The organism is Bacillus sp. FJAT-27231, from assembly GCF_001183975.1.
Classification (GTDB): Bacteria; Bacillota; Bacilli; order Bacillales; family Domibacillaceae; genus Pseudobacillus; species Pseudobacillus wudalianchiensis.
In genome coordinates, this window is record NZ_LFZU01000001.1 from 2,729,195 (window position 1) to 2,786,865 (window position 57,671).

The window sequence follows — 57,671 nt, forward strand, 5'->3', positions numbered from 1 at the left end:
TTAATCCTGTTGAATACGTTACGCCGGCTTTTTCATTCACTTGTACTTGCAGCCATTGATCGTTTTGTTTTTCGACAGGGTCTTCGAGGGTAATCACATTTCGGCCGTGCTGGCTGGCACTATGCTGAATAAGCGAATACAGAGTCGTCGTTTTACCACTTCCAGTCGGACCTGTGAAAATAATTAATCCGTGAGAATGGGATAAAAGCGCGAGCAGTTTTTTAGCGGAGCTTGGAAACAAGGAAAGCTGCAGCAAGTCTGGTACGCCTTGTTGAGGAAGAAGACGAATGACGAGACTTTCTTTCGAGAGGGCCGTGGGCAATGTGGAGATTCGTAAAGAAATCAAAAAGCTGGATACTTCAAGTTGAAATGATCCGCTTTGCGGCTTTCGTTTCTCGCCGATATCCATCGAAGCCATAAACTTAAAATGAGAAATCAGTCTTTCACCTTCACGCAATGAAAACTGTCTATGGGGAATCAATTGACCTTGAGAGCGGATTTGAACAGCATAGCTATGTGTTCGGGGAATAAAGTGGATATCTGTCGAATTAAGAGTGAGGGCTTCTTGCAAAAGTTCTTCGACAGCTTTTTCAACCATCATTGTTCTTTATTTCACCACCTTTCATTTTGGCTCATTAACTTTATTCGACAGTAAACTAAAAACTCCTTCTTCTTTCTTTAAGTTTCTACAACAAGTTTTTAATCGTTCCTGCTAGGGGCTAGGGGAGAAAGTATATAAAAATCCACCATTTTACCTTATACATGCATTCATGGAGAGAGCATGATACTATGGAAATATCACGCAATCTTCACAAAGTGCGTGAAAGTTATGTTTACAATACTATTGTCGTTCCATTATAATAAGATACTGATGGAGTGACGAATAAAGGAGGGATACATAATGGATCGCATGTTCCGCGTATTAGCATTCTGGACTGGAATCTTTGCTGTCATGTTCTATCTTGGCGATATGCACAAAACAGCTTTGCTATTCCTCGGCCAGACCGGATTCTTCTTAATTGTAGGATATTTAAATTTAACTGAACGTATGTACGTGTACCTGTTTGCAGCATACTTAACTGTATTCTTCTGTGGATACAGCTACTGGACTACCTTTATGGTAACTCCTGGAGCAGGCCATTAATAAATGGTTCTGTCAGCCGGTCTATAATGGCCGGCTTTTTTATTTAGTTAACAATATAAGAAGGCTGTCTCAAAACAGAACCCGACCTTTTTCGCTCGATAAGAGAAGAAGATCTAACCGGTATGAGACAGCCTTTATTTTTTAAAATCCGTTTAAAAACGGATTACGCTCCATTTCATCGCCAATCATCGTAGCTGGTCCATGTCCAGGCAGAACAATCACTTCTTCCGGCAATGTCAATAAATGATCGTGAATGCTTCTAATCAATTGCTCATGGTTGCCACCTGGCAAATCTGTACGGCCGATGCTTCCCATGAATAACGTGTCACCGGCAAATACAGCATTCCCTTCTTCAAAGAAATAAGATATACTGCCTGGAGAATGGCCTGGCATATGAAATAACCGAAGAGAAAAACTGCCTATTGTTAAGGAATCCTCGTTTCCTAAAAGATGGTCAGCTGGCCGACCGCTGATTTCACCAAGCTGAAAACGAGCAGACCCATTTAAAGCCGGATTCGTGAGCCATTCTGACTCTTCTTTATGTATGTACACCGGGATGTCAAAAGCTTCTCTAACTTGTTCAACAGCCCCAATATGATCGAAATGAGCGTGTGTTAGTAAAATAGCAAGCGGTCGTAAATGATTTTCATTTAACCAGCTAACGAGCTTTTCTCCCTCTGCTCCCGGGTCAAATACGATGCACTCCCCCTTTTCATTAGAGAGAATATAACAATTGGTTTGCAGTGGGCCTAGCGGCAATTGTGTCCAATTCATATGATCTTCGTCCACCTTTCTTTTTAACTCTCTTTATCGTACCAGCCAATCCTATCTTTTTAAAGAACAATGATTTTTCAACTCGACAAACATTAAAAAAAACTATAGAATAGTGATGAATATGTACTAATTTTACATAATTGTCTTTAGTTGATGATTATCGAGTGATCTTAGAAAGGAGTTTGACTTATGAACGGCTTAGTAATTATCTTCGCTCTAATAGCTCTTCTTGCCTTGTTCAGTACGGTAAACGCTTTAAAAAACAAAAATATTCTAGGCATTATTTTTGGACTCGGCACGTTAGGAGTATTTGGATGGTTTACAATTATGACTGTGATCCATCAAGGATACCCTGCTGCCTGATCCACTTTTCAGACAAAACCCTCTCCAGCAGAGGGTTTTTTATTTTCCCTTCAACTTGATGGAACGACGAAAAAACCCTGCCGATTGCAGCAGGGTTTTACACATCTTATTTTTTGGCAGCATTCGGGTCATAGAAGCGAAGTAAATCACCGTAAATAATCCGATCAGAATAATTTAATTCTGTTGCTGCTTTTTCTATAGAAGGGGCACAGTAATTCTTTTCGATTGGCTGCTCTGTTGCTTTGTCCCAACACTTATTGTCCGCATACACATAATCTTTTGTTACAAAACGGCCGTCACGGAATACAGCTAAATCCTCATGATCTTTTGACAACAAATCTTGTCCGAACTGAAGATCATCTTTTGTTTCAATGCCAAGCAAGTGAAGGAGCGTTGGGCGAACGTCTATTTGTCCACCGACTTTATCAATCACTCTTCCTTTTACACCAGGTATGTGAATCATAAATGGAACTTTTTGCAGCTGAGTTGAAACAAATGGCGTAACTTCCTTACCTAGGTACTGGCTCATCGCTTCATTATGGTTTTCTGAAATACCGTAATGATCTCCATAAAGAACAATGACGGAGTTTTCATAAAGCCCGGCAGCTTTCAAGTCCTCGACGAATTTTTTCAATGCCTCATCCGTATAGCGTACTGTGACAAAATAACGGTTCAATGTCCCGCTGTTTGAAGTAAATTCATCAATAAATTGATCTTCCTCATCGTAATAAAACGGGTGATGATTCGTTAAAGTGATAAGCTTTGAATAAAATGGTTTTGGCATGTCTTTCATATGCTGCACCGATTGCTCAAAAAACGGGATATCCTTCATTCCCCAGTTAACACTATTATCCGCATTAATGTCATAGTCGCCTGCCTCATAAAAGCGCTCATACCCTAAAGACTTATACATGATGTCCCGGTTCCAAAAGCTTTTGTTATTTGCATGCATCGCATTAGAAAAGTACCCGTTCTCCCTTAACTTTTCTGCCATAGAATTAAATTCATTGCCAGAATGAGTGAAGAAGACGGCTCCACGGCTTAACGGATAAAGTGAATTCTCAGTCAAAAACTCTGCATCAGACGTTTTTCCTTGCCCTGTTTGATGATAAAAGTTGTTGAAATACAAGCTTTGTTTAGCAAATTGGTTCATAAACGGAGTAATTTCTTGACCATTCACTTTATTATTTATGACAAACTCTTGTGTGGACTCAACAGATACCATAATTAAGTTTTTTCCTTTTGCCACACCAAACAATTCATCATTCGGTTTAGCATAATTGGTATCAGAGTAGTTTTCAATATCTGCCAGCTCACTGCCATCCGCAAGCGCTCTTTGTGCAGATGACTTTGATTGTAAAATTACATCATAGATATGATAATTAAACGTTCCTATATTTTTCACGAGCATTTCACGGTCAAATGTTCTCGTTAAAAGCTGTGGGCGTTCAATTTCAGAAAGGCCTAGGTTTAAAAAGAACATCGCAGCCGCCGCTAAAAAGTAGGCCCGGCGGTTCATTTTTGTCATGGAATGAAAGCTGATAAGCTTGGGCTTCACTTTTAAAATAACCATGATCACAATAAGATCAGCAAAGTAAAACATATCATACCATTTAAATTCTTCGGTCACACTGTTTCCTAAATCGGCAAAGTTACTAGTCTGAAATAAGAGCGGCATCGTGATAAAGTCGTTAAAGAAACGATAGAAAACGACGTTTGCATAAAGCAAGAACGTAAGCAAGAAGCTGGTAATGATCAGATAGCGATTTCTAGCTTTTTCACTTTTAAAGAACATACTAATCCCCATAATAAGCATAATAAAACTCAATGGGTTAATAAAAAGTATAAATGCCTGCAATGTATTTTCGATTTCAATGTTAAAACTCGTTTGATAGATAATATACGTTTTAATCCATAAGAACAAAACGACAACAGCGATTAAAGATACATTGTTGCGTAAGGTTCCTTTCATTCAATAACCTCCTTAATACAAAGCGCACAGGTTCCCCTGTGCCATATAAAGCCGTTCATATGTAAAAACATCATAGCTAATCTTAATACTTTTTTTACAAAAAAGCAAACGAGAGAAAATAGAGATTTTGTAGAATAATAGTTTACACACCTGCTTTCTTCACCTTTTGTCATACGTATCAACAAGGAAAAAAGTTTCATTTTTATAAAAAAAAGGGACCGTTTGAAATGGTCCCTTCCCTCATGCCCGATTAACAGCCGCGCTTTTCTTTTTCTATTCTGCGCTCCTGTCTTAAAATGAGCACCGCCTGCTGAAAATCTTTCACTTCTAACAATTTCGAATCATACAAGTCCTTTATTTCGGCTTCCATCAAGTCCAAATCCGCTAGACGGTCGCCTACATAAACAAAAATGCCATACCGCTTTAAAAGCTGTTGCACATCCCACATCGTTTTCAACTTGTTCAACGGCCCCCTTACTAAATTTCTCCACTCGACCTTCACCCATTGTTAAATGATGCTTGTCATTCCGAAAAGCCTAAGTACAGCCCCCCCGCTGATAATAAAAACGCTGCCATCAGAAAAGCAAATTGCATCAACGGCTTTTTCTTGGCAGGAAAATGAACAGCTCCTGTTGCTAAAAAGCCCCCTATTAAGCCGCCTATATGTCCCGCGTTATCAATTCCTGATACCGAAAATCCAAAAACAAGATTAATCAAAATAACGACAATAATATTCATGCCCATTGTTCGGAAAAAAAGCCTAGGATAAATCACTCCAAAGTAAAGCAAAGCACCAAAACAACCAAAGATCGCCCCGCTTGCGCCAGCTGATAAGCTAGAGTTCATGACAAAACTTGCTAACGCCCCCATAAAGCCTGAAAATAAATAAATGAAGAGAAAGCGGAATCGTCCATATATCTGCTCTACAGCAGTTCCAAGGAAATACAAGGCGAAAGTATTCATCAGCAAATGCAAAAAGCCTATGTGTAAAAAGATAGGGGTAAAGAAACGCCACCACTCTCCTTCAAGAATAAGCGGGTTAAATTTTGCCCCGAAGCGGATTAAATTTTCCGAGTTGGTACTGCCTCCAGTCAGTTCTAACAATAAGAACATCACTACTTGAACAGCGATAAACAGATAGGAGAAAAAAGGGGTGGAAGAATGGAATACTTTTTGATCCTCTTCACTCCGTTTAACTGAATGAACAAGCGCAGCCCGTCTATAAGCCGCTGTTTCTTCTTCCGAACCCGCCTCAAAAAAAGACAGCTCGATCCCTCCTCGAAACAATCGGCCAAAAGATTCTGCTGCTTCTTTCATATGTCCATGCGTAAATAAGATAGACGTTACCTTCGTCCGTTCCCCCTTTGGAAAATAAACGGGTTCTTTTATGTAAGCTTCGTATTCATCAATCGGGGGATAAGGGGACAAATATAAATTGATGACCATCAATTCCCGCTTGCCTAGCTGCTTCCTAATGCTTTCCCCCATAGCGGCTGCTTGCTCGATATCACGGCGCATTTTGTTGCCCCAATCGAGTTCGCTGTATATCATGCGAATAATCTGCGCAGACTTGTTTGATAAGTTTTCGAACAATATTTCCTGGCGATTCTCATCCATTTGAACAATTTGGTAATCCTGCTCTACAACTAAAAAATACGCCAGCTTCCAAAACAAGTTATGTTCATAAGAACCCATTTCATCACTGCCTTTATTCGTTTTCTGTTTACAGTAACTATAACGAATGGAAAAAGCGAATGTAAAGCGAGGACTATTCACATGATGGTGTACAGAGAATCACTTCTTCTTCTGTAAGGATCTTCTTCACCGGCAAATCATGAGGCTCCTTCGGCAATTCCTCTACCAATTGTTGTGAAAAAGCAAGCGCTGCTGTTTTCCCATTGTAGCTTGCCAAAAAACGATCATAATATCCGCCACCAAAGCCGAGACGGCTGCCAGAGCGGCTAAAGGCTAATCCTGGCACAAGGATGAGGTCCATCCGAGAGCGGTCTACGATAGAAGTACATGAAGGGACTGGTTCATATAAGCCAGAATAAACCGTTTCTAATTCGGTAAATGCCGTAAGCTCATGAAAGTTCATCCCTCTCTCTGCCGGTATACACTTTGGTACTACAATCCTTTTTCCTTCTATCCAGCCTTGCCGGATGATCTGCCACGTATCAACTTCCGGCATATTGGAAACAGTTATAGCTACCGTTTGTGCTTCCTGCCATTCTTTTAAAGCAAAAAGACGACGGGCAATTTGAAAAGAATACTGCTCGTATGTAAGTCTATCTAATATTGACAACTCCGCTTTTATCCTTTGCCGCATACTTTGTTTATCCATAAAACCCCCCTGTTCTTTGTTTAGTTTTTATGTATTAAAAAAACAGCAGGAAATAAATCCCCGCTGCTTACTTTGTTTCACGGTGTGCAGTAACACGCTTTTCTCTAGAACAGTATTTTTTCAGTTCAAGACGATCAGGATTGTTACGCTTGTTTTTAGTAGAGATATAATTACGATCACCGCACTCAGTGCATGCTAAAGTGATATTTACGCGCATCTTTTTTTTCCCTCCAAACTTTTCAATACATTTGTATCTTCTTTACGACTTTTCTATAATAGCACTTTTCTTCTATAAATGCTAGTCTGACTTTACTATTCAATTACTTGACGGAAAATTCTGTCTTTATCTCTCCTCTTAGCATCCTGTAAAAGAAATAACCGGTTTGAATGTCCTTTAAATCACGCTATAATAAGCAGTGAGGTGAATAAAAATGAATGGACTCATTATTGGACTGGCCGTGGCAGGGGTTGTTTTTCTTTTATTATCTTTCTTTTTAAAGGACCGTTCCCGCCAGCTTGAAAAAGAAGTAGAAGAATTGTCTTTGCAATTCTTGCAAGAGACTTATCAACTAAAGAAAAAAATAAAGGTTCTTGAAGAAGAGTTGTTAATCGGACCTCCTGTCACCTCTCTGCAGGAAACAGCTGTTGCTAGTGAAACAACGGCTGGTATCAATGAAATCCTTAAAAACCAAGTGATCTCCCTCTATTATCAAGGAACAAGGATAGAGGACATCGCCAAGCAATCCTCTCTTTCTCTTTCACAAGTTCGGCATATTTTAACACCCTATTTGAATGAAGGAAAAGGATGATAGTATGAATAAACAATCAGTAAGAGCCTTTGCATTCGGCCTGCTTGCAGCTTCCTTAGCTCTTTTTGTTTATCAAGAAGCAGCCGGCGCAAACTCTACGTCATTATCCAAGTCAGCTATGATTCAAAAGCTAGAAAAAGAGCATTATGTCGTCTTAACCGCCAAGGAGGACATACAACAGAAGCAGGAGAAAGAGCAGCTGCAACAGAAACTAAACCGTTTTACTGCTAAAAACGACCAAAACGGTTCACCAAAAAAAGAAAAGACACGACAAAAAAACTCCTACACTTTGCGCATCGAATCAGGCATGTCTTCCTCTGAAGTTGGACGGCTCCTTGAAAAAGCCGGTGTTATAGAGGACAGCGAAAAATTCAACACCTATTTAACGGACAACGGCTATGCCGAAAAACTCCAAGTTGGCGAACATACCGTTCATCCATCTATGTCTATGAAGGAAATGGCTGTTGTTTTAACAACCAAATAGAGGCTGCCCTCGAAAGGGCAGCCTCTATTTTCTTTCGTACTTCCAAAAATAGTGTATTAGCCGAATCGTCCTGTAATATAGTCTTCTGTACGATGATCTCTTGGATTATTAAAAATCGTGTACGTATCATCATACTCCACAACCTCTCCATTAAGGAAAAAAGCCGTCTTGTCTGAAATACGGGAAGCCTGCTGCATATTATGCGTAACAATAATAATAGAATACTTTTCTTTTAAGTCTTGAATCAGCTCTTCTACTTTTAATGTGGATACCGGATCAAGCGCAGAAGTCGGCTCATCCATTAATAATACATCCGGCTCTAAAGCAAGACTGCGCGCAATACAGAGGCGCTGCTGCTGCCCGCCTGATAATCCATATGCTGAATCATGAAGTCTGTCCTTCACTTCATCCCAAATAGCTGCTTGGCGCAGGCTCTTCTCTACTGTTTCATGAATCAGTTTCTTATTTTTAATTCCATGGATTCGTAATCCAAAAGCAATGTTTTCAAAAATTGATTTCGGGAATGGATTTGGTTTTTGAAATACCATGCCGACTCTTGTACGCAATTCCTCTACATGAAAGTCTTTGCTGAAAATGTTTCTCCCCCGATACTCAATGGCACCGGATGTTTTAACATTTGGCACAAGATCGACCATACGATTCAGCGTCTTAATATAAGTAGACTTTCCGCAACCCGAAGGGCCAATGATCGCAGTTACTTCTCTTTCTTTCATGTCAAGATTAATATTTTTTAAAGCATGATGATTGCCATACCAGAGATTGCATTTTTTTGTGCTATACACGGTTTGACGCTCAACAGGTGCTTGTTCATTGATTTTCTTTTCTTTCGTTTTAAAGGCGACTAATGCCATTTTATTTCCTCCTCGTTGGCTTTCGACTATCCTCAGTATTTATTCTCATAGCGATTACGAATCCATACGGCGACCGAATTCATTAAGATTAAAATGACAAGCAGAACGATGATGCCTGCCGCTGCAAGAAAGTGAAACTCCTCCTGTGGTCTGCTCGTCCAGTTATAAATCTGCATAGGCAGAGCGGTAAACGAGTCAAATACACTTTTAGGCAGGAAAGCGACAAATGCTGGAATACCGATGACCACTAACGGAGCTGTCTCTCCTATAGCTCGGGAAAAAGCAAGGATGCTTCCTGTTAAGATACCTGCTATAGCGGAAGGCAGCACAACTCGTAGAATCATTTGCCATTTTGTAGCTCCAAGTCCGTACGCCGCTTCTCTCAATTCTTTTGGTACCGCTCGGATTGCTTCCTGAGAAGCCACAATGATCACTGGAAGAATGAGTAAGCTCATCGTCAAACCAGCTGATAGAATACTGTTTCCAAGAAAAAGAACCCGGACGAAAAGAGTTAATCCTAATAAACCGAAAACAACAGACGGAACACCAGCCAAATTAGAAATGTTCATTTGGATAAAACGAGTCATTCGATTTTTACCCGCATATTCTTCGAGATAAACGGCTGTCCCAACCCCTAATAGTAACGAGACTGGCACAACGACAGCCATCATCCACAATGTACCTATAACAGCCGCTTTAATTCCAGCCTGTTCAGGTCGTCTTGAAGCAAAGTTTTGTAAGAAATCCCACGAAAGATGAGAGGCACCTTGCGAAAAAATTCGCGCAAGAAGCACTACGAGCAGGATAAAAGTGAAAAGAGCAGCGAGTAAAAACAATCCTTTGTATATCTTGTTCTTTAAAAGACGAACGGGGATTTTGTTAATCATTTCGTCTGTATGAATGTTTTTTTGTACGTTCTCCATCAATATTCCTCCCTGAACCTTCTGGAAATTCTCTGTGCCAGCATGTTCATAGCGAGTGTGAAAAGAAACAGGGTAAAGCCAACTGCGTAAATACTATAGTAAATAGTAGTTCCAAACCCGGCATCACCTGTGCTGACTTGAACAATGTAAGAAGTCATAGTCTGCAATGACGTAGTCAAATCTAATGAAGCAGTCGGAGTTGATCCTCCGGCAATAGAAACAATCATTGTTTCACCAATGGCCCGGGAAATAGCCAGTACGATAGAAGCCATAATACCTGACAATGCAGCCGGAAAAGCAACCCGCCAAGTCATTTCCCATTTAGTCGCTCCCAGTGCTAAAGCTCCTTGACGAACCGAGTCAGGCACAGAAGAAAGTGCATCTTCTGAAAGTGAGACAATCATCGGAATGATCATCATGCCGACCACTATGCCCGGGCTGACCGCATTAAACATTTCCAATGAAGGAAATATAGCACGAAGCAATGGAGTAACAAATGTTAAGGCAAAGAATCCATATACGATGGTCGGGACCCCTGCCAGCACTTCTAATATTGGCTTCATGAGTTTTCTAACTCTTTCCGATGCATACTCACTTAAATAAATCGCAACAGCAAGACCGATCGGAACAGCCGTGATTGAAGCAATTAAGGTGATCTTTAATGTACCTACCAATAAAGGCAACACCCCATAGGAAGCGTCCGTCTTAGAAAATGGATACCATTCTTTTTTTGTTAAAAATTCAGCTATTGATATTTGTTTAAAGAAGGTAAAGGTCTCCACAATTAAAGTTAAAACAATTCCAATTGTTGTGACAACAGACACAGCTGCCATTAAAAAGAGAAGGACCGGAATCACTTTTTCTCCCCTGCTGAGAAAGCCGTTTTGATATTTTTTCTCAAGCAGGCTCTGGACCTGATTTTGACCATCGTTCGTTTTCAAAATGAAAACTCCTTTCAACCTTGTACAAGCGGGTAGATGTTCCCCCACCCGCTTGTACGTTTATCTGTTTTTCAGATTATTTCTTTAATCCTTCTAGTGTTTCCAAATCTTTTTTATACTCTTCTTCCGGAAGCTTTACATAACCAACTTCCTCTGATAGAGAGCCAGCATTTTCAATCGTAAATTTCAAGTAATCATAAACAGCTTCATCTTCTGCTACTGCCTTGTTAGCAGCATATGTGAATAGCGGTCTTGATAATGGAGCATACTCGCCGCTCTCAATTGTTTCGTTCGTTGGTTCTACTGCACCTTTTCCAGCGTCAATTGGAACTACTTTCAACTTATCTTTATTTTCTAGGTAATAAGCATAGCCAAAGTAACCAATTCCACTCTTTTCTCCTGTTACACCTTGTACAAGGACATTGTCATCTTCAGATAATACAGCTGACTTGTCGATCTGCCCGCCTTCAAGGATTACTTCATCAAAGTAATCATACGTACCTGAGTCAGTACCTGGTGAGTAAAGCTTAATTTCTTCTTCAGGCCATCCTTTACGAATATCAGACCATTTTTTTGATTTCCCGTTATCAAGCCAAATCTTCTGCAATTCTTCCACTGTTAGGCTGTCCACCCAATCATTATCTTTGTTCACCACAACGGAAAGACCGTCGTACGCTAGTTTAAATTCAGTAAAATCGATTCCTTTTTCCTCTAATGCTGCTTTTTCTTCATCCTTAATCGGACGGGATGCATTGCTCATTTGTGTTTCGCCAGCAATAAATTTCTCAAAGCCGCCGCCTGTTCCTGAGTAACCAACTGTTACTTTTACGTTCGGCTGTTCCATCATGTATTCTTCAGAAACAGCTTCCATGATTGGAAAAACAGTAGAGGAGCCATCGATCTGTATATTTCCTTGCATTTGTTTATTTTCTTCTGCTGATTGTTCAGCGTTTCCCTCACCGCTCGTGTTATTACATGCCCCCAACACTAACGCAGTGCTCATCATTGCTAAACCCGTCAACACCTTTATCTTTTTCATTCTGTTCTCCCCCTGCCAACTTGTAAGTTTTTGTTGTTCTTTACAGTAATCAGATTAAGGGAAAACTATTAAATAGGTTTTAATAGAATGTTAATGTTTTGTAAATCTCCATCTTTCAACAAAAAAAGCAGCAGGCTCAAAAGCCTGCTGCTTATTCTTCCTCTGTAGTTTCCTCATTATTTTCGCTATTTGTACTTTTCTCTTCATCTTCCACACTATCCTTTGAGCGAATGTCTTTTTCAATGACAACGTCTGGTGTTTCTTCTTTCGCTCGTTGTGCTTTTAATTCAAAATATTTGTCGAGCACTTTTCGCCCAACGTTATTATTAAGGGGAGCCGAATTGGCACTATGCTGATAGGCCCAAGGAACAACAACCGCAAATGCTACCTCGGGATTGTCATAAGGAGCGTAGCCAACAAGGTTTACGTTCCAAGTCATTGGCAGCTGCTCGCCTCTTTTTAAATAGTCCTCACGCTTGGGGCCATCATACAAGCCTTCCGCTGTCCCAGTCTTGCCTGCTGGATTATAGTCGACACCAGCGAAGTACTTTTTAGCTGTACCTTGCGAGCCATGCATAACCGCGTAGAAACCTTCCTGTACATGCTTAATCTCACTTGAAGTAGCATCTAGACGATTTAACACTTGAGGTTCGACTTCTTCTACTACTGGTCCAATTTTTCCTGTTTCAGCAATTGGCTGACGGATCTCCTTGACGATATGAGGCTTCATTCGATAGCCGCCATTAGCAATTGTTGATACGTATTGTGCGAGCTGTAACGGTGTATACGTATCGAACTGCCCAATGGCGAAGTCAAGTGCCAAACCTGGCTGAGTAAGTTCTCCCTGGAAACCAACTTGCTCATTCGGTAAATCAATCCCAGTACGAACACCGAGACCAAATTGGCTAAAGTAGCGTCGCATCGTCGGCATCGTTTCCGGGGAAATTCTTAATGGTCCATTCGGGCGATATTTCGCTTTTCCGATTTTCATTGCTGTTTTAAACATATAAACGTTAGAAGAGCGCATGAGAGCATATTGATCACTGATGCCCATTGCGCCGCCCCGGTTAAACCAAGAACTTTTTGTCTTGCCTCCTGAACCTGCAAATTTCAGAGGCTCATCGACGAGATATTCACCTGGATGAATCGCCCCGGTCATATAACCCGTTAAGACGGTCGCTCCTTTCACAACAGATCCCATCGTGTAAGAAGTGGTCAGGTTACCGAGCGCGAAGTCCCGCATCTCTGCTTTCCCATCTTTTACGACATATTGCTTGCCGGCAAGCGTTAAAATTTCACCTGTATTAGGGTCCATGACTGTCACAAATATCCGGTCAAGAAGCGGATGGCCTCCTTGGCGTTTTGCTTGTCCAAGTTCTTCTTCAATAATCTTTTCAACTGCCAGTTGCAGATCCATATCAATGGTTAAAACTAAATCGTTTCCGCGCTGTCCTTCACGGACTACTTCAGAATCAAGAATATTCCCCGACTTGTCGGTAACATTTTTCACCTTTGTTTTCTGACCGCGCAGTACTTCCTCATATTGATACTCAATATAACTTTTGCCGACACGGTCATTGCGGCTGTAATCTCTAGAAAGATAGAAGTCAACCATCTCTTTTGGCAAACCTTCACGAGAGGAGGAAATATTGCCGAGTACCGTTTTTAGCGTATTATCATAAGCATACGCTCGATCCCAGTCAGTCGTCGTGTTCACGCCTGGAAGGGAGGCTAAGTTCTCACTGACCACTGCATACTCTTCTTCTGATACATTTTTGTTTTTAACGACTTGCGGTGTCATCGCGTAACCAGAAGTAAATTCACGATAAATCGCAAGCACTTCTAAATCTTGTTTCGTTAACGTTTTTAAATCTTTCTCCGTAATGCGGTCAAGCTGCATTTGATATAATTCTTTTGAAGAAATTTCATTCTCGTTAGCCTTTTCCCATTCCTTATCCGTAATTTTTTTCTTCGCTTTTTCCTCATTTTTAATAAGCCAGTAATCTTTTTTATCTCGTTCAGTCACCTGATCTGTTTCTTTATTAATCAGCTTTGCGAGCTTTTCTGCTGTCTCCAGCATTTCTTCCTGCGTAGCTCCTTTTTTGCGCGTATAAGTGATAGCATTCTGCGGAACATTATCCACTACAATTTGGCCGTTGCGATCAAAGATCTTCCCACGCGGTACACTTGCATTTACTGTTACGTCTTCTGTTCGCTCAATTTTCCGCTGATAATCTTCCCCCTGGACAATTTGCACAATTCCCAGTCTGAAAATTAAGATCGAAAAAAGCAAAAAGACAACAAAAAACATCATGTTCATCCGAAAAGGAACATGTGTCTTCTTCTTTCTCTTTGTTTTTTTCACCATTCATTATCCTCTCTGTTCAAAATCTATTAATCTCTATTCCCCATTTTAAACAACTTCCTGTTTTTTTTCTACATTCAAGCCTAAAAAGAGACTTGGATTAATTGACCAAGTCTCAGAACATACATAAAATTCACTTTAAACACTTCAAAGCACGAGATGACCAACAGAGTTATAAGCATCAAGGGAGTTTGTCAACAACGAGAGACTCGGCTTAATTGGCCAAGTCTCTAACAGACTGCCCGTTCACTTTTCGAATGCATAAATAAATAAAACTGTGTCCCGCTCCCAGAATCACGAGCAGAAATGGGATGCTTTCTTTTTCGTCAAATAAGGTAATCGCTACAATAAAAGACAAGATCGAGACAACCCGGCCAATATTAATAAATATCTCTCTGACAACGATGTATTCTACCCTTCTTTCCGCCGCTTCCCTGCTTCTGCCGATCACATCATATGTCATCGATAAGTAAGGTACAAGCAAAAATGGATAAGCCACCGCAATGATCGCCGCATAAATGAGGAGCTTTGTGAACGTTAAATCCACTATAATTAAGAAGAGCGACAGGAACAGTGTCATACCGCCTGCAAGAATGACTCTTTTTCGGTACTGCTCCTTCACTAGTTTCACGGCAAGTGAATAACTAAAAAAAGAAACACCCGAGTAAACAAGCCCATACGTGCCAAGGGCCAGCTCACTCCCAGTTGTGACAAAGACAAAAACTGAAATAACAAAAACAAAAACGCCTTCTCTTAACCCTTGGAAAAAGTGAGCGTTTAAGATTCGTTTCCAATCCGGATGACGATCTCTTTCCTTCCAAACTTCCAAAAGCTGAAAGCGGCCGCTAGAAGGGCGCCTTTTTAACATCAGACTTAATAAAACAGCAACTACGAAACAGCCGAGCGAAATGCCGAAAATAATAAAATAACCCGTATTAGACGTAAAACGGCTAATAATAAAGCCAGCTGCGATCGGTCCGATCATGCCGCCCATTGAAAGCAAGGAGCCGAAAAAACCGTTAAAGAAATCTCTCGTTTCCGGTTCCGTAATTTCAAAAGTCAACACATTGTAAGCCAGCCAGTAAAACCCATAACCGATACCGAGCAGTGCACCAAGAAATACGATCCATTCTGACGCCTGACTGCCGATCAATAGAACCGCTATATAAAAACAGCCAAGGAATAAAACGCCCATCCTTAATACGATAATACGGTCTACCTTTTTGGCACATTGGCCTGCAGCCACATAAGCAAATAATTCAAAGACAACAGCTGTCAAATTATAAATGGCCAAATCAATGAATTGGCCGGACTGTCTCCACAAAAAAATATTTACAAACGTATTGGACAACGCCACACTCAGGGAGTATAAGCCGCCAATAAACAGCAGCAGTCCAAGATCCTTCGACAGCGCTAAGTGGCGGAATCTCTTTCGAATGATCGACAAGATGTATCCCCCTTTCTCCTATAGCGTTTGGAGAAAAGGAGAAAGTTATTCAAAAAAGCGAACCGATTTCTCGGTTCGCTTCATCAATTATTTTCCTTCTTGATAACGTTTCGCTACTTCGTCCCAGTTGACAACATTCCAGAAAGCGTTAACGTAGTCAGGGCGACGGTTTTGGTAATTTAAGTAGTAAGCATGCTCCCAAACGTCTAAACCAAGGATTGGTGTTTTGCCTTCCATGATCGGAGAATCTTGGTTTGGTGTGCTTGTGATTTCTAATTCACCGTTATTCACAACAAGCCATGCCCATCCAGAACCAAAGCGGCCTGCAGCTGCAGCAGCGAATTCTTCTTTAAACTTATCAAAGCTGCCAAATTTACTGCTGATAGCATCAGCTAATTCGCCAGTTGGTGCTCCACCGCCGTTTGGAGAAAGAAGCTGCCAGAATAAAGAGTGGTTCGCATGGCCGCCGCCATTATTACGTACAGCTGTGCGCACGCTTTCTGGAACAGCGTCTAAGTTAGCAATTACTTCTTCTACTGACTTGTTTGCCAGCTCATCTTGCCCTTCAAGCGCTTTGTTTAAGTTTGTTACGTATGTGTTATGGTGCTTTGTGTGGTGGATATTCATTGTTTCCTTGTCGATATGAGGCTCCAGTGCGTCATATGCGTAAGGTAATTCAGGTAATTGGAATGCCATAATAAATTCCTCCCTATGTAATATTTGTTTCACGAACTTCAACTATAAGAGTAACAAAACTGAAAGCGCTAATCAATAATAAAGCTTATAGCATTTAAAGAAAAAGCAGCCGTTCTCTCCGGTTCAATCTGATCAGGAGAACAGCTGCTCTTTTCTCTAGTGAGTCTGCCGACAAGGATTCGCTCTTTTCTTTACTCGCCAGATAAGCGTTTTTAATTAAATCTAGAGCAGTGAGGTCTTTGACCGCCTTCTCTATGTTTAATCATTTTTATACATGTCTAAGCCCTAAAATAGCCTCGGCAATATTAACAGCATGATCACCCATTCGCTCAAGGTTGCTAATAATGTCAACGTATACAATGCCGGCCTGTCCTGTACAAAGACCTTCGTTCATACGCAGAATATGCTGTTTGCGCAGCTTTCTTTCCATTTTATCAATTAACTCTTCTTTTTGAGTTACTTCTTTGGCTAAGTTTAAGTCGTTTTCATCAAGTGCCTTGATGGCCTCATTAACAGCTGCGATTGTTAAAGCAAACATTTCTTCTAAGTCCGCCATTGCCTGATCGGTAATTTTCACTTTATTCGCCTGCTGATAATCAATAAGCTCAATAATATTTTCACAATGGTCACCGATACGCTCAATATCGCGAACGGCATCGATTAGCGTATTGTGTTTCTCCAGTTCTATTTCTGAAAGTGAGGTTCCCGACAGATGAACTAAATAGTCTGTAATTTTTTTATCCAGATTATTTAGGGCCTCTTCTATTTGAGTCGCCATGTCCGCATGCTTTTGATGCTTTGTTTTTAAATAGGTGTGCACTTCTTCCATCCCTCTGACGGCAAACTCCCCCATACGGATCACTTCTTCTTTTGCTTGTCCAAGCGCAATGGAAGGCGATTGTTCAATAAAAATCGGATCGAGATGCTTCGCTTTATATTCAATAACCGCATCTTCTCCCGGAATAAGTTTCGTTACAACCATAGCGAGTACACCGACAAAAGGAAGCTGGATTAATGTATTTGTGACATTAAATGTTCCATGTGCAAAGGCTATTACCATTTTTGGCTCCAGATTTAGAGCACCTGATAAGTAAAGGATAAACTGGGTAAACAAAGGAAGAATAATCAAAAAGATCACTGTTCCAATTACATTAAACAATACGTGAGTGGCAGCTGCTCGTCTCGCCGCTACGGAAGCGCCAATAGAGGCTAAAACAGCTGTAATGGTCGTCCCGATGTTATCTCCGAAAAGAACCGGCAATGCAGCATTTAAATCTAACAAATTCTCTGCAAACAAACCTTGCAAAATTCCGATTGTAGCACTGGAACTTTGAACGATAACAGTGAAAATCGTTCCAACTACTACCCCTAGGATCGGGCTCGAACTCATATTGACAGTTAAATCATGGAATGTCTCTAATGAACGCAACGGCTTCATGCCATCACCCATTAACTCTAAACCAAAGAAAAGAGAGCCGAACCCGAAAAGAATCATTCCTAAGTTGTGCATTTTCTTGCTTTTGAAAAAGAAAATAAATACGGCACCGAGCGCCAAAATAGGCAAAGCGTAAGCGCCGACGTCAATCCCAATGATAAAGGCGGTTACGGTTGTCCCGATGTTAGCTCCCATAATGACCCCGATAGCCTGCCTTAACTTCATAAATCCAGCGCTAACTAAGCCGACTGTGATAACAGTGGTAGCAGAACTGCTTTGAATTAAGACCGTAACAAGAATTCCCGCTAATACTCCCATCAAGGGATTAGTCGTAAACCGGTCTAAAATGTCACGCAATCGGTCTCCTGCCGATTGTTGCAGCCCGTCCCCCATTAGCTTTATTCCATACAAAAATATACCAAGACCACCCAAAAACTGGAAGATCATTTCTTGGACGTTGATCTCCATCTTTTCAACTCCTAATCAAATGAATTCGACAAAACTTGCAAACCCTCTACAATTATTAATAAAACGCAATGGATAAGTAAATGCTCTTAATAAAAAATTTACAATTCATTAACATTGAGAGGCTTACATTACACTTATGTTACAAAACAAACAGAGAACTATTCACTAAGCTTGAAAAAACAAGAGAAATCGGAATAGAATAACGAGAAGGAGGATTTACAATATGAACATTTTTCACCAGTTATGGAAGAGCCTCTATTCTCCAAAAACGATTTCTTTTTTTCGCTTTCAAGGAATAGGCAAAACCATTTCTTACATTTTTTTATTAATGCTGCTCTCATCTCTGCCTTTTATCATCCAATTTAGTCTGCTGGCAACGGGCGGTCTCTCCTCATTTAAAGAAGCAGTGAAGAAAGATCTGCCATCTTTTACGATTAAGAACGGCCAACTTACTTCTCCTGAAACAAAAACGAAATGGTTGAAAAACGGAGTCACTGACATTGTTTTTGATCCGACAGGTACCGTTTTGGCTAGCGATTTATCTAACAAAGATCAGGCTATTGGGCTTTTAAAAGAAGAGCTTGTTTTATCAGCAGGAGGACAGCTGCAGACGATCTCTTATGATTTTCCAGGCATCACAGCGATAAACAAGGAGACAGTGATTCAGTATACTCATTCGCTCCAAGCTTATTCAGCCATCATTTTACCGGTTCTTTTTATTCTTTATTATCTTTTCACCTCTTGTATGGGTTTTATAAAAGTCTCTGTTTTGGCTGCTATCGGTATGCTTTTTAAACAGGCAACAGGCAGAAAATTGTTCTACCGGCAAAGCTGGCGTCTTGCTGCCTACGCTATGACACCGGCCATTATACTTTTTTCTCTGCTGCGTTTAGCAGGCATTACATTGCCTTTCAGCTTCTTTATAGACTGGCTGATAACGGCTCTTATGCTCTTTTTAGCTGTCCGTTCTATTCCACTGCCGAAGTCTAAAAAGCAGAAAGCAGCGAATTAACCGCTGAGACTGTAGATAAAGCCTCTTTTATACATGATAGCCCTTCAATATGCAAAACATAATTACAAGCGCCGGCAGACGAACAACGAAGAAATTGAGCGTTTATCAACAGCCGGCCTCCTTTTTTCTCTTTTGCTGGTCTATTTTTTTAGGACAAGCATATAGTAGGAAAAAGAGGTGGAATTATGAAAAATTTTTTAATTTTTATCACTCTTATCGTCATCGCTGCCGGCCTCTGGAACGACTTCACCAATGGCTCACTGCCTCGTATAGATCGCATAGAAGAAAATGAAAAGAAGGCTGTAAAAGCGGAAAGCAAAAGTCTGCCTTCTGCCCCCTATGAAGAAATAGAAGTAAAAGCTGGTGACACGGTTCTTTCTATACTGGCTTCCTTGCACGGCGGCCAACTTCCTGCGGATCTTGAAACAGCAATGGCTGACTTTCAAAAATTAAATAATGGTGTTTCCCCGGACAATATTCGGCTGGGTGCACGCTATAAATTTCCGCTATATGAGGATGAGTAAAAATCGGATTCTCCGTAGCTGTACTTATTAGGATAAGGCACGAACAATAAAACGCTTTACGGCAAGGTTCTCGACGCCCGCCTATACGAAAGAAACCTTTTTCCGTTGTCATTTTCTTGTCAGATCTGCCCGATTACTGTTACAATTGATGATTGAAGCAGCTTTTTATCAGAATGAAAAGGGGCGAGTCACCATTGAGTGAAATTATCCACCGTTCAAATACACGCCCGGTGAAAGTCGGAAACTTAACCATCGGCGGAAGCAATGAACTATTTATTCAAAGTATGACAACAACCAAAACTCATGATGTCGAAGCGACGGTTCAACAGATCCATCGTCTTGAAGAAGCTGGGTGCCAAATTGTTCGTGTTGCTTGTCCGGATGAGCGTGCTGCTAATGCCATCGCAGCAATTAAAAAACAAATTAATATCCCACTAGTCGTGGATATACATTTTGACTATAAGCTCGCTCTCAAAGCGATTGAAGGCGGAGCAGACAAAATACGGATCAATCCAGGGAACATCGGCCGAAGGGAAAAGGTAGAAGCCGTTGTCAATGCTGCTAAAGCGAAAGGCATTCCGATTCGTATCGGTGTCAACGCGGGAAGTCTTGAACGCCGTATTTTAGAAAAGTACGGTTATCCTACAGCAGATGGCATGGTAGAAAGTGCTCTACACCATATCAAAATTTTGGAAGATCTCGATTTCCATGATATTATCGTTTCGATGAAAGCATCGGATGTTAATTTAGCCATTGAAGCATATGAAAAAGCTGCACGAGCATTTGATTATCCGCTTCACCTTGGCATTACCGAATCCGGTACTTTGTTTGCTGGTACAGTAAAAAGCGCTGCCGGTCTGGGGGCGATCCTAAGCAAAGGCATCGGAAATACGTTACGTATTTCCTTAAGTGCCGATCCTGTTGAAGAAATAAAAGTCGCAAGAGAGCTATTAAAAGATTTTGGTCTTTCTTCCAATGCTGCTACCTTAATCTCCTGCCCAACGTGCGGCCGCATTGAGATTGATTTAATCAGCATTGCCAATGAAGTGGAAGAGTACATCCAAAAAATCAAAGCACCTATTAAAGTAGCTGTGCTCGGCTGTGCTGTAAACGGACCGGGAGAAGCACGCGAAGCAGATATTGGCATCGCCGGCGCGCGCGGTGAAGGCTTGCTATTCCGAAAAGGACAGATTGTTCGTAAAGTACCAGAGGAAACGATGGTAGAAGAATTGAAAAAAGAAATTGATAAAATTGCTGAAGAATACTACCGTCAGCAAGAAGCAGAAGCACAAAACGTATAAAAGCCTGGCATTCGCCAGGCTTTTATTATTATCTAAAAAAAGGGTAAAACAAACAGCCCCATGATCACAGCAGCGGCTCCTATACCAATTGCCCAAGCGCCAAGACTCTGTTCTCCTCTGCTTCTTGCGAAGAAGCCAAGAACAATGCCAACGATCCCTAGCAGCACCGGCATAATGAATAACGCAATAACAGAAACGATTAGACCGGCATATCCCATTCCACGGCCGCCTGTCGTTGCTTTATTCTTTTGGTTGTTATCCGGCTGCTCCTGCTGGCGTGAGGGAATTGGCTCAGTCAGTTCAGCAGCTGTTTCTTCCTTGTACAATCCTGTTTTCTCATACATTCCCGTTTCGCCTGTTGGCATTGGGTCTTTATCGAACTTATTGTCCATTGTATTATCTCTATTGTCCATTACTGCTCATCCCCTCGCTTTTATCATTTAAGGAGCTTTTATAGTATTTGCTTTTCCATTAAAATTATTCAGGTGATCTTTCATAACACTCTTCGTCAAAATATGATACACTTTGATAAAGATTTTACAACGTAAGGAGCAAAAAATGATGAAAGCGAAACGTTTTGGCATCGACATTGATGGAACCGTTACGTGTCCAACAAGTTTGATTCCATTCATTAATCAAGATTTTTCCTTAAACATTACGCTCGATGATATAAAAAAATACGATTTATCTGAGGCCCTAGATATTCCGGCTGAGCGCTTCAGCGACTGGTTTAACAAAAGAGAACCGGCTATTTATGCAAGCTCTCCGCTTGCTGAAGGAGCAAAAGAAGTCTTGTTGAAGTGGAAAGAACAATTCCAGTTATTTTTTATTAGTGCCCGCAGAAATCATCTGATGGACATAACAGAGCGATGGTTTGATGAGCAGGATATTTTATACGATCGGATAGAACTCATCGGTTCACACGATAAAATCAAAGCAGCAAAACAGTATAAAGTAGACATTTTTCTTGAAGATAAACACGATAACGCGGTAAGCATTCATGAAGAATTGCGTATTCCTGTTCTCTTATTCAATACACCATACAACCAGGATCCTATTCCCGATGGAGTCATTCGAGTCGATAACTGGACTCAAGCAGAACAATGGGTGAACCGATGGGTTCATTCAACAAAAGCCGTTTCTATTAGTGAAAATTCATATTAAAAAGGATGCGATAAAAACGACGTTCCGTTTTTATCGCATCCTTTTTTACATAATGTATCCGTTTTACTGTGCTTCTGCTGGCAAGCAGGCTGGGCACGTTCCGTATATTTCAAACTTGTGGCCTGACACTTCATACCCTGGCAGCTCATGAACGTGATCCATCGGGCATAGATCAATTTCTCGTGTCTTTCCACAAGCTAAACAAATAAAATGGTGATGATGCTCCTTATGTGAACAAGTGAATCGGTAATGTCGTTCACCAGATAATTCCGTCTCCTCTAAAATACCCATTTCCACGAACAAGGCTAAATTTCGATAGATCGTATCAAAGCTGAGCCCTGGATAATTCCCTTTCATTTCTTCGAGCACATCTTTCGCAGTTAAATACTTGTCCTTCCGCGCAAATAGCTCAAGCATGTCCTCCCTTTTGCCTGTCTGCTTATATCCCCGCTTTTTTAAAAGTTCGACCGCTTCCGTTAAATTCATGTTTTTCACCTCGCCTTTACGAATTTTTTAGCTGCAATGACGAGCAGTAAAATCAGGATGGAAGCTACCACGATGGTCCCACCCGGAGCCAAGTCTAAATAAAAGGCACTAATTAGCCCTGTAATCACAGCTATTTCGCCAAATAGCACAGAATAAGCGATAGTCTGTTTAAACCCTTTTGCCATCCGCATAGAGGCCGCCACCGGTAACGTCATAAGCGCTGATACGAGCAGCACACCAACAATCCGCATAGAAGCTGCAATGACTAAAGCAACGAGAATAATAAAGATAAAGTGGATGGACTTAGCCGGTATTCCAGAAGCTTTCGCGTGCTCTTCATCAAATGACAATAGGAATAGCTCTTTATACAATAAATATACCGTCGCAATTACGACGACGCTGACAATGCAGATTAGCCAGAGATCCTCACGGCTGACAGCACTAACACTTCCAAATAAATAGCTGAATAGATCCGTATTAAACCCATCTGCTAGTGAAATAAAAATAACCCCTATTCCTATTCCACCTGACAAAATAATCGGAATGGCCAGCTCCTGATAGTGCTTATACACTGTTCTTAGCCGTTCAATAAACAAAGAGCCGATTACCGAAAAAACCATTCCTGAATACATCGGATTCAGCCAGGCAAGAAAAGTAAACGTCTGGCCAAAGTACAATCCAGCAGCAATCCCCGCAAGTGTTACGTGACTGAGAGCATCCGCAATGAGCGATAACCTTCTTACAACGATAAAAGCACCAAGCAATGGTGCAATAACTCCAATAATCATGCCGGTTAAAAAAGCATTTTGAAGAAATTCATATTGGCCTATTGCTTCAATCATATATCTGCCTCCTGATGATCATGATGATGATCAAGCAGATGGATGCCATGCCCGTATAAGTCGGACAAATCATCTTCATTCAGTGTTTCAAATTGTTTCATGCTGCCATGAAAATGTAAATATTTATTAAGGCAGGCTACGTGAGTCACTTTATCACTAATAATGCCGATATCATGTGTGACTAACAAAAGGGTAATTCCCATTTTCTTATTTAAATAAGAAAGCATTTCGTAAAATGATTCAACATTTTTGCTGTCTACCCCGACAGTAGGCTCGTCAAGAATCAGAATATCAGGCTTGGACACAATCGCCCTGGCAATAAATACACGCTGCTGCTGCCCTCCGGAAAGCTCTCCAATATTTCTTGTCAAGAATTGCTCCATTCCTACTGCTGCTACTGCTGCTTTAATAGCCTGTTTCTCTTTACTGCCAGGCAGCCGAAAGAGTCCCAGCTTCTTTGTTAGACCACTTGCTACTACTTCATAGACGGTAGCAGGGAAACCCGTATTGAAGGAATTGGCTTTTTGTGAAACAAACCCAATTCGATCCCAATTTTTAAAATTCCTCTGAGGGGTGCCAAAGAGAAGAATTTCCCCCTCTTTTACTTTCAATAAACCCAGAATAAGTTTGAGCAAAGTTGATTTTCCTGAGCCATTTGGACCTACTAAACCTAAAAAAGCCCCTTTAGGGACAGATAATTGAATGTTTTCTAACACATTATCCCGGTCGTAACGGTAGGACACGTTTTTAATTTCAATGACAGATGATGGATTCATTGAAGTGTCTCCTTTATAAGAATGATTACGATTTATGAACCAAATGAAGTATACAACATTTAACGGAAAAAGTAAATTGGAACTGTCCTTAGATAGACAGCTCCAATTTTATTAGTGAATAGCCGCCTTAAAGCGGCCCCCTCTTGTTTCATGTGTGTTCATGATCGTTAAAAAGGCATCCGGATCCACATCATTAATAATGGTTTTTAATTTTGTCACTTCTAAACGTGTGACGACAACGTAAATAACTTCCTTATCCGAGTCAGTAAATCCACCTTTTCCTTTTAACTTCGTTGTTCCCCGTCCAAGACGATGAAGAATCACGTCAGACATTTCTTCATAGAAATCAGAGATAATAATACATGCCTTTGTTTCTTCAAGTCCCTGGATGACCGTGTCAATCGCTTTAAAGGCTATATAGTAAGTCATCACAGAGTACATGGCATTCTCCGCACCTAGAACAAAAGCAGCCCATCCAAAAATAAAAATATTAATAAACATGACAAATTCTCCAACTGAGAAAGGCAGCTTTTTCGTCATTAGAATTCCAAGTATTTCAGTGCCATCTAGTGTTCCGCCATGGCGAATGACAAGCCCCACCCCTATACCGAGGAGCAGACCGCCAAATACTGCCGCTAGGACTGGCTGATCCGTAAAGGGACCAAATCGGTGGAAGCTATTTTCTACTACGGCAAGACACACAATGCCAAACAAAGAAGAAAACATAAACGTTTTTCCAATCTGTTTGTAACCAAAATATAAAAATGGAATATTTAACAAGATAACAAATGTAGAGAAATTCAGCAGCGGATGCTCAAATAAATAACTTAAAATTAATGAAATTCCGATAATTCCACCATCAATAATATTGTTGGGAACAAGAAACAGCTCAATCGCGGCCGCCGCAAAAGCCGCCCCCATGAAAATCATAAGAAGCCGGTATAGAGCATGAGATTTCTTTTCTTTTTTATGTTGTTTGGGCATAACATCATTCCTTTTATTTAAAGTATTCTTTCTGCTTTCTTTTGTCTCTGAATCACCTTCTTTTCTTTCCCTCATACATTAAACATAGAAGAAAAGGAGTGATTGCCAGTGAAATTCTTACAAAACATAATTAATCAAAAGGCACAAATGATGACAGGTGATGAACTGTTAAAGTATGCGAAAGGGCTTGATATCCCACTGAAGCGAGAGGAAGCCGAAAGAGTCGCCAGCTTGTTGCGCAGCCGGAGAATTGATTTATTTAATGAGCAGGAGAGGGCTAATTTATTGAGGGAAATTGCCGCCATTACAAATAAACAAACCGCAGATAAGCTTAATAAATTGCTTAAAACATTTTTACAATAAGAAAGTCTGAGCAACTGATTGCCCAAAGGATGGAATTTATAATCTAAAATCGAATATTTATGCAAACAATAACAAACTGCCCGTCTGGATTGGAAAGCAACGCTCTTTTCCTGCTAAAAGGCCACTCCCTAGTTTTTAGCAGGAAAAGACAATTAATGAAACTTATAAAACTAAACATTCCCTTAACGTTGCTTCACTTTGTTGCTATCCACTACATAAATATTAATACGTTAATGAATGGCTGCTATTTTTCCAAGAACCGCTTCATCAAATGTTTTTTGTCTGAACATCTCAATTTCAAATTTGTAAGGCGGTTTTCGTGAGTTTTTGTCTTCGCCAACATAAGGTGTTTCTAGTATTTTCGGCACCTCTATCAATTGAGGGTGATGGACAATATAGTTAAGAGCTTCAAAGCCAATGTGGCCAAAGCCAATATTTTCGTGACGGTCTTTTCGGGCTCCTTGCTCATTTTTGCTATCGTTAATGTGCAAGACTTTAATCCGATCCACTCCAACAATGCGGTCAAATCGATCAAGCACCCCATCAAAATCTTCTTTTATTGAATAACCGGCATCATGAGTATGACATGTATCAAAACAAACCGACAATTTATCATTTAAATGCACTCCGTCTATGATCATGGCCAGTTCCTCAAAAGAAGCTCCACACTCTGAACCTTTTCCAGCCATCGTTTCAAGGGCAATTTGTACATCTATATCTTTCGTTAAAACTTCGTTTAGCCCTTCAATAATTTTCTTGATGCCTGTCTCTGAACCCGCGCCTACATGAGCGCCAGGATGGAGAACAATCTGTTTAGCACCGAGCGCTGCCGTGCGTTCTATTTCCATTCTTAGAAAATCAACACCTAGTTCGAAAGTGCTCGCATTGACAGAGTTGCCGATGTTAATAATATAAGGAGCATGGACAACGATATCGACCATGTTGTTTTCCCTCATATGAAGCCAGCCTTTTTCAATATTAAGCTCTTCAATCTTCTTCCTTCTCGTGTTCTGGGGGGCTCCTGTATAAATCATAAATGTATTAGCACCATAAGAAGCCGCCTCTTCACTCGCTCCTAACAGCATCTTTTTCCCACTCATGGAAACATGGGATCCAATTTTCAACATAACGATCTCTCCTTCTTCCCTTACTATTTTACTAAAAAAAAACACCTTTTTCAGCAAAAAAGACCCGCAGCAGCAGGTCTTTTCGTTTGTATGTTAACCCTTGTTATTACGCTTCGTTTCCAAACGGCGCTCTCGCTTTTTAAATTGTGTCATTTCTCTTTGCATTTTCTTCTTATAACCTGGTTTTACTTTTTTCGGCTTACGAACGATTGATTTTGCTTTAGCATCAATTTCATCCGCCGTTTTCTCACGCTTTTTCCGTTGATTACGGTCAACAAGTTCTATCCACTCACCATGACGTAAATCAGCATGACTGAAGCTAATACCTAGCTTTTCTAGGCGAACAAGTGCATCCTCATCAGAAGGAGTATAAATCGTTGCACATATTCCTGAAGAACCAGCCCGAGCAGTTCGCCCTGCCCGATGAACGTAGAAATCCAGATCCTTTGGCAGCTCGTAATTGATAACATGGCTGACTCCTTCGATGTCAATTCCTCTAGCTGCAAGATCGGTTGCCACAATAAATTGATAGTCCAAATCTCGAATTTGCTTCATCATTTTTTTACGGTCACGCGGCGACAAATCGCCGTGTATGCGGCCTGTTTTCAATCCCTTCTCTAACAAGGCATCTGCCACTTCATCCGCTTTTTGCTTCGTGTTCGTAAAAATCACAGCTAAATAAGGATTGTAGGCTTGCAGCATATCAGCGAGCAGATCAATTTTTTCTCGACTCTTCTTTGGAACAAGAACATGATGAATATTTTCTGCCGAGATATGCTTTGGTTGAATGTGAATGAATTCAGGGTTTTCCATGTATTTCTTCAAAAATGGTTTTAACTTTTCAGGAATAGTTGCTGAAAAGACATATATGCTCAACTGCTCAGGCATTCTGGAAGCGATTTGATCGACATCCATAATAAATCCCATATCAAGCATTAAGTCGGCTTCATCAATCACAAGCATGCCAGCTTTATAAACAGATAACGCTTGAGCTTTGATCAGATCGTTGATTCTTCCTGGTGTACCAACAACGATATGCGGTTGATTTTTCAGTTTTTCAATATCACGCTGCTTGTCCGTTCCTCCAATATAACAACGGGCTGTAATTTCATCATCAGACAATCGAGTAATTTTAAGAATTTCTTGATAAATTTGATTAGCAAGCTCTCTTGTCGGCGCCGTAATAACAGCCTGTACTTCTTTTTTAGCGGGATTGATTTTATGAAGGATCGGCAAAATATAAGAATGCGTCTTTCCTGTCCCAGTTTGCGATTGTCCAATCGCACTTTCCCCTTTTAAAACAAGCGGGATCATTTTCGTTTGTATATCAGTCGGTTCATAAAACCCTAATTGTTCTATTCCTTTATTGATAAACGGCTGAAATCCGTACTTTTCAAATTGATGATTTGCCAAGTGTGACACTCCTTTTGGCTTAAATAAGCCTTTTTCTCCATTCTGATATTATATCAAAACGATTCATAAATCAAAGGGCTCTGAACGATTCATCTATTTTTATGGAAAAACCTTTTTGCTTTTCACTGCATACAATAACGAAGAAGAAAAATACACGAAAGGATGAACTAGTTATGATTCCTTTTCCACGCGGCAACCGTCCCCCGCCCTCTTTCAACTATCCGCCTCCCATGAGAGGTTTTTCACCCATGCCGCCTCCCCCTGGCATTCCAGGAGGCGGTGGCATGGGATTAACAGGTCGGGGATTGCTCGGGCGTCTAAGGCAAGGGGCCGGGATCGGGCCTGGTCTAACCGGATTTGAACGTCAAGGGGTAGGAGCGGTTGCCCAAAAAGCAGCTAACCCGATTAACTTACAGCAAATGTTAGCTAATACACAGCAAGTGCTGAAAACCGTTCAACAATTTGGACCGATTGTCCAACAATATGGACCAATGGTAAAGAATTTACCTTCAATGTGGAGGCTGTATAAAGGGTTAAAGTCTCTTCCTAATGCAGATGAAGAACAAAAAGATGATAACCAAGCTGAAGAAACCGAACAAAAGAAAAAGAAACAACCAGCAGATACACCCAAAACAGAACCTAAGCGGCCAACATCAAAAGTAAAAGCAGAGACGGAAGCGCCAGAAGAAACGGACAATATCTCCTCCCAAGAACTGAAACCTAAATCATCTAGACCGAAACTTTATATTTAAGAAGCGGCTGTTCACTTCCAAAGTTCGTCTTCCTCCTATATAATGAATTCGTACACTATTCACTCCGATTATAAAAATAGGAGGTTTTTTTATGGAACTCATTAAGATTGCGCCAAGGGGATACTGTTACGGCGTAGTAGATGCGATGGTGATCGCTCGGAACGCCGCTCTAGATAAAACGTTGCCACGCCCGATTTATATTCTCGGAATGATCGTCCACAATAAGCATGTAACAGATGCCTTTGAGGAAGAAGGCATTATAACACTTGAAGGCAGCAACCGTAAAGAAATTTTAGAGCAAGTCGATAAAGGGACTGTCATTTTCACCGCTCACGGTGTCTCTCCTGAAGTGAGAGAGCTTGCCCGCAAAAAGAATTTGGTTACGATTGACGCCACTTGTCCAGATGTAACGAAAACCCACGATTTAATTCGGGAGAAAAAAGCAGAAGGCTATGAAATTATCTACATCGGAAAAAAGGGACATCCTGAACCAGAAGGAGCACTAGGAGTTGCCCCAGAGATCATTCATCTAGTTGAAAAGCCCGAAGATGTCGAGAAGCTAGCGATAAAAAGTCCGAAAGTCATCGTAACGAACCAGACAACGATGAGCCAATGGGATGTAGCCGATATTATGGACAAAATTAAAGAAAAATACCCTCATTCCGAAATGCACAAAGAAATTTGCCTAGCTACGCAAGTTCGCCAAGAAGCGGTGGCAGAACAAGCAGGCGAAGCAGATGTATTGATCGTTGTAGGCGATCCAAAAAGCAATAACTCCAATCGCCTAGCTCAAGTCTCTATGGAGATTGCCGGTACGACTGCTTACCGGGTTGCTGATGTGTCGGAAATTGAGATCGATTGGATCAAGGATGCCAAAGCAGCAGCTGTCACGGCCGGAGCTTCTACGCCGACACCCATTGTAAAAGAAGTCATCCAGTTTTTAGAACAGTTCGATCCGGAAGATGAAAGTACATGGGGTCGGGAGAAAAAAGTTCCGCTCAATAAAATCTTGCCCAAAGTAAAAAGATCAACCCTAACGACTCGTTAAGAAGAACAAACAAGCTGATCCACGGCAAAGGATCAGCTTGTTTGTTTTTATACAAATGTAAAGGGGTCAGTATGAACAGAAGAAGGAATAAATTGTACATCAAAGTCCTTTTCCGCCGCTAAAGACGTCATCTTGTTCGCAGTTCCCACTTTCATTACCTTTTCCACATTGTGACCAGGATCTACTACTTTTAATCCGATAGCAAGTGCATCATGAGCGGTATGGTAATAAAAATCACCAGTGACGTACACATCGGCTCCCTGAAATTTAGCCGATTGAAAATACTTATTGCCGTCGCCTCCGAGTACCGCTACTTTTCTTACATGACCTGTTAAGTCTCCGACCACACGAACACCTTTAACCTCTAGTTTTTCTTTTACATGCTCAGCAAACTCACCCAAAGTCATCGATTTCTCTAACTTGCCAATTCTGCCGAGGCCCATTGCTTCCCCCTCATTATCCAGTGGATAGATATCGTAGGCCACTTCTTCATAAGGATGAGCCTTCAGCATAGCAGACAACACGGTTTTCTCCAAGCTCTTCGGATAGATCGTTTCTATTTTAACCTCTTCTACCTTTTCCAATTGGCCGGCTTGTCCGATATACGGATTTGTTTGGTCGCCAGGCATAAAGCGCCCAGTTCCATCCGTTGAAAATGAGCAATGGCTATACTCACCGATAAAACCTGCTCCTGCTTCCCCTAGGGTTTGGCGCATCTCTTCTGCATGATCTGCCGGAACAAACACAGCAAGCTTCTTTAAAGCATCTTGAAACGTCGGTACGAGAACCTTTGTTTCCGTTAACTCAAGAGCTTCAGCTAAAAGATCATTTACGCCGCCTTTCGCCACATCTAAATTAGTGTGGGCTGCATAGACAGCAATGTCATGCTTAATTAATTTCTCCAGAAGCCTTCCAGACGGATCACTCGTGACAATGGACTTTAACGGGCGAAAGATAAGAGGGTGATGGGCAATAATGAGCTGCACATCCTTTTCAATAGCTTCGTCTACTACTTCTTCAAGCACATCAAGGGCTATAAGAACACGTGCAACCGGCTTATTTAACCGGCCTACTTGCAAGCCAATTTTATCGCCTTCCATTGCATATTTTCTTGGGGAGAACTGTTCAAATAATTGAATCACTTCATGGCCGTTCACTTTCTTCACTACTAATCGCCTCCTTAATCAGTTGAAGCTCCCGCAGCACGTTTTGTTTCTTTTCTTTTGCCGCCTGCTGATTTTCCGCTTTTTCTAAATTTTTCAACACTACTTCTAATTGGTCTGCTTCTCTTTTCCACTTTTTAAGAAATGCTTCGTTTTTTTCAGCAAGCAACATCGGGCCTGTGAGCAATTCTAGTTCCTTTCTCGTGCTGTACGGTTTTTCGGCATCGCCCTTTTCTGCTGTTAAAATCTCATATATTTTCCCGTCTTCTTCCATAATGATTTCATCGATTAGCTCCCAGTCGTTCTCTATCAGCCACCTACGAATATGATCAGCCCGAAGGTTTGGCTGCAGAACGAGCCGATTTACGCCCTCCAGCTTTTCTTTGCCTTCGTTCAAGATAGAAGTAATAAGGGTGCCGCCCATACCGGCAATCGTAACACAATCCACTTCACCGGCCGAAATAACTTCAAGCCCATTCCCTTTGCGCACCTCAATTTTCTTTTCAAGTCCAGCAGCTTTCACCTGCTGCTTAGCCGCCCGCAGGGGACCGTCTGCCACTTCACCGGCTATAGCTTTCACAGCTAAGCCCTTATTGATCGCATAGCAAGGCAAATAAGCATGATCAGATCCAATATCCGCCATAACCGCTCGCCCTGGAATACGAGCAGCTACAGCCATTAAACGCTTTGATAATTGATTAATATTCATCGTGTCACCACTTTTATTTTAATGTTCCGCTTCCATTCTAAATGAAAACGCCTAATTAAAAAAGTTCTTTGCCAGACGGCAAAGAACTTTTTGTGCATTATTTAATTTTGCTGACCCAGTCAGCCATAGCATCAGCATTTTCAGCTGGCACAAGGCCTGGAGGCATAGCGCCTTTACCGTGTGTAATAATGTCTTTAATTTCATCTTTCGACAATTTGCCGCCAATGCCTTTCAAAGAAGGACCAGCTCCACCTTCAAAGTTGCCGCCATGACAGCCTGCACAAGTTTGCTTGTAGAAGCCTTCTGGTTCAAAAGCGCCTGCCGTCTCACCGCCTGTTTGCTCTCCGCCCTTCTCCTCTTTCGCCATTTCTTTAGAGTTATCAAGTCCTTCTAAAGAAAGGAAGAAAATCAGACCAAGGCCAAACACAGCAATCAGTAAGAACGGAATGATTGGATTACGATTCATTTCTTAACCTCCCTTATGTACACAAATAACAAATAGAAAGTACAAACACTTACTATTCTACTTGAAAATGGAGAAGACGAAAAGCCCTTCCATAGAAGTTTTTACCCCTTTGTCGTAATTTAGACACATTTTACCTTCGTTTTTCTTTTTTATAAGTTTTTTTGTATTATATAAAAATAAAAATGACTAACAATATGACTCCGAGCCATGCCGAGATTGTAAAATAAACCTGCTGAAGCTTTCTCCCGGCTATCCACCAAATGAAACAATGAAAAAAGAGCAGAGCATAAAGGGTAAGCGAGTTCTCCCCCCATATTTTCTCATGACACTCTACTGTAAAAATTAAAAATAAAATAGCCGAAGCCGCATATAAAAATGGAAGAAAAAATCCTTTTTTAGAAAAATAAATAGCAGCGCTTAACAACAAAACGACAAAAGCTGCTAAAATCGTCATTTGCAAAGGGAAAGACAATTCAGTAAAATATAGGACAAATAAAGAAATAAATACAACGAAAAAGGAAGCGAGCAAACTAATAGCGGATAGGCGCTTTGTCTTTGGTTTTTTGACAGCGTTTTCCGGCAGCTCTTCTCCCTGGGTATACATCGTCAATAAGTAATCACAGTATTGGGCAGGCAGCATATGATTTTCTTTCCAAAAATGAATTTCTCTAATAATGATGGTCTTTTTGTCATCTTTCATCTATCGTCACATCCTGTCTAACACATTCGCGAAAATCCTTGAAATACCTGCTTTTCAAAAAAAAATAGTTTACTTCTTGTCAGAAGTAAACCATTGAAACATTCTAAGCAATAGCACGGATGCCGGGCAGTTTTATTCAAGGAAATCTTTTAATCGTTTACTGCGGCTCGGATGACGAAGCTTGCGCAAAGCTTTTGCCTCGATTTGACGAATCCGTTCGCGAGTGACGCCAAATACCTTGCCGACCTCTTCAAGTGTCCGAGTACGTCCGTCGTCTAGACCGAAGCGAAGACGCAACACGTTTTCTTCCCGATCAGTTAACGTATCGAGAACGTCTTCTAATTGTTCTTTTAGCAATTCATAAGCAGCATGCTCAGAAGGTGATGTTGCCTCTTGGTCTTCAATAAAATCACCTAAATGAGAGTCATCTTCTTCTCCGATCGGAGTTTCAAGAGAAACTGGCTCCTGGGCAATTTTTAGAATTTCCCGTACCTTTTCAGGGGTTAAATCCATTTCTTCTGCAATTTCTTCAGGAGATGGTTCGCGGCCAAGATCCTGGAGAAGCTGTCTTTGGACACGGATTAGCTTATTGATGGTTTCAACCATATGAACCGGAATCCGAATTGTTCTTGCCTGATCCGCGATCGCGCGTGTAATCGCCTGACGGATCCACCATGTAGCATACGTACTAAATTTGAACCCTTTGCGGTAGTCGAATTTTTCAACTGCTTTGATAAGGCCCATGTTCCCCTCTTGAATAAGATCAAGGAACAACATACCGCGACCAACATAACGCTTTGCTATACTAACTACGAGACGAAGGTTCGCTTCAGCGAGACGGCGTTTTGCCTCCTCGTCACCTTCTTCGATTCGGGTAGCCAGTTCAATTTCCTCTTCAGCAGATAAGAGATCAACCCGGCCAATTTCTTTTAGATACATCCGCACCGGATCGTTAATTTTTACGCCTGGCGGCACGCTCAAATCGTTTAGGTCGAATTCTTCACTCTCTTTTTCAAGTTCATGAATATTTGGATCTTCTTCCTCGTCCTCGTCGTTTGTTATATCAATTCCTTGTTCACCAAGATATTCATAAAATTCATCAACTTGATCAGATTCCACCTCAAACGGTGATAGTTTGTCGGCCACATAGTCGTAAGAGAGTTTCCCTCTCTTTTTTCCTATCTCAACAATTTGTTCTTTCGTTCTTTCTAGTGTTACTTCAGTTTCTTTGGAACGTGTAGACTTTTCAGCCATCTGTCGTCCCCCTCCTTCCAAAATCCTTGCCTCAATGAGTTTTACTATTTTTTTAATTCCTTTTGAAGCCTGACAATTTCCATGGCAAGCTGAGCAGCCGTTTTGTAGTCCTTTGCTTTCTCTGCTGCCACCTGCTGTTGCTTTTTTTCTTTCACTTCTAATATTTTATGGTATTTCAATATTTCTTTTATATAATCATGAACTGCTTCATCATTTATTACTTCGCTGACCATCATCATTTCTATATCTGAAACGAGGCGGCGTAAATTGGCGTTCGGGAGAAAACTGATAAATGCACTTGAGTCCGGTACATTGCCTCCTTCATAAAAGCCAAGTAAATACGTAAAGATAGCCTGATGCTCATCAAGGTTAAATGTATCACCGTTAAGCAAATCTTTCACTTTATAAGCAATGTCTGCATCTTTCAGCATATGAGCGAGAAGACGCCGTTCTGCTGTTTGAAAAGCAGGATATAGCTTTATCTGCGCTTGTATCGTTGGTGCTTGCTGAAACGTTCGCTCACTCGGAGGATGCTTCTTTCGTTCTTTAAAGAAGAGCTGTTTCTCTTGCTGTTTCAATGCATCCAATGAAAGTGAGAACTGCTCCGCGATTTGCCTTAAATAATAATCCCGTTCGACTGCTTTTTTTAATTTAGAGATTTCGGCTACTACCTCTTCGATATAGTGCAGCTTTTGTCCTTCATCCTGCAGGTTTTTCCCTTGCTTATAATACTCCATTTTGAAGGCAATAAGCGTCATGGCCGTACCAATCACGTTATTTCGAAATTTTTCAGCCCCGTATTTCCTTATATAATCATCCGGATCCATTTTATCTGGAATGAGAGCGACCTTTATCTCGCAGCCGCTGTCACTTAACAAATTGGAAGCACGGAAAGCAGCCTGTATGCCGGCTGAATCGCCATCGAAACAAATAATAACCTGATCAGCTACGCGTCTAATCTGCTGAATGTGAGCATCCGTCAGTGAGGTTCCCATCGTAGCAATTCCCGTTTCTACCCCGGCACTTGCTGCTGCTATCACATCCGCAAATCCTTCAAAAAGAACGGCATGGTGCTGCTTACGGATAGATGAACGCGCTCGGTGAAAATTATACAAGAGACGGCTTTTATTAAAGATAGGCGTCTCCGGGCTATTTAAATATTTAGGCTTTTCATCGTGGAGTGAACGGCCGGAAAAAGCGACTACTTTTCCTTTTTCATCGTGAAGAGGAAACATGATTCGACCGCGAAAACGATCAAAGTACGTTCGATCTTCCTCTTTATGAATAATCAATCCTGCTTTTTCCATCCATTCAAGAGTGAAGCCGCGCTTTTGAAGAAATTTAACGGTGAAATCCCAATTCGGAAGCGACCATCCGATTTGGAAAGCGTCCAAATCCTCTTTAGAAAATCCTCTTTTTTCTAGATAATCTAATGCTTCTTGCCCCTCTGTTGTATTCATCAGCAAATGATGGTAAAATTTTGCCAACAATTCATGAGCTTCCATTATCTGCTTATGCTCTTTGGAAACGGAGTGACTAGGACTATCGCCAGTAATAGCCGGATCAAGAGCTACTCCTGTACGTGTTGCCAGCTTCCCTACCGCTTCCTGAAAGGAGATGTTTTCTATTTCCATTAAAAAAGAAAAAACATTTCCTCCAGCTCCACACCCGAAACAATGATATATTTGCTTTTCGGGTGATACGGAGAAAGACGGTGAATTTTCTCCGTGAAACGGGCATAAACCGAAAAAGTTTCTTCCTTGTTTTTTCAACTGAACGTAATCGCCGATTACTTCAGTAATGTCCAGTGACTGCTTGATTTGTTGAATAGTTTCCTCAGGAATTTTTCCTGTCACATACATCACCAGCTATACTATTGTTCGATAAAAAAACTAAATTTCCTGCAGCTTTTTCTATTATTTGCTTTTCTATTAGCTGCTTTCACTTTCGGCACTTCATCTACTCTCTTTGAAGCACCCTGTTATTTCTTCTTGCTGTTAGAGCTGCAGCAGAAAAGAGAATCGACAAATCTTCTTATATTTCTCTTTCCTATGCATTATAATTCTACAAGGTGGATTAGAATCCTTCTCAAATGAGAAATAAACTAAAAAAACGAACAATAATCTACCGTTTGACAAATCTCTTTCCAAGTGGCATACAATTAGTTTATTCCTTTACCTGATCTGTTAAACCTTTTTAAATACATTTTTATCACAATTTTTTATTATAGTACATTTCACTCCAAAAAACCATTGATTTTTATAGCTCAAAGAAAAAGAAGCCTTTCCAAAAGCGAAAAGCCCCCTTTTCTCAATTACCATATACATAATCAAAAATTTATCGGCTGAATATAAACTTGTAAACGGAAGGGGCCCATTGTAGGGTCACGCCTATTTTCGTTTTCCAAGCCTGCTCAAAATGATATTAGCTGTTTCTTCTACCGCTTTGTTTGTCACATCGATGACTTCGCAGCCAATGCGGTTCATAATCTTTTCGGAATAAGAAATTTCCGCTTTAATCCGCTCAAGATCTGCATAGCTGGCACTATCGTTCAAACCAAGTGAAATTAATCTTTCCCTGCGAATTTGATTAAGTTTATCAGGACTGATCTTTAAGCCAAAACACTTGTCCGTAGGAAGACTAAACAACTCTTCAGGGGGGTCTACCTCTGGTACGAGTGGAACATTGGCTACTTTTAACCGCTTATGAGCCAGATATTGAGAAAGCGGTGTTTTAGATGTGCGTGACACCCCAATTAAAACAACATCCGCCTTCAACAACCCGCGAGGATCACGGCCATCATCATATTTCACAGCAAATTCAATGGCCTCTACCTTTTTAAAATACTGTTCATCTAATTTTCTTACAAGCCCTGGTTCCATCAAAGGCTGGCGTCCGTATAGGGACTCTAGTTCATCCATTAATGGACCAATTAAATCAAAAATAATAATATTTTCTTTTTGCGCCTGCTGCTTCATATAATTTCTGATCTCTGGCTTGACAAGCGTATAGACGATAATTCCCCGCTCGACTTTCGCTAAGTCCATTACTTCATCAATGGTTGATAATTCTTCAACATATGGAAACCGTTTAATCACAGCGTGTGATCCATTAAACTGACTAACAGCCGCTTTTGTCACAAGTTCAGCTGTCTCGCCTACTGAATCCGAAACGATGTAGATGATTGGATCATTCAGCAAAAACTAGAACCTCCTTTCCTAACTGCATCACTCATCATCTGCCAATGAGACAAACGCTTTGGCAATATTTGTTTTGGTAATGCGGCCAATTACTTCATAACCTGTAGCTGTTTTTTTAACAACTGGTACAGCATCTATTTGTCTTTCGATTAAATTTTTCGCAACATCAACGAGCAAATCCTCTCGTTCACATACAGCGATATTCGGCATTCTTGTCATAATAATATTGACTGGAATGGCGTTTAATTCCTGCTTTCCAATACTGGCCCGAAGCAAGTCTTTACGAGAAAGCACACCGACTAGATGACCATTTTCATCTACGACAAACAATGTACCGACATCTTCTAAAAACATCGTAACGATCGCATCGTAGACAGATACATTTTCGCGTACCACGACTGGTACCGCTTGGTAGTCTTTTACATATATTTTCATTAAATTTTCTGTAAGAAGCTGAGTACCTGATTTGCCTGTATAAAAATAGCCCACGCGCGGTCTTGCATCTAAAAAACCAGCCATCGTTAAAATAGCTAAATCGGGACGCAGTGTTGCTCTTGTGAGATTAAGGCGTTCCGCGATATTTTCGCCGGTAATCGGCCCGTTCTCCTTGACAATTTGCAAGATTTTTTCCTGACGATTATTAAGTTCGATCTCCCTCACCACCTAGTGCGCAATAAGAGCACAAGTGCTGGCGCTAGCTTGTTAACTGTTTTAACCCCTCTAGCTGAGCGTCCGGGCACCTGTGCCTCGATCTTCAAAAGTGTTATACCATATAATAAATATTATATACTATTTAAACTGAATGAAAAGAAAAGTTTCACCAGATATCAGTATTTTGCGCTAGTATAGATGAATGATTTATGGAAATAGCTAATCTGTCTGACCTTACTTTACTAAAATTTTATTAAAATCAGCGAACGACAAGATGATAGCGGAGAGAGCTTTCATTTGATTTAAGCGATTTTCTCTTACAGCTGTCTCTTCTGCCATGACCATCGTATGATCAAAATATTGTTCAATTGGCTGCTTTAAGCTTTCAAGAAGAGCAAATTGTTGTTCAGCTGTCTCTACTTCTTTTAGTCCTTTTTGAACGCGAAGAAACTCTCTATGTAAGACCTTTTCCTCTTCATTCACGAAACGCTGCTCATCAATCTCTCCTATCACTTCAGCTTTCTTAGCAATATTTACGACACGACTAAGCGCTTCCGCCGTCTCTTTAAAGCCCTCTTCTTCCTTGTGAGCCATCAATACATCCGCCTTGGCAAACAAGGAAGGCAAGGAACCAACAGGCCCCGCAAGTACAGCATCAATTAAATCGTAACGGATCTCTCTCTCCTGCAAGCTGTGTTTAACACGGAGCTTGAAGAAGGAAACCAATTCCCCCAAGAGCTCTTCTGCTTCTTTCTCACCAACATTGTCTTCTTTCACTACTCCGATTGCCGTTTGTAAAACCGTCTCAAGTGAAATGCTCCATTTCTTTTCCGCTAAAATAAGAACGACACCAGCTGCCTGTCTTCTTAAAGCGTAAGGGTCCTGAGAACCAGTTGGAATAATGTCTACAGCAAAGCAAGAGACGATTGTATCTAACTTATCGGCTAGACTAACAATGGCTCCAGTGAATGTCTCCGGCGCCTCATCATCAGCGTGCCGCGGTTCGTAATGTTCATTCACTGCTCGAGCGACTTCTGAATCTTCTCCTTTCTGCTGGGCGTATTTCTCTCCCATAATACCTTGCAGTTCTGGAAACTCATAAACCATCTGGGTTACGAGATCAAATTTACAGATTTCTGCTGCCCGGTCTACTTTTTGCTGCGCCTCTTTCGAAGCACCTGCTAATTCGCTTAGCTTAGCAGCTAGCCGGCGAATGCGGCTTACTTTTTCGGATAACGTTCCGATCTTTTCATGATAAACAATCGTTTGAAGCTTATTTAAGAAAAAGTCGATTTCCTTGCTTTGATCTTCTTTGTAGAAAAAGTCAGCATCTGCAAGTCGAGCTCTTAATACTTTTTCGTTCCCACGGGCCACAACATCAAGTGAACGGCTGTCACCGTTTCGGACTGTAACAAAGTAAGGAAGAAGCGTGCCTTCTTTATCTTTTACTGGGAAATAGCGTTGATGCTCTTTCATAGAAGTGATCAGCACTTCTTCCGGCAATTCAAGGAATTCTTTATTGAAAGAACCTGATAAAGCCGTTGGATATTCTACTAGGTTATTGACCTCTTCGAGCAGTTCTTCATCAACCGGAATCACCCATGACTTTTCTGCTTCCAATTCAGACAATTGGCGACGGATCATCGCTTTCCGCTCAGCAGGATCTGCGATAACAAATTGTTTTTTGAGCTGTTCTTCGTATTCTGCTGGAGCTGTAATCGTGAGCGTGTCACCCAAAAAGCGGTGTCCCTTCGTTATCCGGTCTGTCACGACATTTGTAATTTTGAATGGAATAACGTCTGAACCAAACAAAGCCACTATCCATTTAATCGGACGGATATAACGAAGGTCGTTATTTGCCCAGCGCATGTTTTTTCCAAAATGTAAGTTCACGACAATGTCCCGAAGCTTGGGCAATAAATCAATTGTCGGCTGGCCTTTAATAAATTTATTAACGTGTACATACTCAACACCATTAATTTCTTTAAAGTAGATATCTTCTACCGTTACTCCCTGCCCACGTGTAAAGCCAATCGCTGCTTTTGACCAAGAGCCATCTTCTTGAAGAGCAATCTTTTTTGCCGGTCCTTTTGCTTCTTCTTCAATGTCTTCTTGGGCTTCAGCCACTCCCTGCACTAAAACAGCTAAACGGCGCGGAGTTGAATATAACGTAATGTCTTCATAAGAAACCTTTTGCTCTTGTAAAAATCCTTCTACTTTGCTGCCGAGCTGGTTCATCGAATCTGTCACGAAGCGAGCTGGCATTTCCTCCAGGCCAATTTCTAACAGCATATCTCTCTTACTCATGTTCCGCCTCTCCTTTCTCTTTTAACATTGGGAATCCAAGTTTTTCACGCTCTGCATAGAATGTCTTCGCTATTTGTCTTGCTAAATTACGCATGCGGCCAAGGTAAGCCGTTCTCTCTGTAACGGAAATGGCTCCTTTAGCATCCAAGACATTGAATACGTGAGAGCATTTTAAAACATAGTCATAAGCTGGGTGAACAAGCCCCTCGTCCATTTGGCGTTTCGCTTCTTTTTCATAAATCGCAAATAAATTAAACAACATATCGGCATCTGATGTTTCAAATGTGTATTTAGAATGTTCAAATTCAGGCTGATAAAAAATATCTCTTACCGTGAAGCCTTCTGTCCACTCTAAATCAAAGACGTTCTCTTTCTCTTGGATATAAGAGGCGAGCCGTTCAATTCCGTATGTGATTTCCACCGAAACCGGCTTACACTCCAGACCCCCGACTTGCTGGAAATAAGTAAACTGTGTGATTTCCATACCGTCAAGCCATACTTCCCAGCCGAGCCCTGCACAGCCGAGGGATGGATTTTCCCAGTTGTCTTCTACAAAACGGATATCATGATCGAGCGGCTCAATGCCTAACGCTCTTAAAGAATCTAAATACATCTCCTGAATGTTATCAGGTGAAGGTTTCATGATAACCTGAAATTGATGATGCTGATACAAACGGTTCGGATTTTCCCCGTAACGGCCATCTGCTGGACGTCTGCTCGGTTCTACGTAAGCAACGTTCCACGGTTCAGGACCGAGGGCCCGTAAAAAAGTATAAGGGCTCATTGTACCGGCCCCTTTTTCTACATCATATGCCTGCATTAGAATGCAGCCATGATCAGACCAGTGTTTTTGCAAGGTTAAAATCATCTCTTGAATATTCATAGCTATGCCTCTCTTTCTGTAATGGGTGATAGTCACCTGTTTTATAGGAAAAGCCGGGTATTGATTCACCGTGAGCACTTTCATTAGCTTCGTGAATAGAACAGGCTGCAGAATTTTACAGCTTTACACAATAAAAAACTCTCGTCCCTATGTACACAATGTACATAGGGACGAGAGTTACCCGCGGTTCCACCCTATTTGCCGTATGATACGGCCTCTTTTCCAAAACGCTGCTCCAGACCGCCTTTCCATGATGCTCTTTTCCCGGCTTTCACCATCCCGGGTTCGCTAGTAAAAGAGGAAATCATGTACTCCATTCCTTCACTGCAGCCAACTATTTATTTGATTGAATATAAAAAACTTAATCGAAAATAGAAAATTTGTCAATCCTCTTCTTGTTCTTTATTGAGCAGCGACTGCATTCGTTCCATTTGATCGAGAAATTTGCGTGATTTTAAATAAATCCCGGAATATTCATCATAATAAAGCGAAATAGCTTTTCTCAATTCTTTTTTCGTTTCTTCTTTTACATTAATATTGCCAAGCCGATTTAAATCAAAAAAATAAAACAGCCGCAAAAGCTTAATAGCAGCTTGTGACAATGGCAGTAAGTAGGGATCGATTTCAAAGCAGCGGTGACATAAGAAGCCATTTTCCCGAATAGAAAAAGCAAATCGACCTTCCCGGCTGCCGCAATTCACACAACTGGACAACTCGGGATGCAGGCCGATCACTTGCAGCATCTTCATTTCAAAAATAGCCGTTAAAATTTCAGCGTCATAGCCTTCGTTCAAATAGTGAAGAGACTGCTCGAACAGCTCATACAAGTAGGGGTTAGGCTTTTTTTCCTCTGTGCTTTTGTCGAGCAGTTCAGCCATATAAGCAGCATGTGCCGACATTATCAAATCTTCACGGAGATGCCGCATCGACGTCAGCATTTCACCTTGCTGCAGCGTGCCAAGCCCGCTGCCCGACTGGACTAAAAAACTGCCATGCGTAAACGGCTGTGTAATAGAAGAAAGGCGGCTGTTTGGCTTTTTTGCTCCTCGCGCCATAAAGGCCAGCTTGCCTTTCTCCCGTGTAAAAATAGTAACTACTTTATTGGTTTCACCATAATCGGATGTTCGAATTACGATTCCTTCAATCTTTTGAAGCATGAGAAGGCCGTCCTTTCATCCTCCTCAATTAGTCATTTCGGCAACCGGAAAATCGGGACTAGCCAATTGCTGCTCTTGTTCAAATGGGGAATATTTGCCGCCTTTTTCAATCTCCTTGTATAAAAGATACATCTCGACACTTCCCGTTTCTGAAAAGACTTTCCATGTAAAATCTAACATGTTTTTCCCGCCTTTCTTAATTGAAACTGGCATTTGCCTTTGGCTTCCTTATTAGCTTCACCGATTCCTTTTTGATTATGAGGAGCAAAAATTTCTAATTATCCACTGATTAATATTCATCTTCGCGGAATCCGAAATCACGAAGGTTTGATGCTTTATTACGCCAGTCTTTTTGGACTTTTACCCATAGTTCTAAAAATACTTGCGAACCAAGTAAATGTTCAATATCCTGACGTGCCCGCTGACCAATTTCTTTAAGCAAAGCGCCCCGCTTCCCGATGACGATTCCTTTTTGTGAATCACGCTCTACGACAATGGTAGCCATGACATTAATGATCTCTTTATCCCCTCGCCGCTCTATCTTATCGATCACCACGGCAATCGAATGCGGGACTTCCTCTCTCGTTAAATGGAGGACTTTTTCCCGAATAAGCTCAGAGATGATAAAGCGCTCCGGGTGGTCCGTTACTTGATCAGCCGGATAATATTGCGGTCCTTCAGGAAGCGTTCCTTCAATCTGTGCCAGCAAACGTTCTACATTATTTCCCTCTAAAGCGGAAATCGGAATAATTTCCGCAAACGGGTATAAGCCTTTGTACTGATCGATTAATTTTAATAGTTGATCAGGATGAATCTGATCGATTTTATTTACGACAAGAAAAACGGGTGTATGAATGCCTTTTAATTTCTCAATAATGAATTCATCACCGCGTCCGTAGCCCTCCTCCGCGTTAACCATAAAGAGCACAAGGTCAACTTCCTTTAACGTATTAACAGCGACTTTCATCATAAAGTCTCCAAGCTTATGCTTCGGCTTATGAATACCCGGTGTATCAATGAAAATCATTTGAGCATCTTCTTTTGTATAAACTCCCTGTACTTTATTTCTCGTTGTTTGCGGCTTATCGCTCATGATGGCGATTTTCTGGCCGATTACTCTGTTTAGGAACGTAGACTTTCCTACATTGGGCCGGCCAATAATGGAAATAAAGCCTGATTTATAGGTTGAATTTGTGTCTTGTCTATTCATGTAAATCCTCCGGTGAAAATGCTCCTGGCAGCAATTCTTTAACAGTAGTTTCTTCAACGTCACCTTGCAGGTTTGTTAAAATCACTTTCATGTCTGGTGTGCAAAGTTCAGAGATAACTTGGCGGCATGCGCCGCACGGAGGTACCGGGCGGTCCGTATCAGCAATAACCGCCAGCGCCGCAAACTCCTTTTCTCCCTCAGACCACGCTTTAAACAAAGCCGTTCTTTCTGCACAATTACACATGCTATAAGCAGCGTTCTCTATATTACATCCATGGAAGACCTTCCCATCCTTCGTCAGAAGTGCCGCTCCTACTTTAAATTTCGAATAAGGAACATAAGCACGCTCTCTTGCAACAGTTGCTTCCTTAATTAATTGTTCTTTTTTCACTTTTTATGCTCCTTCACTTTCTATTTTAATATAAAATAGCTTTTTTGTAATTCGTTTAGCTTTATTTTTTCTGAAAAATCTAAATTATCTAAAATAAAGAATATATTTTTGGTAAAAAAATGATCGCTCCCACTATAATAGAGAGAAGGGAAAACCACAAGACAGCCCCTGCTGCCAAGTCCTTCGCCTCTTTTGCTAATGGCTGATAATCTTTCGTTACCAAATCAACCGTTTTTTCTATCGCAGTGTTGATGATTTCAAGTGTCATCACTCCAAAGATCATGAGTAAAATGAACAACCATTCTACACGTGTCAAAGAGAAATATACCCCCGCCAGTACCACTCCTGACGCAGCTGCGAGATGAACACGGAAATTAGGCTCTTTTACTACAATCCTTAATCCGTTTAGCGCAAAGCGAAAAGAAGAGAGGAACCGTTTCCAGCGGAATGTTTCCTTATCGTTGCAATCCGAATTCATTCAAAATTTCCTTCTGTTTTGCAAACATAACCTTTTCTTCTTCCTCTGTCATATGATCATACCCAAGCAAATGAAGAAGGCCATGGACAGCTAAAAAGCCCAGCTCTCTCTCAAAGCTATGACCGTACTCAACAGCCTGCTCTTTCGCCCGTGTAACCGAAATAATAATATCTCCTAGTACCCGTGGCAAATCTTCCGCACCTGTAATCTCTATTTCATCTTCATCCATTTCTTCTAACGCAAAAGAAATAACATCTGTCGGCTCGTTCTTTCCACGGTACTCTCGGTTGATTTCTTGAATTTTTGGATTATCCGTAAAAGTGACTGACACCTCACTGCCATCCGCTACACTTTCCTTTTCAGCTGTCAGCTCTAATAACGCCTCTACAAGTTGAAAAGCTTTCGATTCCAGCTCTTCCGTTTCATCTATCATATCGATGACTAGACCCATTTCCTTCCTCCATTCTTTTCTTTCCCTTCCAGCAAATAAATGGAACGGTACTTTATATCCATATAGTATCATTTTCTCTTGTACGTAAAATCATAACAGGTTTCTCAAAAAAAATCATGTTCCGCTCTACGAAAAGAAAAACAGCCAGTCCTTAGACTGCCTGTTCGAGCCGTTCCCAAACGTTCACTTTCTTCGTTGCTCGCCTGTCTGCGGGCTCATGACCTTGATGGTCACTCCGCTCCTCGAAAGACAAGCACTTGCCATCAACTGTCCATTTCCTCATAGGCTTGAATGATTCGGGCAACAAGCGGATGGCGGACGACATCACTTTGCTCTAAATAAATAAAAGAAATGGACGATACACGATTTAAAATATGTTCCGCTGACACAAGCCCTGATTGCGCTCCTTTTGGCAAGTCGATTTGCGTGCGGTCACCAGTAATGACCATTTTTGATCCGAAGCCGAGCCGTGTTAAAAACATTTTCATTTGAGCTTTTGTTGTATTTTGTGCTTCATCTAAAATCACAAAGGCATCATCAAGTGTCCGGCCGCGCATATAAGCAAGCGGCGCCACCTCAATCGTTCCCCGCTCAATGAGCCGCTGTGTGTGCTCTGTACCCAATACATCATGCAGCGCATCATATAGCGGACGTAAATATGGATCGACTTTTTCCTTTAAATCTCCGGGCAAGAACCCAAGGCTCTCGCCTGCTTCTACAGCCGGCCTCGTTAACACAATCCGTTTGACTTGTCCTGTTTTTAAAGCATGCACAGCCATCACGACCGCCAAATAGGTTTTTCCTGTTCCTGCCGGGCCGATACCAAACACAAGATCGTGTTTACGGATCGCCGTTACATATTCTTGTTGGCCAAGTGTTTTGATCCGGATAGATTTCCCTTTTGCATTCTTAGTAATTTCTTGGTCATATAATTCGTCCAAATATTCAATCGTTCCATTTTTCGCCATTTGCACAGCATTCATGACGTCCCGCTCTCCTATGTTAATGCCTTTGCGAATAATAAGGAGAAGACGGTAAATGATTTCTCTAACCAGTGCTGTGTTGGCTTCTGTGCCAGCTATATGAATCGTTTCTCCCCTTGTAATAAGAGATACATCAAATTCCTCTTCTAAAGTGGTTAGGTTTTTATCCGATACTCCGAGTAATGCTGCTGCCTCATTCGGATTTTCGAGCTGGATGTTCATTACGTTCTTTTCTTCTGGCATTCTCTTTGTCTCCTTGAGTGATTGGTTTCCCTACAGCTATATTTTCTAGTACTTGGAAGTGTATAGATAATTTAACTTTACCATTCGTGAACTGTCTCTGCAAAATTTTTTGACCGCGAATTTCCGCTTTTTCAGGCAATTTTGACTCTAGATCGCCTCTTGCAATGGCTAATGCCTGCTGTTCCGCTTCCTTTTCTGTATAAGAACGGCTTGTTCTTCTGCTTTCATAATACGTTTTTTCTACATAGTTGATCGGCAGCTTCATTCCAACAAAAGAAACAGAATGTACTTGCTCGTCCTTCTTATAGTTTGCAAAAGAGTGACTTTTAAATCCCCATATAGGAAATCTAAATGCCTGGACCTCAAACATATGCTTTTTTACTTGACGGCCGGTCAGGACTTGGAATTCTGTTGTTATAGGCATCTCGACAGTTGTTTTATACCACGTTTCTCCAAGAACTTCGCCATCAGCAGCCACTTCTCTTACCTTTTCTTCTGTTCCAATGAACCCTGAGACAAGCAGCTGGCCTTTATGAACAAACTGATCTCGTTTCACGGTGGCCTGTCCTTTTTTAACAAACAATTTCACCACGACTGCTTCTTTAGTTGCCACAAGGTGCTGAGGGCCGTTCTTTTTCTTCTCTTTTGGTTCATTTTTTTCTACAACTCGGAAATGAAACGTGCTGCCTTTCACTTCTACGCCAATCCAAGTTAATCCTTCAATCTGATTTAACAGTTTGTGTTGAATGGTTTCAGGATCATCCATTCCGAAGATAAATCGCCCTTTTTCAACTCCCATACTAGCTAATTCCTTGCGAATTTGGTGTTCCATTTTGGGGCTTGCCCCACCAATATCGATCCGCCACACGATATTTGACAACAATAAAATAACAACAAAGAAGGCAACGATCCCGACTGCGAATCCTGAGCTTTTCCACAGTCTTTTCAGTAAAAAAGGGAAGCCTTCTCCCCTATAAAAGCGTATCTCCCCCTCAAATGTGCGTGCTTCTCTTCTCACCTTGTGAATATGCTGGAGCGAACAGGAAAATGTGATCGCCTGCTCACTTTGCCTGCTTACCTGCCAAATAGGGACTCGCGAACGAATCAATCGATTAATAAAGCGTTCCGCTCCTTGCCCCTCCACTTTTACAAAAATAATACCTTGAAAAAAAGCAAGCCACTGATTGTTCAAGCTTTTTCCCCCTTACCCATCCAAATAAACGAGCTTTTCAATTTTTCCTTCAATTAATATTTCTTCTGGCAAGATGGTCTTGATCGTAAACGACTGTCCTTTAATTAACAACTGACCTTTCGTGAGCATTAATCTTACTTCTTTATCCGAGAAAGCAAGCAAGCCTCTATGATTTTCAATATAGATATGGAGCTGGCCAATCATCGTGATCCGGGGAAGGTCCATCATGACATCTTCGGGTAGATTCAGCGATTTTGTCAGCCAGCTTCTCATTTGCTCTCCCCACTTTTTTGTCATAAAAAAGAACCCCCCTCTCCTTTCAAATGTATGAAAGGAGAGGGGGGAACATGTCAGTTTATTTCCGTCTCAGCGCTTTAGGAGGGGCAAGGATTTCTGCCAAAATGATTCCTTTTACTAAATCGTCCGCCTCTGCTTCAAAAGCGGGCTCGGCCGCAGGAGAATCCTTTGCTTGATCTTCTTGAAAACGGCTGAGACGGCCTGCCGTTCTGTCACGGCGTGGGGTTTCCCTTTTGATTTCTTCATATCTTTCTTTTACGTCTGTCTGCTTTTTCTGAACAGAGTTACCGGCTTCTTTCTTCGTCTGCATAAACACATCACTTACAGAAGGAGAATCCGGCCGTTTCGGTCGTTCTATTGGCTTTTTCTCCTCTTTCTTCTCACCTTTTAGCCGGCTAGTCATAACCGAGATGAGTCCGACAATAATGGCTATAATGATAGACTCCATAGAGGACCTCCTTCAACAAAGCACCCCTTAATTGCCTTGATTCTTTCCGTCTTTATTGCCACCAGCCATTTTACCGATTGAACCCCGCATCCCTGTGTCTGCATCAATATTTTTATAATTCATATAGTCCATCACACCAATGTTGCCTGTTCGTAAGGCTTCTGCCATAGCAAGCGGTACGTCTGCTTCGGCTTCTACTACTTTCGCCCTCATTTCTTGGACACGCGCCTTCATTTCCTGCTCGTTGGCCACAGCCATCGCCCGGCGCTCTTCCGCTTTTGCCTGGGCAATGTTCTTGTCTGCCTCAGCCTGCTCTTTTTGCAGCTCGGCACCGATATTTTTGCCGATATCTACATCCGCAATATCAATCGATAAAATTTCGAATGCCGTACCAGCGTCTAACCCTTTACTCAGTACAGTTTGCGAAATCATATCAGGATTTTCAAGCACTTTTTTGTGGTTATCACTAGAACCAATCGTACTAACAATCCCCTCACCAACACGGGCAACAATGGTTTCCTCGCCTGCTCCACCGACGAGCCGTTCGATGTTAGCGCGTACTGTAATACGGGCTTTCGCCTTTACTTCAATCCCATCCATCGCCACACCGGCAATAAACGGTGTTTCAATCACTTTTGGGTTGACACTCATTTGGACGGCCTCTAACACGTCACGGCCAGCGAGATCGATCGCCGCACACCGTTCAAAGGACAATTCAATATTAGCTCGCTGTGCGGCAATTAACGCATTGACAACGCGATCTACATTCCCTCCCGCTAAATAATGGCTTTCCAATTGATTCGTCGTCACATTTAATCCGGCCTTTGAAGCTTTAATCATCGGATTCACGACACGGCTTGGAATCACTCGACGGAGTCTCATTCCAACTAACGTAAAAATGCTTACTTTTACACCCGCTGCTAAAGCAGAAACCCATAGCATAACGGGAACAAATGTAAAGAATATGGATAACACAATAATACCAATAATAACTGCTGCAATAATAAACACAAAGCTAATATCCATTAGATTGCCCCCTTATTCATCCATTTCTCGGACCACGATTCGTGCTCCTTCTACCTTTACGACTGTTACTTCTTTTTCCGCTGCAATGAAACCACCCTCGCTGACCGCATCAATTCGTTCATTATCAATAACGACTGTACCGGCTGGCCGGAAAGGTGTCTTTGTTACGCCTGTTTTTCCAAGAAGCTCTACACGGTTTACATTTGATACATAACCATTTTCCGTATTGGTAGAATCGGTCAGAATGATCTTTTTGAAAAATTTCATTTTTTTACCAAACACCTTTACCATTAAAATCATAGCCACTATTGAAACTGTCATGGCAATTACTAGCGATAACCCCATCCATTTTACGTTGTCTCCTGCCAGTAAAATGCTCCCTGCTAGAGCAGAGATGCCCAATATACCGGCTATTCCGCCTGGGAGGAACAATTCAGCTACAATGAGCAGTGCTCCTATCGCAAATAGCAAAACAGACTCATAGCCAGCAAGACCTGCAACTAAGTGGCCGTAGAAAAACAAAAACAAAGAGACAAGGCCGACAGATCCAGGCAGCCCAAAACCTGGTGAATACAGCTCAAGAATCAAACCTAGACTGGCTAAAGATAGCAAGATCGGCACAATGATTGGATTCGTTACGAAGCGGGCCACTTTTTCTGCCCAGCTTTCTTTCACTTCTACGATAGGTGCCCCTGCTGCCTTCTCGTGCTGCAAGACGTCTTTTAGCTGGTGGACAGTTGCTTTTGAATAACCTGTTTCAAGTGCTTCCTTGGCCGAAAATGTTAACAATTCACCTTTGCCTGCATTGTATTCAGGCAAATCCACATCAGGGTCAGCCATCGCGATTGCATACTTTGGATCAAGACCGTTCGTTTGAGCAGCGCTTTTCATAGCAGAGCGCCAGTAGCTTTGTGCCTTCTTATCCGCCATGTTCCCCTGCTGGTCAATAATCGCTGCTGCTCCCATTTGGCCATTAGGCACCATATAAATCGCATCTGTATGAAGAGAGATAAAGGCCCCTGCTGATAATGCCCGGTCGTTAATAAAAGCAACCGTTCGCGTATCCGTTTCATCTAACAGCTTGCCAATCTCGCCAGCAGCATCAACAGCCCCGCCCGGTGTATGGATATCCAACACAATCAGCTGTGCCCCATTGTCCTTTGCTTCTTTAAATGAACGTTTCATAAAGGCGTACAGCCCTTTTTCCACTTCATCCTGCACCGGCACGACATACACAGGCTGTTCTTTAGTTTGTGAAAAAACCGGAAAGTTGAATCCTGCCAAAATAAGTAACACTCCAAAGAATAGACCGAATCCTCTCCTTATGAAACTCACCACCTCTCTACAACTCCTTTTTCTTCTATACGTATAGTCTAAGGAAAAAGTTTCAAAAATATAACAATAAAAGCGGAAGCGGCCCGATTAGCCCGATAGGAGGTTGGAGGTTCGACAAGGAGTCTCTCTTCAGACTCCGACAGAGAGACCGAAACCACCGTACGGGCTGGCCGCTGCAACTGGACAGCAGAAAAGCGGAAGGCGCTTGTTTAGTGCGATAGCAGATTGGAGCTCTCGACGAGAAGTCGCTTTTCAGACTTCGATAGAGAGAGCGAAATCAGCGTACGCACTAGCGCCTGCAGCTGGACAGTAATAAAAGCGGAGCGGACTGCTCTGCCCCGACAAGCATAAGACGAAATGGCGAAGTGGCGTTCTTCAGCCACACAGCCAGGTCGGCTTATGACCTCGAGGGGCAAGGAGGCGCAGCTGGACAGAGAAAAGCGGAGCCGACCGCTCTGCCCCGACAAGCATAAGACGAAATGGCGAAGTGGCGTCCTTTAGCCACACAGCCAGGTCGGCTTATGACCTCGAGGGGCAAGGAGGCGCAGCTGGACAGAGAAAAGCGGAGCCGACTGCTCTGCCCCGACAAGCATAAGACGAAATGGCGAAGTGGCGTCCTTTAGCCACACAGCCAGGTCGGCTTATGACCTCGAGGGGCAAGGAGGCGCAGCTGGACAGGAAGAAAAGCGGAGGGTGCTTGTTCAGCGGTGTATGGACTGGACGGCTCCGCATGAGATAAAGGAAACACGAAGAGCGGAAGCGATTCGATGTTGACTTATCGCAAGAAGGAGCAGGAAGTCCACTAGCCGCTAAGCACCCGCAGCTGGACAGAGAAAAGCGGAAGGCGCTCGTTTAGCATGCTAGCGGATCGTGGACAAACCAGCTTTTTTCGTGAATAACATAAACAGTTCGGCAATAAAAATAACTATAAAAAAAGATGACAGGATCACCTGTCATCTTTTTTTAAGAAAGTTTTTGCTGAACGAGCTTGTTGACGAGACCGCCATCAGCCCGGCCTTTTATCTTCGGCATTAATGCGCCCATTACTTTGCCGATATCTGCTTTAGAGGAAGCATTTACTTCAGCGATGGTTTCTTGAACAATCGCTTCTAATTCTTCATCTGAAAGCTGCTCTGGCATATATGAGTTCACGTAAGTCAGTTCAGTTTGAATTTTAGAAACGAGGTCAGCACGCCCCGCCTTTTCAAATTCATGGAGGGAGTCTTTGCGCTGTTTCACTTCACGAGAAAGAACTGCCAACTCTTGATCTTCTGTTAACCCTTCACTGCCTACTTTAATGGCTTCATTCTGCAAGGAAGCTTTTAACATGCGGATCACAGTTAATTTTTCTTTTTCTTTGTTTTTCATCGCTTGCTTGATGTCGTCATTTAAACGCTCGAGAAGACTCAAAGTATTACCCTCTCTCTCATTAGAACTTACGTTTTCTAGCCGCTTCTGATTTCTTTTTACGCTTTACGCTTGGTTTTTCATAAAATTCACGTTTTCTTGCCTCTTGTAAAGTTCCAGTTTTGGAAACAGCACGTTTGAACCGACGTAGAGCGTCTTCAAGCGATTCGTTTTTACGAACAACTGTTTTTGACATATCTCTTTCCCTCCCTCCGAACACTTACGATTACATGTTCCGTAACGGAAATTCCATGTACCAAATAATTATAATACAAGCCAGTAGGACGGTCAAGAAATTCCTTTTCAACCATCGATATGTTTATTCAGCTCTTAATAGTCTGACTTCCCTTTCAGTCCTTGAACAATTTGTACACCCGAGCTGGCTCCAATTCTCGTTGCTCCAGCCTTGATCATGCTAAGAGCATCTTCCTGGCTGCGCACCCCTCCAGATGCTTTTACGCCAATGTCTGGACCGACTGTTTTCCTCATTAGCCGCACATCTTCCTCTGTTGCTCCTCCTGTAGAAAAACCGGTAGATGTCTTTACGTAATCAGCACCCGCCTCAACAGATAACCGGCAAGCCCGTTCTTTTTCCTCATCCGTTAACAGGCTCGTTTCGATAATCACTTTTGTCAATGCTTTTCCACGTGCCGAAGCAGTCACAGCTTGAATGTCTTTTAACACGGTCTCATCGTCGCCGGCTTTTAAGGCACCAATATTAATGACCATATCGACTTCTGTTGCTCCATTTTCAATAGCATCTTTTGTTTCAAATGCTTTTACTGCCGTTGTAGTAGCCCCTAATGGAAAGCCGATTACGGTACATACTTTTACCTTTGTGCCTTCTAGCTGCTCGCTTGCATAAGCGACCCAAAATGGATTTACACAAACAGAAGCAAACTCATAAGCTCTTGCTTCTTCACAAATTTTTTTGATTTCTTCTTTCGTTGTTTCTGCTTTAAGCAGCGTATGGTCAATTGTTTTTGCAATATCTCCGAATTGATCTGTTATCAAGTGACTAATCTCCTTTTCAACAAGTTGTCCGTACCTCTACTTATAGAGTACCATCGAATGAGAAAAATGGCGAGTATCTTGAGCAGCTTTTCTACTTGTTTTCTTTTACCATACCCTTTTTCAAGTAAAATAAAAGCCTTTCATACAATTTTTATGTATGAAAGGCTTTTATTTTATATTAAACAGTCGGTTCTAACTCTTCATCCATTACACGAACGAATTGGCCTTCGTTAAATGGATAGCCTGCTTTTGTGATTTTTACTTTTACGATCTGACCGACCATTTCCTCAGTTGCTGGAAAGACTACTTTTAAATAATTGTCTGTATAGCCCATGTACAACCCTTCTTCTGTTCCTTCTTTGAAAGACTCTTCAGGAATCACTTCTAATACTTCACCTTCAAAGCGGGAAGCATACTCTTTCGCAAGCTGGTCAGAAAGCGCAATAAGGCGGTGGACCCGATCGTTCTTTACTTCTTCATCAATCTGATCGTCCATGCGCGCTGCTGGTGTGCCTGTCCGCTTCGAATATGGGAAAACATGAAGCTCCGAAAATTGATGTTCTTTAATAAAATTGTATGTTTCCATGAACTCTTCTTCTGTCTCACCAGGGAAACCTACAATAACATCTGACGTAACTGCCAGTCCAGGAAGGGCTTGTTTCAACCGGTTTAAACGGTCAGCGAAAAACTCCATCGTATATTTACGGCGCATTCTTTTTAAAACGGTATTAGAGCCGGACTGCAGCGGGACATGTAAATGTCTAACAACAATGTTAGAGCGATCAATTACTTCAATGACTTCATCTGTAAGCTGGCTCGCTTCAATGGAGGAAATACGAATCCGTTTTAATCCTTTTACTTTTTCCTCCAAGTCCGTTAACAGCATAGCCAAGTTATAATCTTTCATATCAGAACCGTAACCGCCCGTATGAATACCCGTTAACACAATCTCTTTATAACCAGCATCCACGAGCTGTTGAGCCTGGCGAATCACTTCTTCCGGGTCACGGGAACGCATTAAGCCGCGAGCCCATGGGATAATGCAAAAGGTGCAGAAATTGTTGCAGCCCTCTTGGATTTTTAAAGAAGCACGTGTGCGGTCTGTGAAGGCCGGAACGTCAAGCTCTTCGTAGACGCGGTTTTTCATAATGTTGCCAACACCATTGATTGGCTGGCGTTCTTTTTTATATTGCTCAATGTATTCTAGCATCTTGACACGGTCTTGCGTACCGACTACCACATCTACCCCTGGAATAGCCATGATTTCTGCCGGAGAGGTTTGCGCATAACAGCCCGTTACACAAATAACCGCATCTGGGTTTTTGCGAACAGCACGCCGGATTACCTGCCGGCTTTTTTTATCACCTGTGTTCGTTACCGTACACGTATTAATAACATATACGTCAGCAGTTGCTTCAAATTCTACACGGTCGTAACCTTGACCTTTAAATAATTGCCAAATTGCTTCCGTTTCATAATGATTTACTTTACATCCAAGTGTTTGGAATGCCACTGTAGGCATGATCATCACCTCATTAGTTCAAAATGGTAGGAGATGGCAGACAATGCGTAAAGTGGAGCTGTTTCCGTCCGTAAAATTCGTGGACCGAGTCCACATGGAATAAATCCGCTGCTCTTTAGCTCTTCTGCTTCCTTCTCCGATATTCCGCCTTCGGGACCAAAGACAATCAACACTTCATCGCTCGGCTGCATTTCGTTCAACAATTGATGAAATGCCGTCTTTTCCCCTTTTTTACTTTCTTCTTCAAACGCATATAATTTAAACGGATACTCTCGTCCGATTTGAATTAATTGTTGAAAATCTACCGGTACGTGTACTTCCGGCACGCGGTTTCGTTGAGATTGTTCAGCTGCTTCTTTAGCAATTTTTGCCCAGCGCTCTGTCTTTTTCGCAGCTTTCTTCTCATCCCACTTTACGATGGAGCGATCCGCATGAAAAGGGACAAACTTGCTTGCACCAAGCTCTGTTCCCTTCTGAATGACGAGTTCAAGCTTATCCCCTTTCGGCAGGCCGCTCGCAATCGTGACAGCAACCGGCAGCTCTTTTTCATCATGCAGCCATTCCACAATAAAAGCAAGGGCACGGTCAGCGGAAATATCTTCAAGTTCTACTCTTGCCGACGCTCCATTTGGGAAAACGACCGATACATGGTCTCCTTCCTTCGCACGCATTACGCGTTTTAAATGGTGAAAGTCCTCTCCCGCAATTATTACTTTTTCATCGTTTTCTGGCTTGTCATTTAAAAAATATCGCTGCACCATTGCCACCCCATCTGCCAAAGTTTCGTTCAGGCTGTTGATAAACGCCCGCTTGCTGCGGTGCTTAAGACTTTCTCGAATACATCGCTCTCGATCGGGCTTCCCACTTCGAGAGAGGAACGCTTTCAGCCAGCCTGAATGATTAAAATAGACTTTATCTATATTCTCTCTTTTCTTATCTGCACTGTTTATTGCTTTTTAGCAATAATCGCCACCCAGTCTTCCATTAAAACCGTTTCTTCTACAACGAACCCGGCAGCTTCCACTGCTTCTTTGACTAGGTCTTTCTTCTGACCGATAATGCCTGATGAAATAAAATATCCGCCTGGTTTTACTTTTTTGGCTACGTCTCCCGTAAAAGAGAGAATCACCTCAGCCAATATGTTCGCCACAACGACATCCGCTTGCTCATCAATTCCTGCGAGCAAATCATTTTTTAATACAGTCACCGTCTCAGCTACTTTATTTAATTGAACATTTTCTTTTGCTGATTCAACAGCCACTTCATCAAGATCAAGAGCTGTCACTCTTTTTGCTCCGAGTAGAGCGGCTCCAATGCTTAGCACACCTGAACCGGTACCTACATCCACGACGTAGTCTCCCGGCTGCACATAACGTTCTAACGCTTGCAGACACATGACCGTCGTTGGGTGCGTACCTGTTCCAAATGCCATTCCCGGATCAAGCTCAATGATTAACTCATCGGTGCTTACCGGCTCATATCGCTCCCACGTCGGCACGATCGTAAACTTCTCGGAAATTTTCACTGGATTATAGTATTGTTTCCAAGCCGTTGCCCAGTCTTCTTCAAATACCTCGGTTAATTGTACTTCATTACGGCCAATGTCGATACCATAACTAGCCAGATTTCTGATGGATTCTTGTATGCCTTCTACCGTTTCAGCGAGAAAGCTGTTAACAGACAAATAAGCTTTCACAATAACAATGCCTTCTTCTGGATAATCCTGAGGATTGAGCTCATAAATTTCACCAAACTGGTCTTCTCTTTCCCTTGTCAGTTCAAGTGGATCTTCAATGACAACTCCGCTTGCACCTGCTTCATGCAAAATGTTTGAAATTGGTTCCACGGCTTCATTTGTTGTTTGAATACTAATCTCAGACCACTTCACGTCTTGCCAGCTCCATTCTCATTTAGTCACGCTTTAATGCGCGTTTCACTTTATCAAAAAAGCTTTTTTCCTGCTCATCCAGCATTTCACCGCTTGCTTCCGCGAATTCGCGCAGCAAATGCTTTTGTTTTTCATTTAGTTTTGTTGGGGTGATCACTTTTACACGAATATGCTGATCTCCTGTTCCATAGCCGCGTACGTTAGGCACACCCTTTCCACGCAAGCGGAATTTTGTACCGGTCTGCGTCCCGGCTGGCACTTTAAGCTTTACCTTGCCATGGATAGTCGGTACTTCGATTTCGTCGCCAAGGGCTGACTGAACAAATGTAATTGGAATTTCACAATAAATGTCATCGCCATCCCGATCAAACAGCTCATGAGGAAGCACACGGAATACAATAAATAAGTCACCTGCAGGGCCGCCATTTATTCCCGGCTCTCCCTGGCCTGCTACACGCAGCTGCTGACCGTCATCAATTCCGGCTGGTATCTTAATATGGATCTTTGTATTCTTTGTTACGACACCGTCTCCGCCACAAGTCGAGCACTTTTCTTTGATCAAATTGCCCGTTCCGTTACAGTACGGACACGCACGACGGTTCACAATACGGCCAAACGGAGTATTCTGCTCAACATTCAATTCACCTGTACCGTGACAATGACTACACGTTTCAGGTGTGGTCCCTGGTTTAGCGCCTGTGCCATGACAAGTATCACATGTTTCTTCTTTTGGAATTTCAATATCTGTTTCTTTTCCAAATACAGCCTCTTCAAAACTGATCGTCATTGTATATTGCAAATCTGCCCCCTGGCGCGGAGCATTTGGATCTCTCCGGCGGCCGCCGCCAAAGAAGGTGCTAAAAATGTCTTCAAAACCGCCAAAACCGCCAAAATCCTGCCCGCCAAAGCCTTGGTTAGGATCAGTATGGCCAAATCGGTCATATTGAGCCCGTTTCTGATCGTCATTTAACGTTTCGTATGCTTCTTTAATTTCTTTAAACTTTTCATCTGCACCGGCTTCTTTATTAATATCAGGATGATATTTTTTGGAAAGCTTCCGGTATGCTTTTTTAATTTCATCTTTTGAGGCGCCTTTTTCAACACCCAGCACTTCATAATAATCTCGTTTACTCATATGATTGCCCACTCCCCGACTCATTTCACATAAAGGCTATTTTAACATAATTGCTTAGCAATAGTGAATATTATTCATTGAAAAAAGCCAAAGCCAAGAAATCCTGACTTTGACTTTTCAATGTCTGAAAGGCAGACGTGTACGGCAATTATTTCTGGTCGTCTACTTCTTCAAACTCAGCGTCAACCACATCGTCGCCTTTTTGGCCAGATGCTTGTGCATCTGCTCCTTGAGCTTGCTGTGCCTGTTTCGCTGCTTCTTCATATAATTTTACTGACAAGTTTTGCACGATT

Annotated in this window: 64 protein-coding genes (2 of these 64 running past the window's edge); 12 read left to right on the forward strand and 52 right to left on the reverse strand. The window is 41.8% G+C overall.

Translation table 11 applies throughout. The features are described from left to right. A protein-coding gene (comGA, locus tag AC623_RS13115) for a competence type IV pilus ATPase ComGA (protein WP_049663163.1) crosses the window boundary here: on the reverse strand, window positions 1–601 show its 5' portion. Its footprint begins 485 nt before the window's first position; 601 of the gene's 1,086 nt are visible here — the first part of the coding sequence; it begins with the start codon at window positions 599–601; its stop codon lies beyond the left edge, outside the window. 300 nt (window positions 602–901) lie between these two features. Here comGA and AC623_RS13120 point away from each other — a divergent pair, with 300 nt between their 5' ends. Then, entirely contained in the window at window positions 902–1,144 is a 243-nt protein-coding gene (locus AC623_RS13120; RefSeq protein WP_049663166.1) for a DUF2626 domain-containing protein, read from the forward strand. A 141-nt stretch (window positions 1,145–1,285) separates the two neighbouring features. Here AC623_RS13120 and AC623_RS13125 read toward each other — a convergent pair whose 3' ends face one another. Beyond that, entirely contained in the window at window positions 1,286–1,918 is a 633-nt protein-coding gene (locus tag AC623_RS13125) for an MBL fold metallo-hydrolase (RefSeq protein WP_049663168.1), read from the reverse strand. Between the two features lie 189 nt (window positions 1,919–2,107). On the opposite strand from AC623_RS13125, the gene AC623_RS21125 reads away from it, so the two are divergent. After that, window positions 2,108–2,281 (forward strand): DUF2759 domain-containing protein, encoded by a 174-nt coding sequence (locus AC623_RS21125; protein ID WP_049663170.1) that lies wholly within the window; start codon window positions 2,108–2,110, stop codon window positions 2,279–2,281. Between the two features lie 106 nt (window positions 2,282–2,387). On the opposite strand, the gene AC623_RS13135 is transcribed toward AC623_RS21125, so the two are convergent. From AC623_RS13135 to rpmG, 5 genes are all read right to left on the reverse strand, one after another. Next, window positions 2,388–4,253 carry an LTA synthase family protein gene (locus tag AC623_RS13135; RefSeq protein WP_049663171.1) on the reverse strand — a complete coding sequence of 622 codons (1,866 nt, stop codon included), beginning with the start codon at window positions 4,251–4,253 and terminating at the stop codon, window positions 2,388–2,390. Between the two features lie 250 nt (window positions 4,254–4,503). Continuing rightward, on the reverse strand, window positions 4,504–4,710 hold the full coding sequence (locus AC623_RS13140) for a YqgQ family protein (RefSeq protein ID WP_049663173.1): 207 nt from the start codon (window positions 4,708–4,710) through the stop codon (window positions 4,504–4,506). 65 nt (window positions 4,711–4,775) lie between these two features. Next, window positions 4,776–5,948 (reverse strand): rhomboid family intramembrane serine protease, encoded by a 1,173-nt coding sequence (locus AC623_RS13145; RefSeq protein WP_049663174.1) that lies wholly within the window; start codon window positions 5,946–5,948, stop codon window positions 4,776–4,778. 73 nt (window positions 5,949–6,021) lie between these two features. Further along, complete coding sequence (locus AC623_RS13150; protein ID WP_049663175.1) at window positions 6,022–6,597, reverse strand: 5-formyltetrahydrofolate cyclo-ligase; 576 nt, start codon at window positions 6,595–6,597, stop codon at window positions 6,022–6,024. A 67-nt stretch (window positions 6,598–6,664) separates the two neighbouring features. Further along, window positions 6,665–6,814, reverse strand: coding sequence for a 50S ribosomal protein L33 (gene rpmG / locus AC623_RS21130; RefSeq protein ID WP_077247170.1), 150 nt, complete (start codon window positions 6,812–6,814; stop codon window positions 6,665–6,667). 214 nt (window positions 6,815–7,028) lie between these two features. On the opposite strand from rpmG, the gene AC623_RS13155 reads away from it, so the two are divergent. Next, window positions 7,029–7,406 carry a hypothetical protein gene (locus AC623_RS13155; RefSeq protein WP_049663177.1) on the forward strand — a complete coding sequence of 126 codons (378 nt, stop codon included), beginning with the start codon at window positions 7,029–7,031 and terminating at the stop codon, window positions 7,404–7,406. A gap of 4 nt (window positions 7,407–7,410) precedes the next feature. Continuing rightward, complete coding sequence (locus AC623_RS13160) at window positions 7,411–7,890, forward strand: endolytic transglycosylase MltG (protein WP_049663179.1); 480 nt, start codon at window positions 7,411–7,413, stop codon at window positions 7,888–7,890. 56 nt (window positions 7,891–7,946) lie between these two features. On the opposite strand, the gene pstB is transcribed toward AC623_RS13160, so the two are convergent. From pstB to AC623_RS13200, 8 genes are all read right to left on the reverse strand, one after another. Then, window positions 7,947–8,762, reverse strand: coding sequence for a phosphate ABC transporter ATP-binding protein PstB (gene pstB / locus AC623_RS13165; RefSeq protein WP_049663181.1), 816 nt, complete (start codon window positions 8,760–8,762; stop codon window positions 7,947–7,949). A gap of 32 nt (window positions 8,763–8,794) precedes the next feature. Beyond that, complete coding sequence (gene pstA, locus AC623_RS13170; RefSeq protein WP_049663183.1) at window positions 8,795–9,685, reverse strand: phosphate ABC transporter permease PstA; 891 nt, start codon at window positions 9,683–9,685, stop codon at window positions 8,795–8,797. Next, complete coding sequence (pstC, locus tag AC623_RS13175) at window positions 9,685–10,590, reverse strand: phosphate ABC transporter permease subunit PstC (protein WP_231603636.1); 906 nt, start codon at window positions 10,588–10,590, stop codon at window positions 9,685–9,687. Before pstC ends, pstA begins: the two co-directional genes overlap by 1 nt. A gap of 112 nt (window positions 10,591–10,702) precedes the next feature. After that, window positions 10,703–11,665, reverse strand: coding sequence for a PstS family phosphate ABC transporter substrate-binding protein (locus tag AC623_RS13180; RefSeq protein WP_049663187.1), 963 nt, complete (start codon window positions 11,663–11,665; stop codon window positions 10,703–10,705). A gap of 151 nt (window positions 11,666–11,816) precedes the next feature. Continuing rightward, the gene (locus tag AC623_RS13185) at window positions 11,817–14,033 is read right to left on the reverse strand and encodes a peptidoglycan D,D-transpeptidase FtsI family protein (RefSeq protein WP_049663188.1); all 2,217 of its coding nucleotides are present in this window, start codon (window positions 14,031–14,033) and stop codon (window positions 11,817–11,819) included. 211 nt (window positions 14,034–14,244) lie between these two features. Next, complete coding sequence (locus AC623_RS13190) at window positions 14,245–15,477, reverse strand: MFS transporter (protein ID WP_049663190.1); 1,233 nt, start codon at window positions 15,475–15,477, stop codon at window positions 14,245–14,247. A gap of 87 nt (window positions 15,478–15,564) precedes the next feature. Continuing rightward, window positions 15,565–16,173, reverse strand: a complete 609-nt coding sequence (gene sodA / locus AC623_RS13195) for a superoxide dismutase SodA (protein ID WP_049663191.1) — start codon at window positions 16,171–16,173, stop codon at window positions 15,565–15,567. Window positions 16,174–16,441: 268 nt separating this feature from the next. Then, the gene (locus AC623_RS13200; RefSeq protein WP_049663193.1) at window positions 16,442–18,076 is read right to left on the reverse strand and encodes a Na/Pi cotransporter family protein; all 1,635 of its coding nucleotides are present in this window, start codon (window positions 18,074–18,076) and stop codon (window positions 16,442–16,444) included. 223 nt (window positions 18,077–18,299) lie between these two features. Between AC623_RS13200 and AC623_RS13205 the strand changes: the two genes are divergently transcribed. The 3 genes from AC623_RS13205 to ispG all read left to right on the forward strand — a co-directional run bounded on the left by AC623_RS13205 (window position 18,300) and on the right by ispG (window position 20,913). Then, window positions 18,300–19,088, forward strand: a complete 789-nt coding sequence (locus AC623_RS13205) for a DUF1189 domain-containing protein (RefSeq protein ID WP_049663195.1) — start codon at window positions 18,300–18,302, stop codon at window positions 19,086–19,088. Between the two features lie 185 nt (window positions 19,089–19,273). Further along, complete coding sequence (locus AC623_RS13210; protein ID WP_049663197.1) at window positions 19,274–19,612, forward strand: LysM peptidoglycan-binding domain-containing protein; 339 nt, start codon at window positions 19,274–19,276, stop codon at window positions 19,610–19,612. Window positions 19,613–19,815: 203 nt separating this feature from the next. Then, the gene (gene ispG, locus AC623_RS13215) at window positions 19,816–20,913 is read left to right on the forward strand and encodes a flavodoxin-dependent (E)-4-hydroxy-3-methylbut-2-enyl-diphosphate synthase (RefSeq protein WP_231603639.1); all 1,098 of its coding nucleotides are present in this window, start codon (window positions 19,816–19,818) and stop codon (window positions 20,911–20,913) included. A 32-nt stretch (window positions 20,914–20,945) separates the two neighbouring features. Here ispG and AC623_RS13220 read toward each other — a convergent pair whose 3' ends face one another. Continuing rightward, a complete protein-coding gene (locus AC623_RS13220; protein WP_053104140.1) occupies window positions 20,946–21,326 on the reverse strand; it encodes a DUF4190 domain-containing protein in 381 nt (126 codons plus the stop codon). A gap of 148 nt (window positions 21,327–21,474) precedes the next feature. Between AC623_RS13220 and AC623_RS13225 the strand changes: the two genes are divergently transcribed. After that, complete coding sequence (locus AC623_RS13225) at window positions 21,475–22,077, forward strand: 5' nucleotidase, NT5C type (protein WP_049663200.1); 603 nt, start codon at window positions 21,475–21,477, stop codon at window positions 22,075–22,077. Between the two features lie 63 nt (window positions 22,078–22,140). Here AC623_RS13225 and AC623_RS13230 read toward each other — a convergent pair whose 3' ends face one another. The 4 genes from AC623_RS13230 to AC623_RS13245 all read right to left on the reverse strand — a co-directional run bounded on the left by AC623_RS13230 (window position 22,141) and on the right by AC623_RS13245 (window position 25,165). Then, on the reverse strand, window positions 22,141–22,563 hold the full coding sequence (locus tag AC623_RS13230) for a Fur family transcriptional regulator (RefSeq protein WP_049663203.1): 423 nt from the start codon (window positions 22,561–22,563) through the stop codon (window positions 22,141–22,143). 5 nt (window positions 22,564–22,568) lie between these two features. Then, a complete protein-coding gene (locus AC623_RS13235; RefSeq protein WP_049663204.1) occupies window positions 22,569–23,405 on the reverse strand; it encodes a metal ABC transporter permease in 837 nt (278 codons plus the stop codon). Beyond that, window positions 23,402–24,181, reverse strand: coding sequence for a metal ABC transporter ATP-binding protein (locus AC623_RS13240; protein ID WP_049663206.1), 780 nt, complete (start codon window positions 24,179–24,181; stop codon window positions 23,402–23,404). Before AC623_RS13240 ends, AC623_RS13235 begins: the two co-directional genes overlap by 4 nt. A 111-nt stretch (window positions 24,182–24,292) precedes the next feature. Next, window positions 24,293–25,165 carry a YitT family protein gene (locus AC623_RS13245; RefSeq protein WP_049663208.1) on the reverse strand — a complete coding sequence of 291 codons (873 nt, stop codon included), beginning with the start codon at window positions 25,163–25,165 and terminating at the stop codon, window positions 24,293–24,295. A gap of 108 nt (window positions 25,166–25,273) precedes the next feature. On the opposite strand from AC623_RS13245, the gene AC623_RS13250 reads away from it, so the two are divergent. Continuing rightward, window positions 25,274–25,528 (forward strand): DUF2624 domain-containing protein, encoded by a 255-nt coding sequence (locus AC623_RS13250; protein WP_049663209.1) that lies wholly within the window; start codon window positions 25,274–25,276, stop codon window positions 25,526–25,528. 230 nt (window positions 25,529–25,758) lie between these two features. Here AC623_RS13250 and AC623_RS13255 read toward each other — a convergent pair whose 3' ends face one another. Both AC623_RS13255 and AC623_RS13260 read right to left on the reverse strand, forming a co-directional pair. After that, window positions 25,759–26,655 (reverse strand): deoxyribonuclease IV, encoded by an 897-nt coding sequence (locus AC623_RS13255; protein WP_049663211.1) that lies wholly within the window; start codon window positions 26,653–26,655, stop codon window positions 25,759–25,761. Between the two features lie 93 nt (window positions 26,656–26,748). Further along, the gene (locus AC623_RS13260; protein ID WP_049663213.1) at window positions 26,749–28,068 is read right to left on the reverse strand and encodes a DEAD/DEAH box helicase; all 1,320 of its coding nucleotides are present in this window, start codon (window positions 28,066–28,068) and stop codon (window positions 26,749–26,751) included. Window positions 28,069–28,352: 284 nt separating this feature from the next. On the opposite strand from AC623_RS13260, the gene vrrA reads away from it, so the two are divergent. Together vrrA and AC623_RS13270 are read left to right on the forward strand one after the other, a co-directional pair. After that, window positions 28,353–28,820 carry a VrrA/YqfQ family protein gene (gene vrrA / locus AC623_RS13265; RefSeq protein WP_049663214.1) on the forward strand — a complete coding sequence of 156 codons (468 nt, stop codon included), beginning with the start codon at window positions 28,353–28,355 and terminating at the stop codon, window positions 28,818–28,820. Between the two features lie 91 nt (window positions 28,821–28,911). Further along, complete coding sequence (locus AC623_RS13270) at window positions 28,912–29,868, forward strand: 4-hydroxy-3-methylbut-2-enyl diphosphate reductase (protein WP_049663216.1); 957 nt, start codon at window positions 28,912–28,914, stop codon at window positions 29,866–29,868. Window positions 29,869–29,915: 47 nt separating this feature from the next. On the opposite strand, the gene AC623_RS13275 is transcribed toward AC623_RS13270, so the two are convergent. The 22 genes from AC623_RS13275 to AC623_RS13380 form a co-directional block, all read right to left on the reverse strand. Further along, the gene (locus tag AC623_RS13275) at window positions 29,916–31,034 is read right to left on the reverse strand and encodes a Nif3-like dinuclear metal center hexameric protein (protein ID WP_049663217.1); all 1,119 of its coding nucleotides are present in this window, start codon (window positions 31,032–31,034) and stop codon (window positions 29,916–29,918) included. Continuing rightward, a complete protein-coding gene (locus AC623_RS13280) occupies window positions 31,012–31,740 on the reverse strand; it encodes a tRNA (adenine(22)-N(1))-methyltransferase (RefSeq protein ID WP_049663219.1) in 729 nt (242 codons plus the stop codon). Before AC623_RS13280 ends, AC623_RS13275 begins: the two co-directional genes overlap by 23 nt. Before the next feature lie 97 nt (window positions 31,741–31,837). Continuing rightward, window positions 31,838–32,206 (reverse strand): cytochrome c550, encoded by a 369-nt coding sequence (cccA, locus tag AC623_RS13285; RefSeq protein ID WP_049663221.1) that lies wholly within the window; start codon window positions 32,204–32,206, stop codon window positions 31,838–31,840. Between the two features lie 166 nt (window positions 32,207–32,372). After that, window positions 32,373–32,906, reverse strand: a complete 534-nt coding sequence (locus tag AC623_RS13290) for a hypothetical protein (protein WP_049663223.1) — start codon at window positions 32,904–32,906, stop codon at window positions 32,373–32,375. Window positions 32,907–33,038: 132 nt separating this feature from the next. Then, window positions 33,039–34,160 (reverse strand): RNA polymerase sigma factor RpoD, encoded by a 1,122-nt coding sequence (gene rpoD / locus AC623_RS13295; protein WP_049663226.1) that lies wholly within the window; start codon window positions 34,158–34,160, stop codon window positions 33,039–33,041. Between the two features lie 44 nt (window positions 34,161–34,204). Continuing rightward, window positions 34,205–36,016, reverse strand: a complete 1,812-nt coding sequence (gene dnaG / locus AC623_RS13300; protein WP_156187045.1) for a DNA primase — start codon at window positions 36,014–36,016, stop codon at window positions 34,205–34,207. Between the two features lie 534 nt (window positions 36,017–36,550). After that, a complete protein-coding gene (locus AC623_RS13305) occupies window positions 36,551–37,357 on the reverse strand; it encodes a pyruvate, water dikinase regulatory protein (RefSeq protein WP_049666614.1) in 807 nt (268 codons plus the stop codon). Between the two features lie 30 nt (window positions 37,358–37,387). After that, window positions 37,388–38,020 carry a helix-turn-helix transcriptional regulator gene (locus tag AC623_RS13310; protein WP_197090971.1) on the reverse strand — a complete coding sequence of 211 codons (633 nt, stop codon included), beginning with the start codon at window positions 38,018–38,020 and terminating at the stop codon, window positions 37,388–37,390. 225 nt (window positions 38,021–38,245) lie between these two features. Beyond that, window positions 38,246–40,318, reverse strand: coding sequence for a glycine--tRNA ligase subunit beta (gene glyS / locus AC623_RS13315; protein ID WP_049663232.1), 2,073 nt, complete (start codon window positions 40,316–40,318; stop codon window positions 38,246–38,248). Continuing rightward, the gene (glyQ, locus tag AC623_RS13320; protein WP_049663233.1) at window positions 40,311–41,201 is read right to left on the reverse strand and encodes a glycine--tRNA ligase subunit alpha; all 891 of its coding nucleotides are present in this window, start codon (window positions 41,199–41,201) and stop codon (window positions 40,311–40,313) included. The genes glyS and glyQ overlap by 8 nt, the downstream gene beginning before the upstream one ends. A 383-nt stretch (window positions 41,202–41,584) precedes the next feature. After that, window positions 41,585–42,358, reverse strand: a complete 774-nt coding sequence (recO, locus tag AC623_RS13325) for a DNA repair protein RecO (protein ID WP_049663236.1) — start codon at window positions 42,356–42,358, stop codon at window positions 41,585–41,587. Window positions 42,359–42,382: 24 nt separating this feature from the next. Then, window positions 42,383–42,538, reverse strand: coding sequence for a YqzL family protein (locus AC623_RS13330; protein ID WP_082174549.1), 156 nt, complete (start codon window positions 42,536–42,538; stop codon window positions 42,383–42,385). A gap of 109 nt (window positions 42,539–42,647) precedes the next feature. Then, complete coding sequence (gene era / locus AC623_RS13335) at window positions 42,648–43,568, reverse strand: GTPase Era (protein ID WP_049663241.1); 921 nt, start codon at window positions 43,566–43,568, stop codon at window positions 42,648–42,650. Beyond that, window positions 43,561–43,959: a cytidine deaminase gene (locus tag AC623_RS13340; RefSeq protein ID WP_049663244.1), complete on the reverse strand. Its 399-nt coding sequence runs from the start codon at window positions 43,957–43,959 to the stop codon at window positions 43,561–43,563. The genes era and AC623_RS13340 overlap by 8 nt, the downstream gene beginning before the upstream one ends. An 88-nt stretch (window positions 43,960–44,047) precedes the next feature. Next, complete coding sequence (locus tag AC623_RS13345; protein WP_049663247.1) at window positions 44,048–44,437, reverse strand: diacylglycerol kinase family protein; 390 nt, start codon at window positions 44,435–44,437, stop codon at window positions 44,048–44,050. Continuing rightward, entirely contained in the window at window positions 44,415–44,888 is a 474-nt protein-coding gene (gene ybeY / locus AC623_RS13350) for an rRNA maturation RNase YbeY (RefSeq protein WP_049663249.1), read from the reverse strand. The genes AC623_RS13345 and ybeY overlap by 23 nt, the downstream gene beginning before the upstream one ends. A gap of 263 nt (window positions 44,889–45,151) precedes the next feature. Beyond that, entirely contained in the window at window positions 45,152–46,114 is a 963-nt protein-coding gene (locus AC623_RS13355) for a PhoH family protein (protein WP_049663252.1), read from the reverse strand. Beyond that, complete coding sequence (gene yqfD, locus AC623_RS13360) at window positions 46,065–47,306, reverse strand: sporulation protein YqfD (protein ID WP_049663255.1); 1,242 nt, start codon at window positions 47,304–47,306, stop codon at window positions 46,065–46,067. Before yqfD ends, AC623_RS13355 begins: the two co-directional genes overlap by 50 nt. A gap of 12 nt (window positions 47,307–47,318) precedes the next feature. Further along, entirely contained in the window at window positions 47,319–47,603 is a 285-nt protein-coding gene (yqfC, locus tag AC623_RS13365) for a sporulation protein YqfC (RefSeq protein ID WP_049663258.1), read from the reverse strand. A gap of 58 nt (window positions 47,604–47,661) precedes the next feature. Then, window positions 47,662–48,051, reverse strand: a complete 390-nt coding sequence (locus AC623_RS13370) for a hypothetical protein (RefSeq protein ID WP_049663260.1) — start codon at window positions 48,049–48,051, stop codon at window positions 47,662–47,664. 27 nt (window positions 48,052–48,078) lie between these two features. Further along, window positions 48,079–49,077 (reverse strand): flotillin-like protein FloA, encoded by a 999-nt coding sequence (floA, locus tag AC623_RS13375; protein ID WP_049663263.1) that lies wholly within the window; start codon window positions 49,075–49,077, stop codon window positions 48,079–48,081. 12 nt (window positions 49,078–49,089) lie between these two features. Beyond that, the gene (locus AC623_RS13380) at window positions 49,090–50,415 is read right to left on the reverse strand and encodes an NfeD family protein (protein WP_049663264.1); all 1,326 of its coding nucleotides are present in this window, start codon (window positions 50,413–50,415) and stop codon (window positions 49,090–49,092) included. 100 nt (window positions 50,416–50,515) lie between these two features. Here AC623_RS13380 and AC623_RS13385 point away from each other — a divergent pair, with 100 nt between their 5' ends. Continuing rightward, entirely contained in the window at window positions 50,516–50,725 is a 210-nt protein-coding gene (locus tag AC623_RS13385; RefSeq protein ID WP_049663267.1) for a hypothetical protein, read from the forward strand. A 650-nt stretch (window positions 50,726–51,375) separates the two neighbouring features. Here the strand turns inward: AC623_RS13385 and AC623_RS13390 are convergent. The 8 genes from AC623_RS13390 to dnaK form a co-directional block, all read right to left on the reverse strand. Next, complete coding sequence (locus AC623_RS13390) at window positions 51,376–51,822, reverse strand: GatB/YqeY domain-containing protein (protein ID WP_049663269.1); 447 nt, start codon at window positions 51,820–51,822, stop codon at window positions 51,376–51,378. A gap of 19 nt (window positions 51,823–51,841) precedes the next feature. After that, a complete protein-coding gene (gene rpsU, locus AC623_RS13395; RefSeq protein ID WP_041097322.1) occupies window positions 51,842–52,015 on the reverse strand; it encodes a 30S ribosomal protein S21 in 174 nt (57 codons plus the stop codon). 134 nt (window positions 52,016–52,149) lie between these two features. Then, on the reverse strand, window positions 52,150–52,833 hold the full coding sequence (gene deoC / locus AC623_RS13400) for a deoxyribose-phosphate aldolase (protein ID WP_082174424.1): 684 nt from the start codon (window positions 52,831–52,833) through the stop codon (window positions 52,150–52,152). 178 nt (window positions 52,834–53,011) lie between these two features. Then, window positions 53,012–54,355, reverse strand: coding sequence for a tRNA (N(6)-L-threonylcarbamoyladenosine(37)-C(2))-methylthiotransferase MtaB (gene mtaB, locus AC623_RS13405; protein ID WP_049663271.1), 1,344 nt, complete (start codon window positions 54,353–54,355; stop codon window positions 53,012–53,014). A gap of 5 nt (window positions 54,356–54,360) precedes the next feature. Then, the gene (locus tag AC623_RS13410) at window positions 54,361–55,113 is read right to left on the reverse strand and encodes a 16S rRNA (uracil(1498)-N(3))-methyltransferase (protein WP_049666618.1); all 753 of its coding nucleotides are present in this window, start codon (window positions 55,111–55,113) and stop codon (window positions 54,361–54,363) included. A 188-nt stretch (window positions 55,114–55,301) separates the two neighbouring features. Then, on the reverse strand, window positions 55,302–56,243 hold the full coding sequence (gene prmA, locus AC623_RS13415; RefSeq protein ID WP_049663274.1) for a 50S ribosomal protein L11 methyltransferase: 942 nt from the start codon (window positions 56,241–56,243) through the stop codon (window positions 55,302–55,304). Between the two features lie 22 nt (window positions 56,244–56,265). Beyond that, entirely contained in the window at window positions 56,266–57,378 is a 1,113-nt protein-coding gene (gene dnaJ, locus AC623_RS13420) for a molecular chaperone DnaJ (protein ID WP_049663275.1), read from the reverse strand. A gap of 148 nt (window positions 57,379–57,526) precedes the next feature. Continuing rightward, window positions 57,527–57,671, reverse strand: partial view of a molecular chaperone DnaK gene (dnaK, locus tag AC623_RS13425; protein WP_049663277.1) — the end only. The gene runs 1,688 nt beyond the window's last position; the window shows 145 of its 1,833 coding nt (coding positions 1,689–1,833); its start codon lies off the right edge, out of view; its stop codon occupies window positions 57,527–57,529.

Bases quoted from the DNA above. Each gene is read 5' to 3' on its own strand.
- AC623_RS13120 (WP_049663166.1), top strand. From the start codon at position 902: ATGGATCGCATGTTCCGCGTATTAGCATTCTGGACTGGAATCTTTGCT.
- AC623_RS13125 (WP_049663168.1), bottom strand. From the start codon at position 1,918: ATGAATTGGACACAATTGCCGCTAGGCCCACTGCAAACCAATTGTTAT.
- AC623_RS21125 (WP_049663170.1), top strand. From the start codon at position 2,108: ATGAACGGCTTAGTAATTATCTTCGCTCTAATAGCTCTTCTTGCCTTG.
- AC623_RS13135 (WP_049663171.1), bottom strand. From the start codon at position 4,253: ATGAAAGGAACCTTACGCAACAATGTATCTTTAATCGCTGTTGTCGTT.
- AC623_RS13145 (WP_049663174.1), bottom strand. From the start codon at position 5,948: ATGGGTTCTTATGAACATAACTTGTTTTGGAAGCTGGCGTATTTTTTA.
- AC623_RS13150 (WP_049663175.1), bottom strand. From the start codon at position 6,597: ATGGATAAACAAAGTATGCGGCAAAGGATAAAAGCGGAGTTGTCAATA.
- rpmG (WP_077247170.1), bottom strand. From the start codon at position 6,814: ATGCGCGTAAATATCACTTTAGCATGCACTGAGTGCGGTGATCGTAAT.
- AC623_RS13155 (WP_049663177.1), top strand. From the start codon at position 7,029: ATGAATGGACTCATTATTGGACTGGCCGTGGCAGGGGTTGTTTTTCTT.
- AC623_RS13160 (WP_049663179.1), top strand. From the start codon at position 7,411: ATGAATAAACAATCAGTAAGAGCCTTTGCATTCGGCCTGCTTGCAGCT.
- pstB (WP_049663181.1), bottom strand. From the start codon at position 8,762: ATGGCATTAGTCGCCTTTAAAACGAAAGAAAAGAAAATCAATGAACAA.
- pstA (WP_049663183.1), bottom strand. From the start codon at position 9,685: ATGGAGAACGTACAAAAAAACATTCATACAGACGAAATGATTAACAAA.
- AC623_RS13180 (WP_049663187.1), bottom strand. From the start codon at position 11,665: ATGAAAAAGATAAAGGTGTTGACGGGTTTAGCAATGATGAGCACTGCG.
- AC623_RS13185 (WP_049663188.1), bottom strand. From the start codon at position 14,033: ATGGTGAAAAAAACAAAGAGAAAGAAGAAGACACATGTTCCTTTTCGG.
- sodA (WP_049663191.1), bottom strand. From the start codon at position 16,173: ATGGCATTCCAATTACCTGAATTACCTTACGCATATGACGCACTGGAG.
- AC623_RS13200 (WP_049663193.1), bottom strand. From the start codon at position 18,076: ATGGAGATCAACGTCCAAGAAATGATCTTCCAGTTTTTGGGTGGTCTT.
- AC623_RS13205 (WP_049663195.1), top strand. From the start codon at position 18,300: ATGAACATTTTTCACCAGTTATGGAAGAGCCTCTATTCTCCAAAAACG.
- AC623_RS13210 (WP_049663197.1), top strand. From the start codon at position 19,274: ATGAAAAATTTTTTAATTTTTATCACTCTTATCGTCATCGCTGCCGGC.
- AC623_RS13220 (WP_053104140.1), bottom strand. From the start codon at position 21,326: ATGGACAATAGAGATAATACAATGGACAATAAGTTCGATAAAGACCCA.
- AC623_RS13225 (WP_049663200.1), top strand. From the start codon at position 21,475: ATGAAAGCGAAACGTTTTGGCATCGACATTGATGGAACCGTTACGTGT.
- AC623_RS13230 (WP_049663203.1), bottom strand. From the start codon at position 22,563: ATGAATTTAACGGAAGCGGTCGAACTTTTAAAAAAGCGGGGATATAAG.
- AC623_RS13235 (WP_049663204.1), bottom strand. From the start codon at position 23,405: ATGATTGAAGCAATAGGCCAATATGAATTTCTTCAAAATGCTTTTTTA.
- AC623_RS13240 (WP_049663206.1), bottom strand. From the start codon at position 24,181: ATGAATCCATCATCTGTCATTGAAATTAAAAACGTGTCCTACCGTTAC.
- AC623_RS13245 (WP_049663208.1), bottom strand. From the start codon at position 25,165: ATGCCCAAACAACATAAAAAAGAAAAGAAATCTCATGCTCTATACCGG.
- AC623_RS13255 (WP_049663211.1), bottom strand. From the start codon at position 26,655: ATGTTGAAAATTGGATCCCATGTTTCCATGAGTGGGAAAAAGATGCTG.
- vrrA (WP_049663214.1), top strand. From the start codon at position 28,353: ATGGGATTAACAGGTCGGGGATTGCTCGGGCGTCTAAGGCAAGGGGCC.
- AC623_RS13270 (WP_049663216.1), top strand. From the start codon at position 28,912: ATGGAACTCATTAAGATTGCGCCAAGGGGATACTGTTACGGCGTAGTA.
- AC623_RS13280 (WP_049663219.1), bottom strand. From the start codon at position 31,740: ATGAATATTAATCAATTATCAAAGCGTTTAATGGCTGTAGCTGCTCGT.
- cccA (WP_049663221.1), bottom strand. From the start codon at position 32,206: ATGAATCGTAATCCAATCATTCCGTTCTTACTGATTGCTGTGTTTGGC.
- AC623_RS13290 (WP_049663223.1), bottom strand. From the start codon at position 32,906: ATGAAAGATGACAAAAAGACCATCATTATTAGAGAAATTCATTTTTGG.
- rpoD (WP_049663226.1), bottom strand. From the start codon at position 34,160: ATGGCTGAAAAGTCTACACGTTCCAAAGAAACTGAAGTAACACTAGAA.
- glyS (WP_049663232.1), bottom strand. From the start codon at position 40,318: ATGAGTAAGAGAGATATGCTGTTAGAAATTGGCCTGGAGGAAATGCCA.
- glyQ (WP_049663233.1), bottom strand. From the start codon at position 41,201: ATGAATATTCAAGAGATGATTTTAACCTTGCAAAAACACTGGTCTGAT.
- recO (WP_049663236.1), bottom strand. From the start codon at position 42,358: ATGCTTCAAAAGATTGAAGGAATCGTAATTCGAACATCCGATTATGGT.
- AC623_RS13330 (WP_082174549.1), bottom strand. From the start codon at position 42,538: ATGTTAGATTTTACATGGAAAGTCTTTTCAGAAACGGGAAGTGTCGAG.
- era (WP_049663241.1), bottom strand. From the start codon at position 43,568: ATGAATAGACAAGACACAAATTCAACCTATAAATCAGGCTTTATTTCC.
- AC623_RS13345 (WP_049663247.1), bottom strand. From the start codon at position 44,437: ATGAATTCGGATTGCAACGATAAGGAAACATTCCGCTGGAAACGGTTC.
- ybeY (WP_049663249.1), bottom strand. From the start codon at position 44,888: ATGGGTCTAGTCATCGATATGATAGATGAAACGGAAGAGCTGGAATCG.
- AC623_RS13355 (WP_049663252.1), bottom strand. From the start codon at position 46,114: ATGCCAGAAGAAAAGAACGTAATGAACATCCAGCTCGAAAATCCGAAT.
- yqfC (WP_049663258.1), bottom strand. From the start codon at position 47,603: ATGACAAAAAAGTGGGGAGAGCAAATGAGAAGCTGGCTGACAAAATCG.
- AC623_RS13370 (WP_049663260.1), bottom strand. From the start codon at position 48,051: ATGGAGTCTATCATTATAGCCATTATTGTCGGACTCATCTCGGTTATG.
- floA (WP_049663263.1), bottom strand. From the start codon at position 49,077: ATGGATATTAGCTTTGTGTTTATTATTGCAGCAGTTATTATTGGTATT.
- rpsU (WP_041097322.1), bottom strand. From the start codon at position 52,015: ATGTCAAAAACAGTTGTTCGTAAAAACGAATCGCTTGAAGACGCTCTA.
- mtaB (WP_049663271.1), bottom strand. From the start codon at position 54,355: ATGCCTACAGTGGCATTCCAAACACTTGGATGTAAAGTAAATCATTAT.
- dnaJ (WP_049663275.1), bottom strand. From the start codon at position 57,378: ATGAGTAAACGAGATTATTATGAAGTGCTGGGTGTTGAAAAAGGCGCC.